This is a genomic window from Desmonostoc vinosum, from assembly GCF_059505385.1.
Genome location: NZ_JCACKM010000244.1, coordinates 57,672 through 102,471 on the forward strand (window position 1 = coordinate 57,672; position 44,800 = coordinate 102,471).

The window sequence follows — 44,800 nt, forward strand, 5'->3', positions numbered from 1 at the left end:
GAAGATTTTGTACTTGCAGACGATTTTCCATATTGTTCTCCTTGATGTTTATGAAAAGTGCGATCGCGGAAATATCTCAGCAATCATCACTCGTTCAACTTCATAACTATCTGAGGAAATTACGTAAATTATAGGTAACTTGATAAAATTTAATATTTAGAGATGCGTAAATGTTAAAGTCTTGTATTACAGGCATTTTACCCACTAATACATGCAAGTTAAATGCTCATTAGTTGAGTATAAATATATTGAGTTTTCTCAAGCTTGAGTTCAAACAATCACATTGCCGATTTTTCTACTAGCTTAGGAAAATCCCAACGAAACTACATCTAGCATCCACAGATTAGCGATCGCCACTATAGCAATCTCTTATGGATTAATAGCAATTTGATGATTCGCTAATTATTGTGATTGCAATGTCAACGTTTTCTTACATTAAGATTTATTCTCTTTAATTTATTTATTTGATTTACTAAATATAGCTATCATTGACAATGCATATATTTATAGAATAATATTTATTACAGACTCTATTTAGCATGTAGAGGTTAACAAATAATCTCTTGAGAGAATAAAAACAAGCAAAATAATAAAGAATTGGGGTAAAACTAATGAACGCTAAAATTATTGCTGTCTTGGCAATTATGACAGCTTTTGCAAGCTTAGGAAGCCCGGTTCAAGCCCAATCACCAGACATACCTAACCAAAGCTCAGATAACTTCAAATTGACTGGTGATTCTTTAGAGGGAATTGATACTAAAACAGTCCAAGATGCTGATGACTTTGCAGTGTTTTCTAACAATAATCAAAGAGTCAATCAGACTACGGGTAGATTTCCTTTAAACCAAACAATTTCATTGCCGGATACTCCGATTTTATTGCAACCCGCCCAATCTTCCGAAAGCAATGATGGAGTCAAAGTTCTTGTTGGTTCTGATGAATAGGGGATTGGGGATTGGGGACTGGGGACTGGGTAATAGATGTTTGTAATTTCTCCTCCTGCCTGCCCTGCCGCCTCATCTCCCTCATCTCCCTGCCCCCTGCCCCCTATCCTTTATCACTTCGTACACCTGCCAAAATCAATTTGATTGCTTCTTGAGTATACTGCTCTATTAGTTCTGGGCTAAGCAGCTGTAAGTCCGGTCTAATATGCTTGAGATTTTCGTGAGCATTGAAGTATAAAGTACAAACTCCTACTATTTGCAGGGTGACAAAAAACGGATCGAGTTGACGAAAACAACCTTCTGTCATTCCCCGTTCCAGAACTTTAATGATATAACTAAAATTTTCCTGCCAATTCCCCTGCTTGAAATACTTTCCCTGATTTTGGTTTGCTTCTTGAAACCAAAGCATTCCGCGCTGGGGGTGAGCTGCTTCGTAAGCGATCGCTCCTCTAACAACTACTTCCAAAGCTGCCTGTGGTGGTAAATCATCGAGATTTAGCTGCTTAAACCCTTCATACATCTCCACTACCGGGCGTTGTAGAACAGCTTGATAAAGCCCCTCTTTGCTCTGGTAGTAGTAATAAATCATCGCTGTAGTGACACCTGCACCTCTGGCGATCGCCTCTGTCCGCGCTCCATTCAGTCCATGTCTAGAAAACTCCGCTTCCGCCGCATCTAGAATTTGCTGTTTCGTCGCCTCTGCATCGCGCACCTGACGCGGTTTTTTAGATAAAATTTTTGGCTGCGTTGAACGACTCACGGTTCTCCATCATACTAACGAATCATATCTTAACTAAAAATTGTTTAGTAGTTGACAAATCCAGTCAGGTTAATTTAAATTAAATTTAACTAACTAAAAAATTAGTTAACTAATTATATTTAAGGTAGAGACGTAACATTTTTACCTCTCTACAAGGGTTTTGAAACTATGCAAAATTATTTTCTTCATACCTGACTAGACATAAAACTGATGTAGCGGTGTATTAGGCGAAGCCGTAACGCACATATACAAGTGTATGTTGAATTTAACTGACGAATTACGAATTACGAATTACGAATTATTTTGACTTATCTCTCGATAGACATAAATAATTATTGCAAAAATCGCTGAAATTAAAAAGAATTTAAATACTTTGGAGTGCAAAATGGAACCTATTTTACCTGGTGCGCCTTGGCTAATCGCTCACAAATCAATGCTCGGAGTTAATCAACCCAATAAAATTACTTTAAATGGACAAGATTATGTAGTTTGGCAAAATCGAAAAGGTGAAGTATTCGCCATCGATAATATTTGTCCGCATATGCAGGCTCCTTTATCAGACGGTTGGATATGTCAAGAAAGAGATACTATTACTTGTCCTTTTCATGCATTAGAATTTGATGGACAAGGCAGACTCTGCCGAGAAGAAAAAAAAGATACTCAGCCAATTACTCAACCATTAGACTTAATTGTTAGTAACGATTGTATTTGGACTTATGCAGGATTCGAGCCAAGATTACCCATTCCAGATTTACATCAAAGAATTGTAGATGAATATGAATTCGTGGGAGTAAGTGGAGAAAAAAGTATTCAGGGTGACTTCTTGAGTAACTTGATGGTTAACTATGACTATAACCATCAAAATGGCACTCATAAAGAAATGTTTAAAATTACATCATGTAGCGTCAGTTCTTTTGAAGAAAAAGGATATTATGCTCAAGTACAGCAAGAAATTACCAGAGCTGATAACACATTATGTGAAATTATCAAAAATCCACTTTTAGGAATCTTACCTAAAACCCTCAACAACGCACTTGAATATGCTTTTCCTTCAACTACAGTTCTTTTTGCTCAAACACCAATTGGTAAGGTTGCTCAAGTTCATATTCTCTATCCCCAAACAGAAAAAAGTACTAAAACATTTATTTTAATGTATGCCAGAGATGTCAATCCTTTGATGAAATCTCTGTTTAAAAACTCAGTTTTAAAAGCAGCAGCTACAGTTATTGAACAAGATACAACTGCCGTTGAAAGTTTATATCCCAGGCAAAAATCGAAAATTCGGTTGCCCAATGAAGAAATTATGTTTCATGCAGAAAAACTCTATCGAGATTGGTAATTAAGCTTATAGAACCTCTAAAAAGGGATGGAATTTTGCGTTAATTATTGATGGTTAATAGTCATCAGCCAAAGTTTTTTTATAGCGGACTGTTTTAGCTAAAATAATGCAAGAAATTTTGTAGGTTGGGTTTCACTTCGTTCAACCCAACATGGATATTGGTGTTGGGTTTCGTTCCTCAAACGCTACTTGCTACAACGGGGAGAACCCCCGCAACGCAGTGGTTACCCAACCTACGCCTATTCAATCTAATGCACTAAATTAGCTGAAATAGTCTACTACTAAAGATTGTTTATCTTCCATTTCCTTGATATTGACTATGAGTGAAATGAGTTGCAGATGTTTTGAGAATAAGATGATCAATTAAACCGTAGGCTTTTGCTTCTTCAGCACTCATAAAAAAATCACGTTCCGAGTCAAGTTCTATTTGTTCTGACGATTTGCCAGTATTCGCAGCCAATATCTTGTTAATTAATTGACGGAAATATAAAATTTCCTTAGCTGCAATCTCAATATCAGATGCTTTTCCTTGAACACCACCTGATGGTTGGTGAATCATAATCCGAGCATTTGGTAAAGCATATCTTTTACCTTTAGTTCCCGCAGATAGCAAAAATGATCCCATAGAGGCAGCAATGCCAATACATACAGTACATACTTCTGAACGAATTTGATTGATGGCATCATAAATAGCCATTCCTGCTGTTACTGAACCTCCAGGGCTGTTAATATACAATGTAATATCTCGCTCTGGATCTTCCGCATCGAGAAATAGCATTTGTGCAACAATGAGATTAGCTGTGTCGTCTGTGACTTCACTTCGGAGAAAAATAATTCGCTCTGCGAGCAAGCGGGAATAAATATCTAATGCTCGTTCTCCTTTTTCTGTTGATTGAATAATGAATGGAATGCTGTTTTGGGTAGGAAAATTCATATTTTTTGCTCCAAGGAATCAAAAATTTTATATCAATAGACCTCTTGCATAAATATTTTTTTGTTGGGCTACGCCCCGCTTCGCTAACGCGCATATACGCGTTAGCGTTAGCGCAGCGTTAGCGAGTCTTCGAGCGTCAGCGGTAGCGACGAAGGAGCGTCAGCAGCTTCCCGCTTTCTTAGGCACAAAGACGCAAAAAAAGGCGCAAAAATTAAGGCTTTCGCAAGAGGTCTAATATCTCGCGTCAATTCATCTCCAAATTTCGATAGCAATTTGGAGAGAAATGGCTACTGAATAACGTAGAGTTTTAGTGCAATATATGAACGCCTGAACTTGTAAAGTCCTGGATTAAAACTTGCGGTAGTTTTTCTTTGAGTTTATAATCCCAACCACCGTTGATAAAATAACTCAGAATAATGCTATCCAATGCCATGTAATTACCAACAGATATTGATGGAAATCGGATTGTGTAAGTATTCGGTGCTAATGTTGGCGTTACTGCTTTAGACTCATGAACCTGTCGAGGTTGATAAAGGCGTATTGGCTCATGTAATAACTTGTCGTGATGCGTCTCTACAGGTTTGTATCTCAACTGTTTATGCTCTAGTTGAAGTTGAGTACCGCCATCTACAGGTTTTAGTGTCCAAGTCACAATCGAAGGCAGGCTCATCATCTTGTCGTACCAAGTAAAAGCTAACTTTCTAGGTTCATCTAGTTCAATGACCTCACAGTCTATGTTTCCTTCTAACCCCGGTAGTGTTGAATGTTGGAATTGAAATTTATGCCCTAAACGCGGCTCAAAGTCGTTTTCCATTAACCATGCTGCTAATGCTTGACGGTTAGTGAGTACCTGCCAAACCTTCTGAGGAGAATAAGGATAGAACACTTCCATATTCAAGTTTCGGAGCATTAATTTTCCTCCAAATAATTACCAAGGGCATCTAGTTTCTCTTGCCAGAATTGCTCATAATGAGCAATCCAGTCAGATATCTGCTTCAGTGGTTCTGGGTTCAGCCGATACAGGCGCTGTCGCCCTGCTTTCCGCATTTGTACTAAACCTGTTTCACAAAGAATCTGTAGGTGCTGGGAAATAGCTGGTAAGCTCATGGCAAATGGCTCAGCCAGCTGTTTAACTGGCTGTTCTCCAGTTCTTAACAGATCCAATAGTGCCCTGCGTGTGGGATCTGCGATCGCCACAAACACATCCGCACTGGCAGCAGGTCTACTCATTCAGATTAACCATATATTTAAGCAAATGCTTAACTATTTAGATGATATATAAGTAATTGCTTAAATGTCAAGAAATAGGGGTGTGAGGGTATAAGGGTGTGAGGGTGTAGGGGAATCCCCATTATTGGGGTATGAGGGTATAAGGGTGTGGGGTGTAGGGGAATCCCCATTATTGGGGTATGAGGGATAAGGGTGTGGGGGTGTAGGGGAATCCCCATTATTGGGGTATGAGGGTATAAGGGTGTGAGGGTGTAGGGGAATCCCCATTATTAAAGATAAAAAAGGGGATAGATGACATTCGCTGATTGCGAAGCACCCATCCCCAAATAGCTGCCCAGATATCAACCTGGAACCCTATAGTCCGGTATCTAATCAACCTAGTATCAGCCGAGATCTGTTAATTGTCACCAGGATAGATACTGATTTATACCAATTCAAAATTCACGCATTAAGAAATCCAGCTTGATCATGGGTTTCAAAGTAGAAACGCTTCAAAAGCGCGTCTCTACGTGCATTGCCAAAAGCGCCGTCCCATAAGCAGCTTCTGTATATACCGATGCCAACACAGGCACTTTTAAATACCGCTGACGAATAGCAGTCCAAGTGGAATTTGCTGCACCACCCCCAGCAGTAAAAACACTACTCAATTTGTCCGCCCCTAATTGCTGTAATAATTCATATCCTTGGGCTTCTATACGGGCGATACTTTCTAACAAACCATGCAGAAATTCTCTGGGATTTTCCGGGCGTGGTTCTAGTCGCGGTGGTAAATTGGGATCATTAATTGGGAAGCGATCGCCTGCTTTCAACAATGGATAATAATCTAACTTGCTGGCTGTTGATGGATCAATTTCACGGCTGAGGTTTTCTAACTCAACGTCTGTAAAAAACTGCCGTAAAATTGCACCTCCAGTATTAGAAGCACCTCCAGTTAGCCACAAGTCACCGAAACGATGGCTATAAATTCCGAAGCGTGCATCTTCTATACGAGTCCGACTCAATAGTTTTAGCACCAGCGTTGAACCCAAAGAAGTCACCGCTTCACCAGGCAATTTTGCACCACTCGCAATAAAAGCAGCAATACTATCAGTTGTACCAGCACATACCAGACAATCTCGACGCCAGCCGAATTTAGCGGCAATTTCTGGACGTAATTCTGCAACTCGTGTTCCTGGCGGTAAAACTTTGGGTAATTGAATCGGTATTTGCAACGTATTGAGCCATTCTGGATATTTTAATTGCTCTACGTCATAACCCAGTTTTAAAGCATTGTGATAATCGCTAACACCTAAATCCCCGTGCAAAAGAAACGCTAGCCAATCAGCTTGATGCAGAAAATATTTAGCTTTGGTAAAAGATTGTTGTTGTGACATCCACAGCAGTTTTGCCAAACTAGATGTAGCACTTAGTACAGTATGATTAAGTGGCGCTACTGTTACTAAGTATTCTAGTACAACTGCTCCTCGCGCATCGTTATACAGTAGTGGTGCATCTACAGGTTTACCAGCCGCATCGCAGAGTAAGACAGTGGAAGAGGTACCATTGATAGCGATCGCTCTAATTTCTCGCCGTAATTCCTCAGATATTTGTTCTAAAAGCGCAAACAAAGCTTTTTCCCAAGAATAGGGCATTACAGAGGCAAGTGAATCCTCAAAAGCATATCGCACCTCAGCCTGAATACTAGCTTGATCATCAACTACCACGCCGCGTGCGCCAGAGGTACCAAAGTCAATACCCAGATACAAATCCATAATTTATAAATTTTTCTAATGAAAATTCACTAACGCTACTGACGAATCGCTGCTTTTGTTGCATCTTGTAACAAGATATTCCACAAACCAGGCAAAACAAGGAAAAGTAGTAAACGAAACTGTTGAACATTGATTTGAGGTTAGGAGGTTTCAAACCATGTCCATATCAGATACTCAAGTTTACATTGCTTTGGTTGTGGCAATACTTCCAGGATTTCTTGCTTGGCGGTTAGCTACTGAACTTTACAAATAACCTGCGATGTGACGAGGTTAGAAAGCTAACATCCTGGCTATACGGAGTACTATTTTCCAGGGCTTGCAGCTTAATGTTGTAGGTTCTTAGAAGATTTGTACGTAAGTATGCCAGGTTGTTTTTTATCAGTTATTCAAATTTTTACTTTTTTCGCTCAAATCCCCACAATAAGAGACTTTCAAGCCTATTCCCAGTCACCAGTCCCTCCGGGAGCGGGGGCCCCGAGTTCCCTGATCCCCAATTTCCAGCCATAACTGATGCAATTACGTGTAGCAATTTCCTAAAAATGAAGTAATATGTCAGCTAAATCAAGCAGTAATTAAGTGCCAGCGCACTTTTATAATGCTTCTCTTCAATCAGTGAGGCTCTTTTCATTATCATGAATGCGATTCAAAAGTCCAGCCCCCCGCTACAGCCCATACAAGAACGTCGAGTGGTTCCTCGTCCTAAGCGACATCTTCGTCAACGTTCTTATCAAGTGATGGCACTGGAAAGCACAGTCAAGATAGCAGTTAACCTGGTGATTACGACAGCAGCAGCATCTGCTTTAATGCAACTTCTGCCTTATCAGTGGTTACAGCAACAAAAATTGTTAGAAGCCCAGACAGAAGTCAAGCTGATGGAGGGACGCGTTAACAGTTTAAAGGCAGAATTTAGCCGCAACTTTGATCCTAGACAAGCTAAAACTATTATGCAGCAACAAGGATACCGAGTTGACCCTAACCAACGTCAGATCGTACTCATCAATCAAGATGGGGTAGAAGTTGATCAGATCAAGCTATCACCATAAGCTCAATATTAAATCTAGAATTTCGGCTTATTAAGTTACTCGTAATTCTCGTTAAGTATACATTGGGTGTTAATTTATATAATTGCTAACTATCAAATAGTTAATAACTATGCAATTATCATCTACTAGCTATTAGCAATACAGAGACGCTTCGATTCATTGCAAAATGATTTTTGGGAATTTTGAATTCCCTATAGGGTGTAATCTACCAACCAAATGAAAGGGAACGCTTCGACTAAGCTCAGCGCATCGCAGGGAACAGGGAATAGGGAAGACTAGGCTACCCTACGCCCTGTTTTGGTCACGACGCCATTACCAATCAAAATCTTGAGGGGATAGTAGTTCATCTAACCAGGTTTCGATTTGCAGACGCAAGTGACAGCCAGAAACGTCTGTTGTGCTGTCGAGGGATGGTAGTTGATTGAGGGCGCGATGATAATCTGCAATCGCACAGTTCCAGTCACCCCATAGATGATAAGTTCTGCCTCGTTCAGCCCAAATATGACCTGTTAGCTGTCCGAAAAGCAGCGCTACCTCAAAATTATCAATTGCCTCTTCATATCGCCCTAAATCGCGCCAAGTAATGCCTCTGTTAATCCAGGCTCGCACATGGCTAGGATGCAAATCAATCGCTTGATCGTAGTCGGCGATCGCTGCTGCTAATTCTCCACAAGCAGCGTAGTAATTTGCCCGATTGTTATATGCACTCGCTAACTTAGGATTGAGCTGTAAGGCTGTATTGTAGTCGCAAAAAGCTTTTTGGGTTTCACCACTTTGGAAATAAATTAGCCCTCGGTTGTTGTAATCAACAGCGTTCTCAGGATGGCGGTGAATCAATTGGTTTAATAAGGCGATCGCCTCAACATAATCTCCCTTTTGAGCCGATTTCAAAGCACAAGAGCGTAAATAGCTGTCTCCCAAAGCGGACTCACTACTTTTTGCTCTATGCTCTTGATTGATTTTGGTGCTATTTACCACAAGCTCACTATAAATGTTTTGTTGTTCACTGGAAGTTAAAAATGAGTAATTATTCATATTTTTTTGCTTGTTTTACCTACAAGTGCCTTACTACGTATTTGTATCTAAAAGGTCAATTGTAAAGTCTTTATAATTACTTAACCATCAAACTCAGCTAACTAGAAGTTTTTACCCTACACCAATAATTAATCCTCTAATTTAATAATGGATACTTCATCCCTAAGTTAAATTCCAGAAAAAAACAAAAATCAATCTTAGGTAGAAATACTAAATTGAGATAAGTGCTAGGATTTCAGATCCTGAGAAAAAGTGTTAAAGGGAATGGGGAATAGGGAAGAGGACGCGGGGACACGGGGACGCGGGGACGCAAAGAAAATTTCTCCCTCATCCCCCCTTTCAAGGGTAGGTTTTTCATATTCAGTCTGAAAAAGCCTATTTTTCCGTTCCGAAATCTTTCTCCGCGTCCCCGCGTCTCCCCGTCTCCGCGTCAACCAAAATGCGAAATCTAAAAAACCTATCCATAAGAGCCTCATCCCCCATGTTTCTCATCAGAGCGACAACTTGGTAGAATGCCAACAAGCCGTACCTGATATTTACAGAAGAATTCACAAACAAAACAGGCTTGGAGACCTAAGCTGTATACTTAGCCAACTAAAGACGTGCTGTAATTCTGAAATTTTGAGAAATTTTCTAATGACAACTGCAATTTCTTATCCCAATGCCCCAGACCTAGCAGCTGATGATTATGTTGTCATCGGTCTAGCAACCTGTTTCTTCAAAGAAGACGGAGAAGTTCATCAAATCGAAGTTATAGAACCTATCCCCTCTGCTGCTTTAGAAGCGCTATTAAAAGGTATTCCTACCTCCTATAAGCTGGCTTGTGCAACAAATTTAGGAACTTTGCTGGCAGACGATACACTGCTTTTACCAGATGGCTTTCCTACATCGGCTCAGTTTGGAGATGAATTTGTGCCAAGATTGTTTGCAGCAGCTCGCACTTACAAGCGTCGTGAATCTGCAAAGTCCTTAATTCCTTTGGGTACAACTTACACGGAACTGAAGTATTCTATTGAACGCAAACGGGTGTTAAATGCTGCTAGGGTTGTGACAAAAGAAGATAACATCAAACAGCACTCTCACACACACAAAGTTCTTTAATTACAAGCATTATGTTGAAACTTTATGGTGGCGCTTTTAGCCGAGCATCAATCGTTAAGTGGTATCTAGAGGAACTAGAAATTCCCTACGAGTTTGTCACCCTCGATATGCAAGCTGGTGAACATCGCCAGCCTGAGTACTTAGCAATTAACCCAATTGGTAAAGTTCCAGCAATTGTTGATGGAGATTTTCGGCTTTGGGAATCAGGGGCAATTTTGCTATATCTTTTTGATAAATATGGCAAAACCTCTGTTTCTGTGGAGGAACATGCTCTACTTTACCAATGGGTAGTATTTGCTAATGCCAGTCTGGGGCCAGGGATTTTTACAGAAGCCAGTCGAGAGCGGGAAATGCCCCGTTTGTTGACTCCTTTAAATGAAATTCTGGGGCGTCAACCATTTTTGCTGGGCAATGAATTTACCATTGCAGATGTAGCAGTGGGGTCTATTTTGAGTTACATTCCCGTAATGCTGAAGTTAGACTTAAGCGCTTATCCAGCTATTTTGAATTACATTCAGCAGATGTCTGAGCGTCCAGCTTTTCAAAAAAGCATTGGCAAATGAGGTTAGTTGCTAAGCCAATGTGGAGGTAGGGAACAGGGAACAAGCTTCGCTGGGTAAAGGGAAAGGGGAAAGGAACATAGTCCCCAATCCCTACCTCATCGGTAATTGGTAAATTGTAAAGCCACTGGGTAGTCTTCTTGCTTCAACCGTTGAATGATAACTTGTAAATCATCTTTAGATTTGGCAGAAACCCTGACAGCATCACCTTGAATTGCAGCTTGTACCTTTTTGAATTCATCGCGAATCAATTTGGAGATTTGCTTGGCAATCTCTTGACTAATACCTTTTTTGAGTTTGATTTCTTGACGCACACGATTACCGCTGGCTGATTCGATTTTGCCAAAATCGAAGATTTTTTGAGAAAGATTGCGCTTAGCAGCTTTTTCTCGCAGGATGTTGTGGACAGAATCTAAAGTAAATTCACTGTCGGTGCTGACATTAATTACTTGGTCGCCTAACTCGACAGTAGTTTTTGTATCTTTGAGGTCATAACGGCTTTTGATTTCTCGCACAACTTGATCGATAGCATTAACCAATTCTTGTTGGTCAAAGTCGCTCACAATGTCAAAAGAATAAGTAGAAGCCATAAAAAATGTCAAATGTGAGATGTTGGATTTTGAAATTGGGTGTTGGGTATTAGGGACTGGGAACTAGGAAATATCTTTCTTGATACTAATTTACCTAGTTAGTACCCAATACCCAATCCCCGATAGCCAGTCCCTAATCCTCAATTAACCCTTGGCTTGAATGATGCTCAGGATAATGAGAGTGGTAGAGCTAAGGGTGCCAATGGCAAACATGAGCGATCGCAAAAGGGGTATATTTAAGATATAAAAAATCGAGTATAACAAACGAGCCACAACAAAAGCGATCGCAGCCACCACCCCAACTGAAGAATTCACACCAGTGACGTATGCCATTAGTGCAGCTGCGGCAAAAATCATGAACACTTCAAAAGAGTTTTGATGTGCCCAAGTAGCTCTTTGAGCATATGGTGGTAGCTGATCAAAAATAGCTCTAGGGGCAGAAATATCATACCCAACAAGCAAGCGGGCGTAAGCTACCACCAAAAACGGTAGATAAATCAAAATAACACCAGCGGCGATAGAATACAAAAAAATAGTCATTATACTAATTCGTAGTTCGGAATGGACTTCGTCCCGCTTCAAAGCGCGTAATTCGTAGTTAATACACACCAAAAAAGGCTGACTCTAAGCTGTTCAAGGCTTTCCTCTGTTACTCAAAGAATACTTCCTTTTTCAATTTGCTATTACTAATAATTAGTCATTAGTCATTAGTCATTAGTCATTAGTTACTAGCAACTAACAAAGGACAAATGACAAAGGACAAATGACTAATCAAAGTAAAAGAGTGTCACTACTTTTCTTTGTTCTTCTGCGTCTCCACAAGTTTGTAGGAGAGTGCGACTGTCGTGAAATGCAAAGCAAATTAGCTGTTGACAACGGGAGACTATCTCCTTATTGCACAGGTAACTGGCTTCCGCCAATGATAAATTATCATTATTAGGATTTTCAACCAGATGCATTACCTGTTCTAGTTGCTGGCGTGATTCGTAGGGCTGGCGTTCTAGGCTTTGGGGTAAAATTACCGTCAGCAGATTCGGATCAGCCCGCGTTGCTCCCTTGATGGCGGCTGCATTTGTACCTATAGCACCAGAAGTGATGATCCGATTACCCGTTAAAACAAGGGCGTATGTCATCATTTCAATAAGATTTTGATGCGTGATTGGGACGTGACGCGAACCCAGCAAGGCAATTCGTTTGGAACCCGTTTGCTGGATAGTCGCCAGTTCTTGCGCTAATGTATCGAGGTTGATAAGGTCTATTGACTGGCTCAAAGATGAACATGATCAGATTAACGACCAAGTTATTTTACCAAACAGCGTGTAGGTACGAAGCCAACCTTAGTTAGACATTACTATATTTTTTCGATTGTTTTGCTTAGTAGCGCGATCGCTTGTTCGTACCAAGCTAGCCAAGATTGTTCATAGCTAATACCATTCATCAGAGTTAGGTATTGAAACTGTGCCGATTCTGAAAGGTTTTCGGGGTGCTGAAAGTATTGCTGCTCCAAATTCTTGTATGTGGACAATCTCTCTAAATGGGCTTTTTGGTGACGCTCTAGCTCTTGCAAAATCACATTTTTGGGAGCAACGTGGCCAGCAAAAATTTTTACTAGCAAATCTTCTTTCATCGGTGCCAGTTCACAAGGTTGAGCAATCCACTCCTTCAGTTCCTGCTCTCCTAAGTCTGTCACTTTGTAGAGCTTTTTATCTGGGCGTCCCGATTGCAGAATTGTTTCAGCACTAATCCAACCTTGATTTTCCAGCTTTGACAATTCCCGATAAATCTGTTGGTGACTTGCCGACCAAAAAAAGTCCACAGAACCATTAAACCGTTTTGCTAAATCATACCCACTACAAGGTGCTTCAACCAAAGCCGCCAAAATTGCGTGCGCTAAAGCCATAATTTTTAATTCACTACTTCACATATTCAACTAGTTGCATATAAGTTAGTTATGCAACTAATTGCACAATAACGCAGTTCGACAAGGAAGATAAGCTATGTCTCATATCATGTCCGGCTAATCACTTATCATAAAAATTTCTCCCTTGTCCCCGCGTCCCCGCGTCTCCTTGTCCCCGCGTCCCCGCGTCTCCCTATCTCCACGTCCCCTTGTCCCCGCGTCTCCCTTTGTCTTATTTCTGATTGGGATGCGAATTAATCCCAGAAAAGATTAAGCTATTTTTGAGGCAGTTAATACATATAACTGCAAATAATTTTTCAATTTTTAAAAAAGATTAATGAAACCTGAGCATGAGATTAACGAAGCATCGAGAATAGAAGCTTTGCGCCAATATCATATTCTTGATACTGAACCAGAAGAAGCATATGACAATCTTGCTCGCTTGGCAGCATTTATTTGTGGTGTTCCTATAGCTTTGGTAAATTTTATTGATGAAAATCGCCAGTGGTTTAAGGCAAAAGTAGGTATAGAAGTACCAGAAATGCCGCGCGATGTTGGGTTATCTTGGCTTTGTCAAGAAAGACGTGATGTTGTCGTCGTTGGGGATGTATTGGCTGATGAGAAGTTAGCGACAAATCCAGTGGTGACTTCTTATCCTTTTGTAAGGTTTTATGCAGGTGTACCCCTGATAACTTTGAAAGGCGATATAGTGGGAACTTTGTGTGTAATTGACCGGATTCCTCGACAACTCAGTCAACAACAAGTTGATGCATTGGTAGGTTTGAGTCGTTTGGTGATGAACCAATTAGAACTGAGACGTAGCGTAGCTGAAGTATCTCGAATTAGTGAGGAATTGGTAACTCATATTAGCGATCGCAAACAAGCAGAAGCAGAATTAAAACGGCAAAATCTGCGAATGCAACTATTTGCCGAAATCACTCTGAAAATTCGAGAAAGTTTACAGTTAGAAGAAGTTCTGCAAACTACAGTTATGGAGGTGCAAAAATTATTACAAGCTGACCGTGTGTTAATTTTTCGCCTTAGACCTGACGGTTCAGGTACAGTCATACAAGAAGCAGTATTACCTAGTTATTCTGTGGTTTTAGGGCAAACTATTGTTGACCCTTGTTTTAGCGAAAATTACTTAGAAAAATACCGTCAAGGAAGAGTAAATGCAATTACAGACGTTAACAAGTCTCATATTCGTCCTTGTCATCGAGAATTTCTACAGCAATTCGGTGTCAGAGCTAACCTTGTAGTGCCGATTCTCGTCAGAGACGGACTTTGGGGTTTGTTGATTGCTCACCAATGTGATGCTCCTCGAGAATGGAATCACTTTGAGTTGGAATTGTTACAGCAATTAGCAAATCAAATTGGTATTGCCTTATCCCAAGCACAACTTTTAGAACAGGAAACTCGCCAAACAGAGGAGCTTGCTCGTTCCAATAGTGAGTTAGAGCAGTTCGCCTATGTAGCTTCCCATGACTTGCAAGAGCCATTGCGGATGGTAATCAGTTACTTGCAGTTACTAGAGCGCAGATACAAAAACAAGCTGGATGCTAATGCAGATCAGTTTATCGCTTACGCTGTAGACGGGGCACACCGAATGCAGACTTTAATTAACGATTTATTAAACTACTCTCGCCTCAGCACTCGTGGACAGCCATTTGTAGAAGTTGACTGTAATCTGATTTTAGAACAAGCGATCGCTAATCTGCAATTTGCCATTGAAGAAAGTGGCGCAATCATTACTCACCATCCTTTACCCGTAGTCGTGGCTGATGCCACACAACTAACCCAAGTCTTTCAAAACCTCATCGGCAACGCCATCAAATTTCGCCAAGAAAAACTACCGCCACAAATCCATATTGGTACCGTGCGGGGAGATGAGGAAGAGGACACGGAGACGCGAGGACGCGGTGAGACAGCGCTGCAGGAGGGTTTCCCTCCGCAGGCGACTGCGAACCCGAAGGGAGACACGGAGACATCGTCTCTTTCTTTGTGTGCGTCCCCCCCTCCCCCCGTCCCCGCGTCTCTCGTTCCCAATTCCCCACTTTCCACAAAACAAAACGAATATGTGTTCTGGGTGAGCGATAATGGAATTGGTCTGGAACCCCAATATGCTGAACGCATCTTTGTGATTTTTCAGCGCCTGCACGGTAGAAAGAAATATCCAGGTACTGGCATTGGTTTGGCAATTTGTAAGAAGATTATAGAACGCCACAGTGGTCGTATCTGGCTGGAGTCGAAACTCGGACAAGGCTCAACCTTCTACTTTACAATTCCAGATCAAGCAGGTGAACAATCGTGAGTGTTACATCAACGATTATGCCTATTGAGGTTTTGTTAGTAGAAGATAATCCTGGCGATGCCCATCTGACGCGCATTGCGCTAGAAGATAGCAAAATCTCGATTCACTTAAGTCTTGTCGAGGATGGGGTAGAAGCAATGGCATTCTTGCGAAAACAAGAAAGATATACACAAGCACCTCATCCAGACCTTGTATTGCTCGATTTAAACCTCCCCAGAAAAGATGGTAGAGAAGTACTGGCAGAAATAAAAAGCGATGAAAGTCTCAAACGAATTCCTGTTGTGGTTCTCACGACTTCCCAAGCCGAAGAAGATATCCTCAAAGCTTATAATCTTGCTGCTAATTGTTACATTACCAAGCCAGTTGATTTCGATCAGTTCGTTAAAATTGTAAAGTCAATAGAAACTTTTTGGTTTGCGATTGTAAAACTGCCACCGGAGTAATAGCAATGGCAGGCGAATTGCTTAAAGTCTTATTAGTCGAAGATAATCCCGGTGATATCCTTTTATTACAGGAGTTATTGAAGGAAGTCACCACAGCCATAGTTGATTTGGTACCCGCTGAACAACTTGCTGAAGCGCTAGACTGTTTAGCAAACACAACTTTTGATCTCATCTTACTAGACCTCTCACTGCCAGATAGCCAGGGGCTACAAACTTTTGTCATCACTCATCATCAAGCAAAAGCGACTCCAATTATTGTCTTGACTGGTATAGATGATGAAACCTTAGCAATTAAGGCAATGCAAGAAGGAGCGCAAGATTATTTAGTTAAAGGACAAGTCTCTGGCGATTTGTTAGTACGTTCTATGCGCTATGCAATTGAGCGTCAACGAGCCGATGATGCACTGCGACACAGCGAAGAACGGTTTCGGGTTGCCTTAAAAAACTCTCCTATCTTTGTTTATAACCAAGATAGGGAATTATTTTATACCTGGGTTTATAATCCCTTTTTTGGGTTAACGGTTGAGGAAATGTTGGGTAAACGAGACTCGGATTTGCTAGCTGCTGAAGATGCCCAGCGTTTGACAACTATTAAACTTGGTGTGATTAATACGGAAATAGGAATTAGAAAAGAAGTATCTATCACTACTGCAAATGCAACTAAGTTTTATGACTTGACTGTAGAGCCATTGCGAAATGAATCGCAAGCTATTGTGGGTATAACTTGTGCTTGTATTGATATTAGCGATCGCAAGTTAGCTGAAGAAAAAATTCGCGAACAAGCTGCACTACTTGACGTTACCACCGATGCGATCTGTGTCCGAGATTTAAACAACCGCATTTTGCACTGGAACAAAGGCGCAGAAAAAGTTTTTGGTTGGAAAGCTCAAGAAGTTTTGGGTAAAGATGCCACTAAACTTTTATTTGCTGAACCTTCCGCAGATGTGGAAACGGCTTTGTTGCAAGTTATCAGCAAAGGTAAATGGCAAGGCGAATTAACCAAAATTACCAAAATCGGCACAGAAATTTTAGTTTCGAGTCGCTGGATTTTAATTAATGATGAACAAGGAAAACCTAAATCTATTCTCACCGTTGACACGGATATTACCGATAAAAAACATTTAGAAGCGCAATTATTTCGTGCCCAAAGGCTAGAAAGTATCGGCACTCTTGCCAGCGGTATCGCTCATGACCTGAATAATATCCTGACACCAATTTTAGCAGGAGCGCAACTCCTGCCACTTAAATTCCCCGATGCTGATGAGCGGACTCAGCATTTATTAGAAATTTTAGAAATCAATGCCAGACGCGGAGCTGATTTAGTCAAACAGGTTCTCTCATTTGCTAGAGGTGTAGAAGGCAAGCACATTACATTGCAACTCAAACATCTCATTGTGGAAATAGCCAAGGTTCTCAAAGAAACCTTTCCCAAATCTATAGAAATCAGCACAGATTTACCGCAAAATTTGTGGATGGTTTCTGGTGATAGTACCCAACTCCATCAAGTACTCATAAACCTCTGTGTCAACGCCCGCGACGCGATGCCCAACGGTGGTACTTTAAAAATCGTTGCCGAAAATTTGTATATTGATGAAAATTACGCCCGCATGAACCTAGAAGCCAAAATCGGGCCATATATAGTGATTACTATTTCTGATAATGGCGTTGGCATTCCCGGAGAAATTTTAGATCGAATTTTCGAGCCATTCTTCACCACCAAAGAAGTTGGACAAGGCACAGGCTTGGGACTTTCCACTGCACTTGGTATCCTCAAAAGCCATGGTGGTTTTATCAATGTGTATAGCGAGGTGGGACACGGCACAAACTTTAAGGTGTACTTACCAGCAGTTGAGGGTAGAGAAATATCTAGCCTGGAAGATTTGATCCCAACAGCAGGACATAGAGAACTAATTTTAATTGTGGATGACGAATCCGCAATTCAAGAGATTACCAAAACATCGCTAGAGAGCCATAATTATCAAACTCTGGTTGCTAGTGATGGTGTAGAAGCGATCGCACTCTACGCGAAAAACATAGATAAAATTAGTGCAGTACTTATGGACATCATGTTACCATCCCTCGATGGAATCACCGCCATCCGTACTTTACAAACCATCAACCCTCAAGTTAAGATCATCGCTACCAGCGGACTATTGTCCACTAACAAGCTTAACGCCATAGCTAGTATCGGCGTCACAGCATTTTTATCAAAACCTTATACTATTAATGAATTATTGCTAACTTTACAAAAAGTATTGTCTTAGGTGGGGAGTAGGGAGTAGGGAGTAGGGAGTAGGGGATGAGAAAATTGCTATATATACACATTACAAATTCTGGAAATTACCTGGAGACTCTGAATCTATAAAATATGTCCCAAAGGACAAATAGCCCATAGCCAGAATACAAAAATCTAATTCCCCACTCCCTACTCCCTACTCCCTACTCCCCAAATTATTCAGTCTTGCTGTTCGCGGGACTTTGGTACGACTTCCGTTCCAACCTGTTAAGTTGTTAAACCTAGTCGTGCCGCCCTTTCCCCGAACAGCGCCCAGAAGTGTAATTCGTAATTCGTAATTCGTAATTCGTAATTCGTAATTCGTAATTCGTAATTAAAATACATATTCCCCACTCCCCACTCCCCATTCCCCATTCCCCATTCCCCATTCCCCACTCCCCACTCCCCACTCCCCACTCCCCACTCCCCACTCCCTTCATGCTTACCAACCATCACAACCGCATAGAACAAGTGGCGCGTGAAGATTTGGTAATGTTCATTAATGCTTGTCTTGCTTGTACGGGACAGCGTGAATTTTATGATGATGCTTATGGACAACGAGTATCAATTGACTTTTTACATGATTATATTCTCGGTAATTACCGCTTGCTGTATGCCCGCACTTTAGCAGCTGGTGTTAATCACTTTAATCAAGCCCAAATTATTCTCAAGCTGCTGGCGACTGGCAAAGATACACTCCCAGAACATCGCCAAGAGGAAGGTGCATTAATTGCCCATGCCCTCAATGCTTTGCCGCCACAACGAGCGTGGGGTGTGTTGCAGCAGCTGCGTGAACGACGAATCAATAACCGTCGTAGTAGAGCGATCGCTCGTGATTATCTTAGTATGCGACGTGATGTGAGTTTTGATGCTGTTAAGTATCGTAGCAAAGTGCGAGCGATCGCTGTCCATGCACACCTCAAACTCCAAGGTGAATTGGGTACTTTTCTGTTCCGCAACTGGACGCAAAGTATTTACTCAATCGAGTTATTTGAAAATTTCCGTCAAGCACATTACAGCGCTGAAGCTATTTATCAGCTTCCTTTTACTATCGCTGAAGGATTTGCAGTTAAACACAAAGTACCGCGCGAGGTTTTTTTGTCGCGCATTCAACAGCAGATGACTTTGGGTGAAAAGTTGCGTTTGCAAGGTGCAGCAGAACGCACAAATAAAGTTGGAATTAATTTAGATTTGGCTAGCTTGCCCTTGACAAAATTAGCGTTATATACATTGTCTCTTCCTGGGGAAACTAGACAGCAACAGCGTGATATATTAAACCAAGCATTAGAGCGATCGGCAGGATTGGTATTAAAAAAAGCACCTCTACAATTAGGAAAAGTTGCCGCAGTTCTAGATTGTAGCTACTCCAGTTCTGGCTCTAGTGAAAAGCGCCGCCGTCCTTTGGGTGTAGCTTTAGCTACGCACTACTTACTGCAAGTTGCCTCACAAGAATACCGCGCTTTTTGGACAGCACCTGTAGAAGATGTACTGCAAGTACGTCCCCATGGACAGACTGATTTGGCAACACCATTGTTAGCGGCGTTGTCATGGGGTGCAGACTTGATTATCATCGTCTCCGATGGTTGCGAAAACTCTCCACCCAACGGTGCGGCGGAAGTATTGCGAGTATATCGCACTAAATTAGACCCCAAGTTACACACTTCAATTGTTCATTGCAACCCCGTGTTTAATTCTGAAGATTTCTCTTTGCGTAACCTCAACCCCACCACACCCACTGTAGGACTCAGAGACGCAGAAGACTTACCAACAATGCTAGGCTTTGCCCGATTTGCTGAAGGTTCTGCACCTTTATCGGAATTAGAAGCCTACTTAGCTGAACGAGTGCAGCAGATGTTACAGCAAAACTAGTGGACTGTTTCAACTAAAATGTTGCAATAAATTTTCCTGTGGTGTGGACATCTTGCCCTCACTGGACGCGCGAGACGCCCATCCCACAAGATAAAAGCTAATGCACTATTTTAGCCTTGACATGCTACTACTGGAACGACACAGCTAAAACAATGTAATAAGCATTATCGTGGGGTGGGACGAAAAGCCATTGGTGTCAACTTCAGCTAGAAATAGCTTCGGTGTTGACTTCCTCACCCGCCAAGAAATAAATTTCTTGGCTAATAGCTCAAGTCTACTTCAGTAGACTCAAAGTCTTGGGGGATATTCATACCAATTCAAAGAAAATTTGCAACATAATCCTCTTTTATTTAGACGCCAAAACTTGCCGTTTATCGTTTGAGTTTTCAGCAGATAAAATCTGACGAGTTGGAATTTTGATCGCAAACTTTGTTCCTTGTCCGGGTGTAGAATCACACCATATTTTACCGTTATGCCTATCTACTACAATTTGATAGCTGATAGATAAACCTAGTCCTGTTCCTTTCCCTACAGGTTTAGTTGTGAAAAAGGGATCAAAAATACGCGAACACACATCTTCATTCATTCCCACACCATTATCAATAATGTCAATTTCCACTAACTGATGATTAATTGTTTTTGTTTGAATGAGAATTTTACTGTTACTGTGATGCAAAACATCGATCGCATTGCTAATAATATTTAAAAATACCTGATTTAATTCCCCAGCATAACATTCTACTGTTGGCAAATTTTCGTCATATTCTTTAATCAAAGTAATCTCTGGACGTTCAGCAGTAGCCTTGAAGCGACTTTCCAAAATTAGTAATGTGCTATCAAGACCTTCATGTAAATTTACGGTTTTTAAATCTGATTCATCTAAACGAGAAAAGTTACGCAAAGATAGTACAATAGCACGAATTCGTTGTGTACCAGAACGCATAGAAGCTAAAATTCGCGGTAAATCTTCTTGGACAAACTCTAAATCCAAATCCTGCAAGTAATCTTGAAGTTGCTCTGAAGGTTGAGGCAGTTCAATTTGATAAAATTCTAACAAATCTAACATTCTCTGAGTGTATTCTTCGACATGGGGGAGATTGGCGTGAATAAAGTTATTTGGGTTGTTAATTTCATGGGCAATACCTGCCACCATTTGTCCCAAGCTCGACATTTTTTCTGATTGAATTAGTTGTGCTTGAGTACGATGAATAGTTTCAATACTATATTGGATTTTAGTTGCCATCTCATTAAAAGCATAAGCAACTTGAGCGAGTTCATCAGAACCTTGCAAATTTGCCCGTGCTTGTAATTTCCCCTGAGCAAACTCATCGCTCGCAACCACCAATTGAGTAACTCGTTGCGTGACAATGTGGTTAAAAAATAACCACAGCAATAAGCATAAAATTGCTAGCCCGATAATGTAAATTAGTGAGCGACTTTGAGCATCTTGAATACCTTCGGTTTTAGCGGCTGTCAAATCGTAGTCAATCAGCAAAACTGCAACTTGATTGGGAAGTGACTGTCCAGAAAGAAATTTCAATCCTACAGGGTAAATTGCGATAATATGGGTGCGATCGCTAGCAATTAAATTTCTTCCCTTCAAAGTTTTTTGTACATCTTTGATGGTCTGTTGATTTTCTGTGAATGGTGTTTGTGTGATAGTTTTGCCGAGTAGGCCAAACCTAGTAGCAGCAATTACTTGCCCTTTGTCATTGGCAACAACCACTAATTTGATGTTCGGTGCTGTGCCAATGTGATCGACGATTACATCAATACCATTACCAGCTTGTTCTCGATAAAGATATTCTATCAAGCCAGCCGTTTGACTACCTGAAAATGCTAACTCATTGATTGCATTTTTCTCAATACGTCGGTCAGATAAATAAATTTCTGTTTGAAATGAAATTAAACTTAGCACTCCACCAGCAGCTAGTAGAATTACTGGAATCGAAAATTTCAGCGGGAATGGGAAGTTTTTCATTTTTAACTACTTACATATTGATATCTTTGACAAGCTGATCAGTAAATAATGAGTCTAGATTAACTGTTTGTTTTAAAAGTTTATGAGTGAGTAAAAATTGCGATAAACGTTTAGCTCCTTTCTCTAAAGTAGGATCGGTTTTACTTAAAAATTTTTTATTTTCTTCTAAAGTAAAGAAGCGAATACCTTTGAGAGATTTAGCTAATTCTTCAGTGCTGATTCCTTGACGTTGGATCATGCGTTTGGCAGCATCATCAGGGTTTTTCTGTATATACTCAGTAGCTCGAAACCAGGCTTTTGCTAAAATTGCTAGCTGCTTTTTATGGGTTTCTAACAGTTTGGCATCACCAACAATTAAATCTACAATCTCCCCAGGAATTTGACTACTATCAAACATCAGTTTAGCTCCAGTTGATAGCAGTTTAGAACGAGTGGGTTCGTAGGTGACTAAAGCATCTATTTTCTTTTGTTGGAATGCCTTTTCCTGCTGTTTAAATTCTGTATTCACCAGTTCTATATCTTTTTGAGATAAACCAGCTTTTTCTAAGGCATGGGTTAGTACTAACAAGCCAAAGGTGGAGGTTTCCATGCCAATTTTGCGTCCTTTGAGTTCTGAGAGAGTTTTGATTTCTGGTTGAGCAAGCATGACATCACCACCGTTAGACATATCAAGTGCCATGATTGCTCGTAAATTAGAATTAGATTCTGCAAAAGTTAGAGTTGTATCAATGGTCGTGGTGATTAGGTTAACTGAACCATTACGAAAAGCCCGATCCGCTTCCGCAGCAGCAGAATACTCCACCAGTTGCACTGGTTGTTGCTCGAAGTAACCCAAATCTCGCGCGAGATATAAAGGCTCAAAGCCTAGCCAAACATCTGTGCCAATGCGTAAAGTCGCTAATGGTGCGTTGGTACAAGCAGCGAAAATAAAACAGCCAAGGGTGGTTGCGATCGCTAATGCCCAAAATCTCAGTATTGTACTCAATTTTTTCATCGAATCCAAAAAAAAGCTTGATTTAGTCTTCCCAAATTGGATCAGAATAATCGCAAACACACAGTTGACCAGATAGGATAGATGTGTGCGATCGCTCCTACTGAAAAATAAATTTATTTTGGCGTTGCATAATTGCGGGATGATTTATCGGGCTACGCCCCGCTACGCTAACACGCAGAGGCGCAGAGGCGCAGAGAGAATAAAGAGTTTGAGATTTCCATCCATCAGATTTCATCCTATGATTCAGCAACGCCTTTATTTTCGGTTGATTTTATGAAGACGCCTCAAGATTTTTCGTTCTTAGGGGAAAGAGAGGATCTAGGGTAAAAACTCAAAAAGTATTGGATCAGAGCTAATGCTGAAACAATAAAAGTAGACGCTAGAGCTACATATAATTTATGACTGAACTTCCTAATACTCTTGAAGACGCAATAGTCCAATCTCGCACAGCTTGTCAAGCAGCCTTGGCAGATGGTTGTACTCGCTTACAGGTTGAGTTCCTGTTTCCAGAACTTAAACCTCTGCCTGTGGCGGAACAATTTCTGCCGCTATTTGCTGAATATGATTCCCGCTTGAAGGTATTCTTCGCTGATGCTGGTGCTGCTGCCCTTGCCCGTCGTGATTGGGTGGATGCACCGTTTAAAATTTTGGATATTGGTACTGCAAGAGCTGCCTCTCTACAGTCAAAAATCCAACCAGAGGATGAAATTTTCTTGTTTGTAGCCCCGACTTCCGTAGAATTACCACAACTAGAAAAGCTATGTCAAGAAATAGGCGATCGCCCTGTGATCATTTTAAATCCTCGTCTGGAAGATTCCGGGATTGTGGGCATTGGTTATGCAGCCAGACAAACCCGCCAACGTTTCCTCAATATCATTGAATCCTGTTATTATTTGCGTCCTGTAGATGATGAGACTGCTGTATTTCGCTGCTACCCAGGACAATGGGAAGTTTGGGTAGAAACCAATGGTGAATATCAAAAAATTGCTGAATTACCCAAAAAACCATCAGGTGATGACTTAGATTTGATTTTGATGCAAGGACAGCCGCAAGCAACAAATGCTGTACCCGCGAAAAAACCCAATGTATTTAAGAGCTTACAACGATTTTTAAAGGCGTTGAGTAGTTAGAAAAAACAGAGGTAGTGGGGTATTTTATGATCTGCTACCTCGTTTGAGCATCTGAGATTACTGGGTGTAGAAAAAGAGCAATCTCTATACCTATCTATGCATATCCGAGAAAAGACTTATTAATAAAACGTTACGAAGTTTAGTAGAATGACATCATTCCACAAATAAGTATTTTTTCCTAAGAGCATGATAGCGGATCAATTTCCTTGGTTAACCGCGATCGTTCTGCTCCCATTAGTTGCATCTTTCCTCATTCCCGTGCTGCCTGATAAGGAAGGCAAGCTCGTGCGTTGGTATGCTTTGGGTGTAGGTATCGCAGACTTTGCATTAATGTGCTACGTTTTTTGGCAGCATTACGATGCCAGCAATGCAACTTTTCAACTAGTAGAGAATTATGCTTGGATACCTCAATTGGGTTTCAGCTGGGCAGTTTCAGTAGATGGAATCTCAGTTCCTTTGGTACTTCTGGCAGGATTAGTAACAACTCTTTCCATGTTTTCGGCGTGGCAAGTTGATCGTAGACCCCGCTTATTCTATTTTCTGATGTTAGTGCTGTATTCAGCGCAGATTGGAGTCTTCGTTGCCCAAGACTTGCTGTTATTCTTCATCATGTGGGAAGTCGAACTGATTCCCGTATATTTATTAGTTTGCATTTGGGGCGGACAAAAGCGGCGTTACGCAGCTACCAAATTCATCCTATATACAGCGGCAGCTTCCATCTTCATATTGATAGCAGCACTGGCGATGGGATTATACGGTGGTGGCGCTGTTACTTTTGATATAGCTGCGTTAGGGATGAAAGATTACCCAATAGGGCTAGAACTACTGCTATATGCAGGATTATTGATAGCCTTTGGTGTCAAGCTTGCTGTTTTTCCCTTGCATACTTGGCTACCTGATGCTCATGGCGAGGCTTCTTCTCCCGTATCAATGGTACTGGCGGGTGTGCTACTCAAGATGGGTGGATACGGACTAATTCGCCTCAATCTAGAGTTACTCTCCGATGCACACGTTTACTTTGCACCAGTGATAGCTGTTTTGGGGGTTGTCAACATTATTTATGGTGCATTAAATTCCTTTGCTCAGACCAACATGAAGCGTCGTCTAGCATATTCTTCAATTTCCCATATGGGATTTGTGCTGCTAGGTATTGCGTCCTTCACAGATTTGGGAATCAACGGTGCAATGTTGCAGATGATTTCCCACGGTTTGATTGCCTCAGTGCTATTCTTCTTAGCAGGTGTGACTTACGATCGCACTCATACAATGGTGATGGCAGATATGGGAGGTATTGGTCAGGCAATGCCGAGAGTATTTACTTTGTTTACCATTAGTGCAATGGCATCCTTAGCCCTGCCTGGGATGAGCGGTTTTGTGGGTGAACTCTCGGTTTTCTTGGGAATCACAACCAGCGACATTTATAGTTCCACATTTTGTACAGTTACCGTTTTCCTCGCCGCAGTGGGAGTCATTCTCACACCAATTTATTTGCTTTCGATGTTGAGACAAGTATTTTACGGTTCTGGTAAAGTACTCACCTGCAACATCAACAATGCAGGCTCAGAAAATCAAGAAGACGAAGGCACAGTTTGTTTTGGCACAGATTGCCTCCTACCCTCTCAATCAGTTTATGACGATGCCAGACCGCGTGAGGTGTTCATAGCTGCCTGTTTTCTCATCTTGATTATTGGCATTGGATTCTACCCCAGAATGGCTATGCAGATATACGATGTCAAAACTGTGGCGGTGAATACTCAAGTTCGTAACTCATATCTTGTGATTTCACAAACCAACCCCCGCATCTATGCTGGTGGCTTCTCGACTCCCAAAGTAGCGGCTGATATAGCTACCATACAATCAAGGACTTTCAAATCAATAAATATCCCATCGATTTGAAGGCAGGATGCAGGTGTAGGTTTTTAATATAAAGTTGAGGCAGTTGTTCATGGGGGAAACCCTCATGAACAACTTCCGTCAGCTCGCAGGTTTCCCCCTGGTGACTTTGCGCTCAATCCCCATTACAAAACTTAATTACGAATTATTTAAAAACTTATCCTTAGCAGAAAACCAGGCAAAAGAATGATAGAACTCAGCACTCAGCACTGTGATTCTGTAATTTGTATTGATAGCAAGATTTTTGTACTCAGTGCGATCGCATGATCGTCATAAATCTGAGCTTTTTGGACAGTCCCGAAAAAATTGAACAAAAACTGAGCAACAACTGGATAGTCTTTGGCGTGGAAAATGAGCAAATATGCAGTGCAAACTACAAACAGTTGAAGGTGATGAGCCAAGACACATTTACAAAAACAGTAATGTGTTTTCATTATACAACAACTAGCAACAATTACACGCACAAGCAATCAAAAATGTCACACTTAACTATGCAATCTGAATTGTTCATCGACTTATCTAACGAGCAAGAAGAAATCGTTTCTGGCGGTATCGACTTTAAAGATTTAATTGCGACTTCTTTCTCCCAAGAATCACTAGGTTTTGCCACCACAACCAGGTCTGGTAAGGGCGGTAGCGAAGTTATGCAACTCGTGACTGCTGAGAAGTCATATACCGATGCTTTAAAAGATTTCATGCTCAAAATCTAACTCAAGTAGGGATCAATAGACTTCTTGCAAAAGTCGTTCTTTTTGCGTTCTTCAATTCACCAAATCACACCATACACATATCAAAGAGGTTCAAAATGTCACACTTAACTATGCAATCTGAATTGTTCATCGATTTATCTAACGAGCAAGAAGAAATCGTTTCTGGCGGTATCGACTTTAAAGATTTAATTGCGACTTCTTTCTCCCAAGAATCACTAGGTTTTGCCACCACAACCAGGTCTGGTAAGGGCGGTAGCGAAGTTATGCAACTCGTGACTGCTGAGAAGTCATATACCGATGCTTTAAAAGATTTCATGCTCAAAATCTAACTCAAGTAGGGATCAATAGACTTCTTGCAAAAGTCGTTCTTTTTGCGTTCTTCAATTCACCAAATCACACCATACACATATCAAAGAGGTTCAAAATGTCACACTTAACTATGCAATCTGAATTGTTCATCGATTTATCTAACGAGCAAGAAGAAATCGTTTCTGGCGGTATCGACTTTAAAGATTTAATTGCGACTTCTTTCTCCCAAGAATCACTAGGTTTTGCCACCACAACCAGGTCTGGTAAGGGCGGTAGCGAAGTTATACAACTCGTGACTGCTGAGAAAACATTTACCGACGCTTTAAAAGACTTCAAGCTCAAAATCTAACTCAAGCAGGGATGAGGGGGATGAGGGAGACGCGGAGACGCGGGGAATAACCAATAACAAATGACAATTCCCCATTCTCCTAATCCCCACTTTGTGGGGCCCATTCCCCATTCCCCATTCCCCATTCCCCATTCCCCATTCCCAATTACGAATTACGAATTATGGATACTCCTCAACCAGATCAATTAAGGGTACTTAATAGTAATGAGTTTCTCCCTCGAATTAGTCCTTGGGCAATTATTGGCGGGGTGTTTATTGTTAGCGTTTTCGGAATAGGGGTGGCACTGACAACAGTTTTGAAGTACAACGTCACTATTAAAGTGCCTGCAACTATCCGTCCGGCGGGAGAACTGCGTTTAGTACAAGCTGCTATTGAAGGAACTGTTAAACAGATTCAAGCTGAAGAGAATCAGGTAGTTAAAGAAGGTGATGCGATCGCTCGCATTGATGATTCTCGCCTCCAGACTCAAAAGAGTCAACTACAAAGCACTATTCAACAAAATCAATTACAACTACAGCAAATTGATGCTCAAATCAAAAATCTCGAAACCCAAATAGCAGCTGAAACAAGCTTAATTAACCGCACTATAGTGGCTGCACAAGCAGAACTCGGCGGTACTCAACGCAACTATACAGATCAGCAAGTTCTAGTGCAAGCTGACATCACCCAAGCTCAAACAGCCTTAAACGTAGCAATAGCACAACGAGACCGATTAAAGCAAGAAAAACTAATCACTGCAACTGTGCAAGAAGCGGAAGCAGCCTTAAAGCTAGCCAAGACCCAAAAAGAACGTTTGCAGCCAATTATACAATCAGGGGCTATTCCTCGTACTCTACTCGAAGAAAAAGAACAAGCAGTTACAGCAGCCGAGGCAAGGCTAGAACAAGCCAAAGCTGGGGCGAAAAATTTACTGGAGGAAAAAGAGCAAGCGGTTCAAGTTGCCCAAGTTAATTTAGACAAAGCTAGAGCAGCGATAAATCCTAGTGACGCGGCTGTCACAGTGGCATCTGAACGAATTAAACAAGAGAAAGCCAAGGGTGAGGCTAGCTTAGCCGCTTTAAACAAAGAACTCCAGACATTACTACAACAACGTTTAGAATTGCAAAAACAAAGCGATCGCAATCGTCAAGAACTACAACAAGTAATCACCGACCTCAGTCAAAGTATAATTCGTGCCCCCATTTCTGGTACAGTACTGCAATTAAATCTTCGTAACCAAAATCAGGTAGTGCGAGTTGGCGAGTCAATAGCTTCTATCACACCCATGAATGGGCCTTTACTAATCAAAGCACAAGTGGCGGCGGTTGACATTGATAAAGTCAAACCAGAGCAAAAAGTCCAGATGCAAGTTTCAGCTTGTCCTTATCCAGACTTTGGCACACTCAAAGGCACAGTCAAAACCGTAGCTGCAGATGCCTTACCCACAGTCAACAATGGCACCACCGCACCCGCGACAGCCGCCTACGAAGTCACCATCCAACCCCAGAGTTTATTTGTCGGTGACAGCAAACGCCAGTGTCCATTAAAACCAGGAATGGAAGGCAAAGCAGACATTATTTCCCGCGAAGAAACAGTACTAAAATTCATCCTTCGGAAAACGAGATTAGTGGCGAATTTGTAGTTAGTCATTAGTTATTTGTAAATTCCCAATTCCCCGTGGGCTGAGCGAAGTCGTACCCTACGGGAAGCAAGCTACGCGAAGCGTCTCCGACAGGAGAAGCCCATTCCCTACTCCCTACTCCCCACTCCCCACTCCCATGATTCCACTGCTCAAACACCAAAACAAATACCAGTGTGTTTTACAGTCAAGTGAAGAAGACTGTGGAGCTGCTTGTTTAGCTGCGATTTGCAAATACTATGGACGCTTTTTAAGTATTACTCGTAGTCGAGAAGTTGTCGGAACTGGACAGTTAGGAACTACTCTACTAGGTTTAAGACGGGGGTTTGAAAGTTTGGGCTTTAATACCCGTTCTGTGAAAGCTTCTGGAGAAATTTTAGACCGGATTCAAGAAGTTCCTCTACCAGGGGTAATTCATTGGAAGGGCTATCACTGGGTTGTTTTATACGGTAAGCGTGGGGGAAAGTACGTAATTGCCGACCCGGCTGTAGGTATTCGTTATCTCAAACGCCAAGAGTTACTTACAGATTGGAATGGTATCATGCTCTTGCTGGAACCAGATCCAGAGTATTCATTGCAAGAGCAAGGTGTTAAATCAACGGATGGCTTCGGACGCTTTTTACAACGCGTTTGGCCTTACCGTTCCTTACTTTTTGGGGTTTTGGTCATCAATATTGTCTTGGGCTTACTTTCTCTGTCTAGCCCTTTTTTGCTACAACTCCTCACTGATGATGTACTAGTGCGTCAAGATACGCAACTACTAGCTGTTTTGGTGGTTGCTGTTGTGGTGATGAGTATATTTAGCGGTAGCTTGCAACTTTTGCAATCCACGATGATTTCTCACTTTAGCCAACGGTTACAGTTGGGGTTAATCCTCGAATTTGGGCGTAAACTTTTACACTTACCTCTGACTTATTACGAAACCCGTCGCAGTGGTGAAATTGTTAGTCGATTGCGAGATATCAATGAAATTAACCAGCTAGTCTCGCAAATTGTAGCGCTCCTACCCAGCCAGTTTTTTGTAGCTGTAGTTTCCTTTAGCTTCATGGTGTTCTATAGCTGGAAGTTGACTTTAGCATCAATGTTGGTAGGTGGGTTGATGACCGTATCAGCAGTGCCGATGTTACCAATTTTGCGGCAAAAAACCCGCAATCTTTTGGTGTTATCGTCAGAAAATCAAGGGGTTTTGGTGGAAACCTTCAAAGGCGCATTAGTAATTAAAGCTACTAATGCCGCGTCGCAATTTTGGGAAGAATTTCAACTCCGTTTTAGTCGCGTTGCTAATCTGACCTTTAGTACCGTGCAAATTGGCATTTTGAATAATATTTTCTCACAACTTGTAAGTAGTATTGGTGCGATCGCCTTACTAGGAATGGGCAGCCTCCTAGTAATTGACAAAGAATTGAGCATTGGTCAATTGCTAGCTTTTAATGGAATGCAGGGTAATGTTCTGGCCTTAGTTAGTTCCTTAGTTAGCTTAGTAGATGAATATTTTCGCACTCAAATCGCCATCACGCGCCTAGTAGAAGTCATCGACGCCACACCAGAAGTCACCACCAATACTCAAAAACCCTTTGCCCAAATTCCCGCTGACGCAGACATCATTTGCACCCGACTCAACTTTTATCATGCTGGCAGAGTCGAGTTAATGCAAAACCTTTCCTTAACTCTACCTGGTGGGAATGCGATCGCTTTAATTGGTAAATCAGGCTGTGGTAAAAGTACCCTAGCCAAACTCCTAGCTGGATTTTATCAGCTCCACTCCGGCAACATCCGCATCGGCTACTTTAACTTAGAAGACCTTTCTCTCGATTGCCTACGACAACAAGTAGTCTACGTCCCGCAAGAACCGCACTTTTGGAGTCGTTCAATCATCGAAAACTTCCGCTTGGGTACACCTTACATCTCCTTCGAGCAAATCGTCAAAGCCTGCCAGATTGCAGATGCAGACGACTTCATCAGTCAACTGCCATCCAAATACCAAACAGTCTTAGGAGAATTCGGTGCCAACATTTCCGGTGGACAACGCCAAAGACTGGCAATAGCTAGAGGAATCATCACCGATCCCCCCATCCTCATCTTAGACGAATCCACCGCCGGACTCGACCCAGTTAGCGAAGCCCAAGTTTTAGATCGACTCCTAGCATCCCGCAAAGGCAAAACCACCATCATGATCACCCACCGTACCAGCGTCATCAACCGTTCAGATTGGGTAGTACTGCTAGATAGAGGCCAAGTCATCACCCAAGGAACTCTCAAAGATTTACGTTCCACCCCAGGAGAACACCTCAAATTCATCTAACTAATTCGTAATTCGTAATTACAAATCTCTAATGAATATATGTCTGAACCACTCAAACCATCCGAATTACTAACAGATTTATCCGAAAAAGAACAAGAAAACCTCACAGGTGGGCTGGGCTTTTTCATATTTCAACAAACAGCGATCGATACTTTTGCCGAAAATCAATCTCAAATTTCTGGACAAGGTGGAAGTTTAAATGCTTCTTTTTTAGCGAGAACCGGATATAGTTTTCGGCAAACTACTCTAGCATTTGCTTCGTTTAGTTTTGGTAGAGGTAAGCGGCGAAATCGCAATCCATTTTCGATGATTTTGAATTTGTTTCAAGGTATGTTTTGAATAAACTAACCGCCAAAATGCAGAGAGCGCCAAGGGAGTTTTATGAGTTTATTATCTAGTCATCAGAAAATATTTAGTTTGTTGAGTATTGGTCAACGCGGTGTGGGTAAGACGGTTTTTTTGGCTGGTAGTTATGCTGAATTGCATCCTGATAGCCAAGCCCAAAATCCACAAAATTTATGGTTTGATTGTCAAGATAGTGAGGTACAAGCAAATATTGAAAAGATTAAAAATCATGTTGCTCGTACTGGTTTATATCCACCTGCAACAATTAAAATTACCAGTTTTGATTTTAGTTTGAAACGTCAAAGTTTGTGGGGAGTGAAAACTGTATGTCGTTTCCGTTGGTGGGATATTCCTGGTGAGTCGTGTAATATTCGTAATCCTGATTTTCAAGAAATGGTACTTGCTTCTAATGGTTGCTGTGTATTTCTCAATGCTAATGCTTTTGTACAAGACAAAGATTATTCGCTCTTTGTTGAGGATATTTACAATCAGGTAGTGGCGATCGCATCTCTAGTTTCCCAGCATGATCTAAAATATGCTTTTGCATTAATTTTAACCAAGTGCGACCTACTCGAACTCAGTCCTATCACACTGTTGCAAATTGAAGAGAAACTGCAACCATTGCTTACCCGCCTGGATGCAGTCAAAGCCCAGCATCAAAAGTTTTATTCTGCTATCCCAATTGTTTCTCTAGAAGGTGTCGCTAGCTTCAACGCCAGAGGTGCAGCAGCACCCCTCCTTTGGCTATTAGCACAGTTAAATCACTCCCGCCATTTTCCCTCACGACAAGATTTGGCCAGCGGATTCAGCCAAAATTTATTTATTGGTCAAATGTTACCACCAACAGTTCGCAGATATATTTTAATTCTTTCCTTAACAAGTATAGGCATGTTAGGAGCGATCGCCTCTCTATTCTTTGCCTTTGGTGCATCTACCCTTATCCCCGAACAACCCCAAAACCCCACCCAACAAAGCAATGTTGATCGTCCTTAGTACTTTTTTGCGTCTTTGCGTGAGATAAAACCATGATCAATGTCTCAACTTTTAGGTCAACTTATACACACCAGCTTTACCACCATCGGATTTACAACCCTTGCCAGTAAAGAAGTTCCCCCAGAAATTCAACAAGCCTTTTTGCAACAAATAGTCTATCAGTACTGGGATGCCTACAATCCACCAAGTTCTACATACCATGCTGCCTACTTATATCAAATCACCCCAGAACATAATCTATTTGGCTGGTTGTATAACGATGGACTAGATGATTTTGGTCGCAGCGATGTACCATACTTTATCAGTTACTATCTAGCAGGTTCACTACAGCCTACCCAACTGGAAAATATTTGGATTTGGCTACACAAAGGCCCAATAGCATTAATCAATAGGCAAAATCTGCCAACTTCTCTAGAAAGCTTAGCCACCTCAGAGTTGTGGAATTATCAACCCACCCGTACCGGAGTTGAAATTCCGATAAATTTGCGTGAGCAAAGCCAAATTACTCTTCAGCAAGGGAAGTTACTTGATTTATTTGTTGCTGCTGACGAGGAAATAATTCCAAATTATACCTTCGACCACAAGCAAAAATTGCGATCGCCTACACAAACATTACCTCTGACTCAGATGATTTTAGATCATGTTGAAGGCAGGGGTAGCCAAGAGGCTGTGTTGACTGATTCTGGACGCTTAACTTGGATGGTAGGGATAGTTGCAAGCGGAATTCTGCTACTATGCTTGATATTTAGCGGCTACTATTTTTTACGAGTCACACCTTTTGCTGATATTGTTCAACAAGCTCCAGATTCTATCTCAACTAAAAATCCTACCTTAGCTCTACAAAAAACTTTAGTAGGACATGCAGATGCAGTCTGGTGTGTGGTTCCAGCTAACGACGGTAAGACTTTGATTAGTGGTAGTGCAGATCAAACAATCAAGGTTTGGAATACCGATACTGGAAAGATTATATCCACATTGGCAGGACATACCGATACTGTACGAGCGATCGCTCTCAGTTCAGATGGTCAAACTCTTGTCAGTGGCGGTGGAGATAAAACTATTAAAATTTGGAATTTCCAAACCTTCGAGTTGATTAGGACACTCACCGATACTTCTAGTTCTGTTTGGTCAGTTGCCATCAGCCCTGATGGACAGATGCTAATCACTGGTGGTGAAGATGGTAGCATCAAAATGTGGAACTTACCTACAGGCGAACTTCTCCGCACAATTGCAGGACATAAACGTCGGGTGTTCTCTGTCGCTATCAGCCCAGATGGAGAAACTTTTGCCACTGGAGGTATTGACAAAACTATCAAAATATGGAGTTTGCAGACAGGTAAACTTCTCCGCACAATCGCCCAACATGATGATGCCGTTAGAACTGTAGTATTTAGTCACGATGGCAAAATACTTGCTAGTGGAAGTTGGGATCAAACCATAAAGATATGGGATTTATCAACAGGCAAACTTTTGCACACACTAATTGGACATACCTCACGAGTTATCGCCGTCACTTTCAGCCCTGATGATCAAACCATTGCCAGCGGCAGCACTGACAATAGTATTAAGATATGGAGTTTACAGACAGGTAAATTGCTTCGTAATCTTACTAATCATAGCGATTGGGTGTTGGCGATCGCTACCAGCCCTGGCAAACAAATTCTCGCCAGTGGTAGTAAAGACAAGACAGTCCGAATTTGGTCATATTTCGATAAAACTTTGCAACCATAAAGAATCCGACAGAGAATTTGGTTCACAAGGGAATTGCAAATCGCGAATAGTAATGCTGGAATCTTTTTTCTCAGTTGTTTATTAGACCTCTTGCAAAAGTCGGATACTCGCCAGAAAATAAATTTTCTGGCTGATAACTCAAGTCGGTTGAAACCGACTAATAACAGTATTTTTAGTCCGTTTCAACGGACTTTTGCTATTAGGCAGAGACTTGAGTCTCTGACGGTTCAAGTATTTTTGCAAGAAGTCTATTGATGTTTCTTGCGAGTTGAAAGCCCCATCTCCTTGAGCAAACGGTTAAGCTATAGGTTAATGGCTACTTAGAGAGTAACTGTGCATTTAATGCTTTGGTAATGCGATCGCTAGACACTTCTAAATGGGCTAGTGTATAAACATCAAGGTTTTCACCAAGTTGTTTGAGCTTGAGGTCAATAGCTTTTTGCAGTTGGCGTAATTCATACCAAGCTAGTGTGCGTCCATCTTCAGGTACATCAGTATGACCCAAAACCATTTCTAGCAGAATATTCAAATATTCCCGTTGTAATGCACGGCGAATGCTAGAAAGTGACTTAGCTGATTCTGGAGCTAAAACTTCTGTCCAAATGCCCCCTTGGAGGGTATCAAACAGTTCTGGTAGAGAAAGCGCTTGTCCAGGTGGGGTTTTAAATTCGATATCGCGTAATCGATTGAGGCGATCGCTATCCAAGAGCGATCGTAGTACTGTACTCTGGAAATACAGAATACTCTCATGAATGGGATAATCAAGGCGGCTATTGAGTACATCACTTCCCCAATGTTGCCAACGTGACGGTGCCAATTGATTGAGTAACTGTGGTGAAAAACTAAAAGCCTCATCAGCAAATACATATTCTTGCAGCTTTGTCAATGCCTGACGTTGTTCTCCCAGTGAAACTGGTACAAACGTCCAGGAAGTGTCGTTAGGGACTGGGGAACTCGGGGCCCCCAAGTTAGCGAAGCGGGGCGAAGCCCAGTGGGGATTAGGGGCATGGGGACTGGGTACTGGGAAAGAATCATTGAGTGAATTTTGTACCTTACTTAATTCTTGCCAGTTTCCAGTCTGTGCTTGGCTAACATGGAGACGGCGAAACGATTGTCCACCGATATACTTAGCAAGTAAGGCGGCATTCCGAAAATAGTATTTGAGTACTTTATTAAATAAGACACGTAGATGGCTGTAACTTTCTCCTTGTGAAAGATAACGCTGATCGAGGCGTTGCCACATCATCCGGGCATTATCCATTTGCCACTGCGAATAAAGTAACACATCACTACTCATGTCCCAGACATTGGCCAGAGGATTGATGTCCCAGATATCTTCATCGGTGGCGTAAGATAATTCTGGTTGGGGTGATGCCAAAGCTATCTGCTCTAAAAAACCCCTTTCTGCTTCTGGGATAATTGCCGCAAGTGTTGTATTGGGATTTCTTCTATAACCATACTCAATTGCCCATTCATCGTATGGCCCAACAACACTTGGAAAGTATTCACCTTGCTGCACTCCTTGTGGCGCTATGTTCACGGGTAAATAGTCCATCACCGAACCCGTTAAACCTTTAGTGCGAGTAATTTCAGTATTATTTAATTCTTGAGGCGCTAACATAGTACTGCCATGAAAGTTGTGGCGTAAACCAAGCGTATGTCCAACTTCATGAGCAATCAAAGAACGCAAATATTGATGTACATATTCTCTCATCGTTGTACTATTTGGTGTCACGTTTTGCAAAAGTGATAACGCCAACGTCCCCATAGCTGCTTGTTCTGACAAATCTGCATCTTGCCAAGGATACGGTGAACCCCACCTCTTTCCATCCCCGCGTCCCCGCGTCTCCCCATCCCCCCATCCCCGCGTTTTTACATAAGTGCGATATCCCTGTTGAATTGAACGCACCATATTGGCATCCACGATAATATCTGCATCCAATATTTCCCCGGTGAACGGGTTGACGCGCATCGGCCCTCTGGCAAAACCAGCATCTAGAGAATTGAACCAGCGGATGGTATTGTAGCGCACATCCGCCGGTTGCCAATCAGCATCATCTGGCATTTGCCGCACCTCAATGGCATTTTGAAATCCAGCTTTAGCAAACGCTTGATTCCACATCAAAACACCTTCTCGAATTGCGTCCCGATACTCGAAGGGTACAGCGTTTTCAATCCAATAGACAATTGGCTTTTTGGGTGGCGATAAAGGTGCGTGAGGATTGGATGGTTCCAGATGCCAACGATTGATGTAACGCACAAATGGTTCTGAAGCGTTATGAGCAGATAAATCTTGGAAAGCAGTAATAAAATATCCTACTCTGTCATCAGCAAGTCTGGGAATATAACCGTTGTTTTCTCTCAGTTGAGAAAAACTATAGTGTACTTTTAAGGAGAGTGCCCTACTATCAGGCAGGGTGATTAAATCTGCTCCTTCTGTTGATGAAAAACCGTAAATTGCATCAATTTCTAAGTTTTCTGGGAGACTAGTAACATCACCAAAATATGACTTACTGATTTCCAGACGATAATCAGCTTGTAAATAATATTTTAATAGAGGAGTTAAGCCCGGAAGGTCTTGCATTAGCAACTCATCCAGGTTAAGCAAAATATTTTTACTACGCGGATCAATACTATCTATTGCCAGTGAATAAAGGACTGAATCGCTAAACGAACGAGCAAGCGATCGCTGTTCTGGTTTACTGATTTCTGTACGAAATTTAACATTCCGAATCACAAAATGCAAATTATTATTTACTCGCTGGAAGTAAAATAAAAAATCAGCAAGAGGTAATCCGCTATAAATCCCACTTTCCCCAATACCCGATTCTAATGTCACCGTCGCCAGATAATTTTTATTTAGTTGTTCTGGCTCTAGTTCCAAATAAATTTGACCAGAATCATGATTGTGATGCAGCGTGAACAACCCCGCTAGCTCATCCGTCCGGTTGAGTATGTAACGAAATCGCCGCCAATCTTCTCTTTTATTGTCTGCGAAACTATCGTCGGCGATCGCTAAATTTTCAACTACAGGCAGTGTATTTAATTGCTGCTGATAAATATCTGTAAGCTGGTCAGCAGCTAAGCAACTATTTACTGATAATAAAATATACAAAAATACTATACAAATTATTAACTTCGTGATCCAGTTTTTCATCGTGGTGTCGAGAAAAAATATGGCTGAATGCTTGTCTGCAATGTTTGTACAGGCGTTTCAAAAGCACTAATCAGGCAATTTCTTGTTTCTGACTAGGGAAAACAGCGCCAATAGCCTATTAAAAGTGTATTTTTCGATGGATTTAGGAAATTTTTCTGTCTTCAGATAGATATTTTTTTTAACCAAAGGTACATGTTTTTGTTAACGATATCTTATAGTAAAAATCAAAAAATGTGCGAAAAATGTATTTTGTATTACATTTTGTGTCAGTTATTAGCTAGCAGTTTCTCGTTTGTCACTCTCAGCTAGATAATTTCAGCGCTATCAACAAGGCCGAATGGCACTAAGAAAAGCGGCTTATCAATTAAACAGTTTGCAATTGCTCTCGTATACTTCGATAGTGCCCGTCTTTTTCTCTAAATTCCAGTCACCACCAAAGTCTGCATCACCAGTCAAGCGGCTCAGTTAGATATTCATGAATAAATTGCAAAAACCAAGCTGTTGTAGATTCACCTACGCCGATAGGTGCATACTTACGGCTATGTAGAAGTAAAACTTGGAGTTGAGGGAAAAAGTAAAGCTCTCTCCCCTTTTCGAGCTTGCTTGAGCCAATAACTTTTACAAGCTTGCTATTATGAAAACTGCACACTCTTGAATGAAATTTGAGGCTAAAACATGGGGAAGGTAATACTTAATCGAGGTATCCTTGCGGCCGGGCAGCCCGTGGGGTCTCAAATTGCTTCTAGAGAAGTTCTGTCGGGGGCTGGAAACAGTCTAGACATGATTCTGTGAGAGAAGAACCCTCGCTCTTGCAGGGCAGGGAGTGTCAAATAATTATATCCTTAAACTTTGTAGGCAACCTCATTCCCTTCGCAGCTTTCGATATACTACTGATGTCATATTTCCATAAATTTAGTTTAAGGTTCTCAAAGCATCTTGCAAAAAGCGACTTTGTTAAGTAAAAGGCAAAATGACACACCTTTTTGAAACCGAACGCTTAATTATTCGCAATTGGATTCCCGAACACGATGCTGAGCAAACGTTTGAAATTTATAGTGACCCCAAAGTTACATACTTTTTGGGTAATGGTTCTCCCGTAGCTACTATTGAGTCACAACGCCAACGTTTGATTGATAATCTTGAGCGATCGCGCCGACGCAATAACGGTACTGGATCTTGGGCAATGGTGGAAAAAGCCACTAACACAATTGTGGGAACTATTCTTCTCAAACAATTGCCCGACAAAGATGGCCTCCCAACTCAAGATTATGAAGTCGGCTGGCACTTGCGACATGCTTCTTGGGGTCAAGGGTATGCCACAGAGGCCGGAGTGGGAATGCTCAACTACGGCTTTAATGTCCTCAAATTGCCTATAATTTACGCTGTTGTCAGGCCAGAAAATCATGCCTCAATCCGCGTCACTCAAAGATTAGGTATGAAACTTATCGGACACACAAAACAGTATTACGGTATTGACCTGCTACTGTTTGAATCTGTAGGGAATGGAGAATGGAAAGACGTGGAGACACGAGGACACAAAGACACGGGGACGCAAAGAAATGACCAATGACAAAAACTAAAAAACAAATTTTAATTTGTACCTTTTCAGCACTCTCATCAGGATTTTTTGGTGCTTATATTAGTAGCCAAATTACTCTCATGCTGCATAGTCAAAGGTGTCAAAATCAGCCTTGGGGTTTAAAACAGATGTGCAATGCCTGGGTAACACCAGGGGCGATGTGGCAAGGTAGCACAACAGGTTTGTGGACAGGTACCATTTTGGGGGCGTTTGTTGGTGGTTTGGTCATACGTCAAGATAGATATTAGTCAAAAGTCAACAAAATCTTGACTTTTGACTCTGGGATAGTTAGGTTAACCATCCGTTGATGCTGTGCGCGATCGCAAATTACTGAGTTTTTTCCAAGATCTAGTATTGGTATCAAAACAGCACCAAGTTCCATCTTTGGTTTCTTGGTAGCATAACAAAGTGCGATCGCTACTATCAAAATTATCAGTTAAAAAGTATACTATTCCTCGGAAGGTGTTGGTTTTGCGACTCAGCCGCTTGGCCACTGCTTGATTTGGACACTCAATGACGAAAACTGGTTGTCCATCTAGGTGAGCCAACGAGAAGATACACATCCGCAAAATGGCTCTAAGCCAACCTTCTGTGTTTTCTAGATAATCATCTATAATTTTGTCGGTCAGAGATTTTTCGAGCTTCCGGTCTTTGTTTTGAGGAGTTTGGGCACCAGACATACTATCACCTATTGCTCACCTTTGGTTTGAAATGCAATCAAATCTCGAAAATTGACAAGTGGATATGCACACCCAGTTTAGCAATATTATAATTAATGCTCTGGCAACAAAAAATACCAGTGAACCAAAAAACAAAACTGTGATTTAGTTGAGCTAGGTACTAATGTGCTGTAGACAAGACGAGGATTGGACATACTCTTGTTTAAACCCTAATATCTAGTCCTTTTTTGAGCAGCAAGGCTGGTAAAATCTACCTGTAGCCTTGAGAAAATCGCCATGCCCACTGAAACTAACCCAGGGAATCCAACGACTACAGGTGCTGATGCTATTGATGCAGCGATTGCACACGGAATAGATTTTGATGGTACTCCAATTCCGCCTGCAAAGCTAGAATTATATCACAAAGTCATGGCATTGGAAGCAAATAGACAGCGCAGCGGTGTGTCGAATACCATGCGATCGCGCATTGTCCGCATTGGTGCAAAACACATTCCCCAAGCAAAACTCGATCAATTACTAGCCGACGCGGACTTCGCACCCCTCAAAGAAAAAGAAATCGCCTTTTTCTACGGCGGTAAATAATGTTGTGCGTAGGCTACGCCTAGCCTACGCATCGTTTTTTGAATTTACAAAGCTCTCACAGTCAAAATCTGCGGTGCTGCGTTCAAATACTGACAGTGAACTACCCAACACCCATCTGAGTACAGATAGGGTCAAAATTTGACCTAAAAATTGACCTTATAAAGGTTATGGAATAAAGGTTATAGCGTTCCAAAAATTCAGGTAAAAAGTGGACAGATTTTTGGAGAGATAAGATATAAGTTTATTTTATAAATATGCACTTAAACCATCACTTCAACCAATTCAACCAATAGCATTATGACCACAGTTGTTAGAATGCTTATAAATCAAGGATAAACGGAGAGGGAGGGATTCGAACCCTCGTTGAAGTTGCCCCCAAACAGCATTTCCAGTGCTGCGCCTTCAACCACTCGGCCACCTCTCCAGGTGTCACGATTTACGATTGTAATATGAAAACCCAAAAAATGCAAAGATAAAAGCAGACATTTTAGATTAAATCTCAAAAACAAAATCTCGGATCAAGATGCCCCGTACACATACAATTAGAGTTCGCGATCGCGTCACTGGTAAAATACACACACTGCAAGTGCCAGAAGACCGTTACATCCTGCACACTGCCGAAAAACAAGGGACGGAATTGCCATTTTCTTGCCGTAATGGGGCTTGTACCACTTGTGCTGTGAGGGTGTTGTCGGGAGAAATTTACCAGCCAGAAGCTATCGGACTGTCGCCGGAGTTGCGGCGGCAAGGTTATGCTTTGCTGTGCGTGAGTTACCCCCGTTCTGACTTGGAAGTAGAAACACAAGACGAAGATGAAGTTTACGAACTTCAATTTGGGCGTTACTTTGCTAGGGGGAGAGTTAGGGCGGGTTTACCGTTAGATGAGGATTAGGGATTGGGGACTGGGGACTGGGGACTGGGGACTGGGGACTGGGGGCTAGGGAATGGGGACTGGGGACTGGGGATTGGGGACTGGGGAATGGGGACTGGGGAATGGGGAATGGGGACTGGGGAATCGGGACTGGGGATTGGGGACTGGGGAATGGGGACTGGGTAATCATTACTTTTCATTAGCTATTCTCAATTACATGAGATAAATCTAGCCCCTAATCTCAATTACATGACCTCACTAGAATGAGAAACTCTAAAATATGGCGACTAAAAATCCAAAAAAGCCTCTCTTCATCTTCTTGATCTGCCTCATGTCTGTTTTGCTACTAATGAGTTGTCAAAGCAAAAATCAACTGGCTATCAATCAAGCCCAAGTAAAAGTGGCACGGGTGGTGAGTGGGCAAAGCTTGGAAGTTTTAGGTATGGCTGAACAACCGACTTTAATCTCTCAAGTGCGATTGGTGGGGGTTGATGCACCAGATTTACGACAGCGCCCTTGGGGAGAAGCAGCAAAAAAACAGTTAGAAGATTTGATTGGCGGTCTTGAAAAACCTGTAACGCTAGAGTTTGATGTGGAGGCAAAAGATAAAATCGGGCGAACTCTAGCTTATGTGTGGAAGGATCAAGTTTTACTGAACGAAGAGTTAGTGAAACAGGGTAACGTATTGTTTATGGGGCGATCGCCAAACCATAAATACGACGAACGCTTAGAACGCGCTCAACAATGGGCTAGACTCATGGGGCAAGGAATTTGGAACCGAGACAAACCAATGCGCCAAACTCCTGCTGAGTTTCGCCGCATGAATCGATGAATTATCGGATCACAATTGCTTGGGCGATCGCCAACGACGATTAAACAAGCAAAGCCCTAACAGAGATAAACCTACTACAGTTGCTGGTTCCGGGATAGTTCTGACAGCAGTGATGCGACCAACCAAGAAGGCGCTAGAAGCTTTTCTCTCTTCAGTAATAAAATCAGAAACTGGATTAGAACCATCAGCAGTACTGCTAAACCCAAGTAACTGCAAAGTATACTCTTGACCTTCAACAGAGAAGGTATTGGAGTTTAAAGCAGAAGTAAAGTTAATCTGGTCATCACAAGGAGTCCGGCTTTTCTGAAAGCTAGGACAAGTAGGGCGATTTCTAGTTTCGTTAACGTTAAACGCGTATTTAAAAGTTTGTGTCTCTCCCACATCGAGAGCGATATTTAAGTCTGCACCAGTGAGAATTGGTGGAATGATCGGAAAGTTGAGATGAGTTAGCCTACCTAATACAAAATTGGTTTCTGTGGTGATTGGAATTGCTGGTGGTGCAGTACCATTAAATCTCAGTCCACTTTTGAGATTGTTGCTAAAAGGCTCACCCCAGCGAATTTCATTAGTGTTCAGACCACTGACAGTAGAACCACCGCCTACAGGGTTTGTCCAACTGCCGGTCACTGAACTCAAAGTTAGATCTAAGGCAACAGCAGGCGTTGCGTTACCCACAACAACCGAACAAGTCGCAATAGATACTGTTGCTGTAGCCAAACATAACGTTTTCTTTAAAATCTTCATCTCAGCCTAAAGAAAGCTTTTAGATAATTTTACTGGTAATTATACTATTCCACATCTCAACTTTATTAATTCTTTTTACCTGTAATTTCACAGGTAATTTAGGGAATCTTCATGAAGAAAGTAAAAATACTTTGTAAAAGAGTATGTCTGTTAATCGCTGACAGAGGTAGTTTTAAGGTTTCGTGATCTTGCCGTTTTCTGTGCTGTTGTGCAACTTTGCTAGACTTTAAATTGCTCATCGACTGGAATTTGATAGCCATTTGCTAAGCGGTTGGTCATATTGGCAGTAGCAGCGATCGCCAGTAGTTCCCCAAACATGGTATCATCCATTCCCTTAGCACGCGCTGCTGCTGTGTGCGAAGCAATACAATAATTGCATCCATTGGTTGCACTCACAGCAATGTAAATCAGTTCGCGCATCAATGGATCAATTTCACCAGGGCTTGTCATTACTTCTTTAACTGCTTGCCAAGTCCGCTTGAGCGTAGGGGGATGGCTAGCTATGGCTTTCCAAAAATTATTAATATAATCGGTCTGGCGAGTAGCGCGGATATCATCATACACTGCACGTACTTCCTCACAGGCTTCTGCATATTCGATAAGCTTAGTCAAGTCTCTTTACCCAAACTCAACATGGAATCTTTAGATTTTAAACTCTAATTTGTACCCAGTAAGCTGTTCCACATATAACTTGCATAATTAGGGCGGGCAAGATGCCCACCCCACAAGAGTTTTATTTAATTTGATTATGTAATTTAGATGTTTTTTAGCTTACAGAGGCGACTAAGATTCCGGCTTTCTCTAAAAATCAGGGAAATTGCTGTTTACACCTAATTTAGGATTGCATAAATTCTGAATGTAATTACGATAATTCTACATAAGTAGAAGGACAAATCTATGAAACTAACTAATTGGGAAGAAAAAGATAGCTTTATTTATCCTCGTAGTCGCTATCACGGTAAATTCAGACCAGAGAATTTAATGTTTAATGCTAATCTCCAAGAATTTGCTCAAAAAGTTAGTTACGTAGCTAATTTAGAAACTGGTGGTAAACTCTCTCCTGAAGAAGCTTATAACCGTATACAGTTACTCTGGAAACAGTTAAAACAAAGCAAACAGGAACTAGGAATAGGTTTCACTGAAGATAACTAAATTTACCCAGTGTTTGGGCAGGGAACAGAGGAAAAAGGCAATATGAAGAAATTAGTATCAAAAAATCGGCCCAGCTTCCCACACATAGCAAGCTTTTTAGGATTTTTTATAGCGGACTTAGCATAATATGTACTGAATAGCCTAATTTAATGCCTTAAAAATGGTAATTACGAATTACGCGAAGCGATGTGATCATGTTACAAAATCCTGCAATTCGTACTCCTATTGGTATTAGTCTTGGCGCAATTTCTGGGGCACTCTCACGTTATTATTTTGGTTTGTGGTTTGCTGGGCTTTTTGACACAGGGTTCCCCTACAGCACACTCATTATTAATGTCAGTGGATGTTTTGTTATGGGATTTTTTACAACGCTGGCACTGAGACGATTCATCACAATTCATCCTGATATTCGGCTGCTAGTCACTACAGGTTTTTTAGGGTCTTATACTACTTTTTCCACTTATGAGTTAGATGCTGCTAAATTATTCCGACAACATAGTTTAGAAATTGGTTTGGTTTACTGGTTTAGTAGTTATGTTCTAGGACTGCTCAGCCTTCTATTAGGAAATGCTATAGCTGGATTTGTTTGGATCAAAGAGAAATTATGATTAATCAAACCAGGAAATTCATATCTAAATTGTATAATTACTTTATCTAGTTGTCCGTTGTCATTTGTCCTTTTCCTTTGTGAATACAAATAACCAATGATTAATAGACCTCTTGCAAAAGTCCTTCTTTGCGTTCTCTTCTCTGCGTCTCTGT

General features: G+C 41.5%; 46 protein-coding genes and 1 tRNA gene (1 of these 47 running past the window's edge). 28 read left to right on the forward strand and 19 right to left on the reverse strand.

Annotation, left to right across the window (positions count from 1 at the left end; genetic code table 11):
• Positions 1-31: the start of a hypothetical protein gene (locus AC5JMF_RS27765; RefSeq protein WP_495798933.1), read on the reverse strand. It extends 179 nt beyond the left edge of the window; the window shows 31 of its 210 coding nt (coding positions 1-31); its start codon is at positions 29-31; the stop codon falls past the left edge of the window.
• Positions 32-611: 580 nt separating this feature from the next.
• Between AC5JMF_RS27765 and AC5JMF_RS27770 the strand changes: the two genes are divergently transcribed.
• The gene (locus AC5JMF_RS27770) at positions 612-944 is read left to right on the forward strand and encodes a hypothetical protein (protein WP_495798934.1); all 333 of its coding nucleotides are present in this window, start codon (positions 612-614) and stop codon (positions 942-944) included.
• Between the two features lie 103 nt (positions 945-1,047).
• Here AC5JMF_RS27770 and AC5JMF_RS27775 read toward each other — a convergent pair whose 3' ends face one another.
• Positions 1,048-1,704, reverse strand: a complete 657-nt coding sequence (locus AC5JMF_RS27775; protein WP_495798935.1) for a TetR/AcrR family transcriptional regulator — start codon at positions 1,702-1,704, stop codon at positions 1,048-1,050.
• A 385-nt stretch (positions 1,705-2,089) separates the two neighbouring features.
• On the opposite strand from AC5JMF_RS27775, the gene AC5JMF_RS27780 reads away from it, so the two are divergent.
• Positions 2,090-3,043: a Rieske 2Fe-2S domain-containing protein gene (locus tag AC5JMF_RS27780; RefSeq protein ID WP_495798936.1), complete on the forward strand. Its 954-nt coding sequence runs from the start codon at positions 2,090-2,092 to the stop codon at positions 3,041-3,043.
• 292 nt (positions 3,044-3,335) lie between these two features.
• Here AC5JMF_RS27780 and clpP read toward each other — a convergent pair whose 3' ends face one another.
• From clpP to AC5JMF_RS27800, 4 genes are all read right to left on the reverse strand, one after another.
• Positions 3,336-3,977, reverse strand: coding sequence for an ATP-dependent Clp endopeptidase proteolytic subunit ClpP (gene clpP / locus AC5JMF_RS27785; protein WP_495798937.1), 642 nt, complete (start codon positions 3,975-3,977; stop codon positions 3,336-3,338).
• A gap of 307 nt (positions 3,978-4,284) precedes the next feature.
• A complete protein-coding gene (locus AC5JMF_RS27790; protein ID WP_495798938.1) occupies positions 4,285-4,887 on the reverse strand; it encodes an SRPBCC family protein in 603 nt (200 codons plus the stop codon).
• Complete coding sequence (locus AC5JMF_RS27795; protein ID WP_495798939.1) at positions 4,887-5,207, reverse strand: ArsR/SmtB family transcription factor; 321 nt, start codon at positions 5,205-5,207, stop codon at positions 4,887-4,889. Before AC5JMF_RS27795 ends, AC5JMF_RS27790 begins: the two co-directional genes overlap by 1 nt.
• Before the next feature lie 491 nt (positions 5,208-5,698).
• Entirely contained in the window at positions 5,699-6,958 is a 1,260-nt protein-coding gene (locus AC5JMF_RS27800) for an FGGY-family carbohydrate kinase (RefSeq protein ID WP_495798940.1), read from the reverse strand.
• 157 nt (positions 6,959-7,115) lie between these two features.
• Between AC5JMF_RS27800 and psaM the strand changes: the two genes are divergently transcribed.
• Complete coding sequence (gene psaM, locus AC5JMF_RS27805) at positions 7,116-7,211, forward strand: photosystem I reaction center subunit XII (protein WP_495798941.1); 96 nt, start codon at positions 7,116-7,118, stop codon at positions 7,209-7,211.
• 379 nt (positions 7,212-7,590) lie between these two features.
• A complete protein-coding gene (locus AC5JMF_RS27810) occupies positions 7,591-8,001 on the forward strand; it encodes a slr1601 family putative cell division protein (protein ID WP_495798942.1) in 411 nt (136 codons plus the stop codon).
• 312 nt (positions 8,002-8,313) lie between these two features.
• Here AC5JMF_RS27810 and AC5JMF_RS27815 read toward each other — a convergent pair whose 3' ends face one another.
• Positions 8,314-9,036 carry a tetratricopeptide repeat protein gene (locus AC5JMF_RS27815; protein ID WP_495798943.1) on the reverse strand — a complete coding sequence of 241 codons (723 nt, stop codon included), beginning with the start codon at positions 9,034-9,036 and terminating at the stop codon, positions 8,314-8,316.
• A gap of 636 nt (positions 9,037-9,672) precedes the next feature.
• Between AC5JMF_RS27815 and AC5JMF_RS27820 the strand changes: the two genes are divergently transcribed.
• Positions 9,673-10,137, forward strand: coding sequence for a hypothetical protein (locus AC5JMF_RS27820; RefSeq protein WP_495798944.1), 465 nt, complete (start codon positions 9,673-9,675; stop codon positions 10,135-10,137).
• An 11-nt stretch (positions 10,138-10,148) separates the two neighbouring features.
• Complete coding sequence (locus AC5JMF_RS27825; RefSeq protein ID WP_495798945.1) at positions 10,149-10,700, forward strand: glutathione S-transferase family protein; 552 nt, start codon at positions 10,149-10,151, stop codon at positions 10,698-10,700.
• A 95-nt stretch (positions 10,701-10,795) separates the two neighbouring features.
• On the opposite strand, the gene AC5JMF_RS27830 is transcribed toward AC5JMF_RS27825, so the two are convergent.
• From AC5JMF_RS27830 to AC5JMF_RS27845, 4 genes are all read right to left on the reverse strand, one after another.
• Entirely contained in the window at positions 10,796-11,287 is a 492-nt protein-coding gene (locus AC5JMF_RS27830) for a YajQ family cyclic di-GMP-binding protein (protein WP_495798946.1), read from the reverse strand.
• A 144-nt stretch (positions 11,288-11,431) separates the two neighbouring features.
• Entirely contained in the window at positions 11,432-11,827 is a 396-nt protein-coding gene (locus AC5JMF_RS27835; protein WP_495798947.1) for an MAPEG family protein, read from the reverse strand.
• 227 nt (positions 11,828-12,054) lie between these two features.
• A complete protein-coding gene (locus tag AC5JMF_RS27840) occupies positions 12,055-12,558 on the reverse strand; it encodes a DNA recombination-mediator protein A (protein ID WP_495798948.1) in 504 nt (167 codons plus the stop codon).
• A gap of 80 nt (positions 12,559-12,638) precedes the next feature.
• Entirely contained in the window at positions 12,639-13,187 is a 549-nt protein-coding gene (locus AC5JMF_RS27845; RefSeq protein ID WP_495798949.1) for a PadR family transcriptional regulator, read from the reverse strand.
• A 337-nt stretch (positions 13,188-13,524) separates the two neighbouring features.
• Here AC5JMF_RS27845 and AC5JMF_RS27850 point away from each other — a divergent pair, with 337 nt between their 5' ends.
• From AC5JMF_RS27850 to AC5JMF_RS27865, 4 genes are all read left to right on the forward strand, one after another.
• Positions 13,525-15,498 (forward strand): GAF domain-containing sensor histidine kinase, encoded by a 1,974-nt coding sequence (locus AC5JMF_RS27850; protein ID WP_495798950.1) that lies wholly within the window; start codon positions 13,525-13,527, stop codon positions 15,496-15,498.
• A gap of 17 nt (positions 15,499-15,515) precedes the next feature.
• Positions 15,516-15,941 carry a response regulator gene (locus AC5JMF_RS27855; RefSeq protein WP_495798979.1) on the forward strand — a complete coding sequence of 142 codons (426 nt, stop codon included), beginning with the start codon at positions 15,516-15,518 and terminating at the stop codon, positions 15,939-15,941.
• Positions 15,942-15,946: 5 nt separating this feature from the next.
• Complete coding sequence (locus AC5JMF_RS27860) at positions 15,947-18,205, forward strand: PAS domain-containing hybrid sensor histidine kinase/response regulator (protein ID WP_495798951.1); 2,259 nt, start codon at positions 15,947-15,949, stop codon at positions 18,203-18,205.
• Between the two features lie 449 nt (positions 18,206-18,654).
• Complete coding sequence (locus tag AC5JMF_RS27865) at positions 18,655-20,085, forward strand: hypothetical protein (protein WP_495798952.1); 1,431 nt, start codon at positions 18,655-18,657, stop codon at positions 20,083-20,085.
• A gap of 346 nt (positions 20,086-20,431) precedes the next feature.
• On the opposite strand, the gene AC5JMF_RS27870 is transcribed toward AC5JMF_RS27865, so the two are convergent.
• The gene (locus tag AC5JMF_RS27870; RefSeq protein WP_495798953.1) at positions 20,432-22,066 is read right to left on the reverse strand and encodes a sensor histidine kinase; all 1,635 of its coding nucleotides are present in this window, start codon (positions 22,064-22,066) and stop codon (positions 20,432-20,434) included.
• Positions 22,067-22,076: 10 nt separating this feature from the next.
• Positions 22,077-23,060, reverse strand: coding sequence for an ABC transporter substrate-binding protein (locus tag AC5JMF_RS27875; protein ID WP_495798954.1), 984 nt, complete (start codon positions 23,058-23,060; stop codon positions 22,077-22,079).
• Between the two features lie 398 nt (positions 23,061-23,458).
• Between AC5JMF_RS27875 and AC5JMF_RS27880 the strand changes: the two genes are divergently transcribed.
• Entirely contained in the window at positions 23,459-24,190 is a 732-nt protein-coding gene (locus tag AC5JMF_RS27880; RefSeq protein ID WP_495798955.1) for a DUF1995 family protein, read from the forward strand.
• Between the two features lie 186 nt (positions 24,191-24,376).
• Entirely contained in the window at positions 24,377-26,086 is a 1,710-nt protein-coding gene (locus AC5JMF_RS27885; protein WP_495798956.1) for an NAD(P)H-quinone oxidoreductase subunit 4, read from the forward strand.
• A gap of 200 nt (positions 26,087-26,286) precedes the next feature.
• Here AC5JMF_RS27885 and AC5JMF_RS27890 read toward each other — a convergent pair whose 3' ends face one another.
• On the reverse strand, positions 26,287-26,484 hold the full coding sequence (locus tag AC5JMF_RS27890; RefSeq protein ID WP_495798957.1) for a hypothetical protein: 198 nt from the start codon (positions 26,482-26,484) through the stop codon (positions 26,287-26,289).
• A 75-nt stretch (positions 26,485-26,559) separates the two neighbouring features.
• Here AC5JMF_RS27890 and AC5JMF_RS27895 point away from each other — a divergent pair, with 75 nt between their 5' ends.
• The 9 genes from AC5JMF_RS27895 to AC5JMF_RS27935 all read left to right on the forward strand — a co-directional run bounded on the left by AC5JMF_RS27895 (position 26,560) and on the right by AC5JMF_RS27935 (position 34,696).
• Positions 26,560-26,793, forward strand: a complete 234-nt coding sequence (locus AC5JMF_RS27895) for a CTB family bacteriocin (RefSeq protein WP_495798958.1) — start codon at positions 26,560-26,562, stop codon at positions 26,791-26,793.
• 95 nt (positions 26,794-26,888) lie between these two features.
• A complete protein-coding gene (locus AC5JMF_RS27900; protein WP_495798958.1) occupies positions 26,889-27,122 on the forward strand; it encodes a CTB family bacteriocin in 234 nt (77 codons plus the stop codon).
• 95 nt (positions 27,123-27,217) lie between these two features.
• A complete protein-coding gene (locus tag AC5JMF_RS27905) occupies positions 27,218-27,451 on the forward strand; it encodes a CTB family bacteriocin (RefSeq protein WP_495798959.1) in 234 nt (77 codons plus the stop codon).
• Between the two features lie 161 nt (positions 27,452-27,612).
• On the forward strand, positions 27,613-29,073 hold the full coding sequence (locus AC5JMF_RS27910) for a beta-barrel domain-containing protein (protein ID WP_495798960.1): 1,461 nt from the start codon (positions 27,613-27,615) through the stop codon (positions 29,071-29,073).
• A gap of 136 nt (positions 29,074-29,209) precedes the next feature.
• Positions 29,210-31,372, forward strand: coding sequence for a peptidase domain-containing ABC transporter (locus AC5JMF_RS27915; RefSeq protein ID WP_495798961.1), 2,163 nt, complete (start codon positions 29,210-29,212; stop codon positions 31,370-31,372).
• Positions 31,373-31,411: 39 nt separating this feature from the next.
• Positions 31,412-31,711: a hypothetical protein gene (locus AC5JMF_RS27920; protein ID WP_495798962.1), complete on the forward strand. Its 300-nt coding sequence runs from the start codon at positions 31,412-31,414 to the stop codon at positions 31,709-31,711.
• A gap of 42 nt (positions 31,712-31,753) precedes the next feature.
• Positions 31,754-32,710, forward strand: coding sequence for a hypothetical protein (locus AC5JMF_RS27925; protein WP_495798963.1), 957 nt, complete (start codon positions 31,754-31,756; stop codon positions 32,708-32,710).
• A 39-nt stretch (positions 32,711-32,749) separates the two neighbouring features.
• Positions 32,750-34,441: a WD40 repeat domain-containing protein gene (locus AC5JMF_RS27930; RefSeq protein ID WP_495798964.1), complete on the forward strand. Its 1,692-nt coding sequence runs from the start codon at positions 32,750-32,752 to the stop codon at positions 34,439-34,441.
• A 90-nt stretch (positions 34,442-34,531) separates the two neighbouring features.
• A complete protein-coding gene (locus AC5JMF_RS27935) occupies positions 34,532-34,696 on the forward strand; it encodes a hypothetical protein (RefSeq protein WP_495798965.1) in 165 nt (54 codons plus the stop codon).
• A gap of 61 nt (positions 34,697-34,757) precedes the next feature.
• Here AC5JMF_RS27935 and AC5JMF_RS27940 read toward each other — a convergent pair whose 3' ends face one another.
• Positions 34,758-37,598, reverse strand: a complete 2,841-nt coding sequence (locus AC5JMF_RS27940; RefSeq protein ID WP_495798966.1) for a zinc-dependent metalloprotease — start codon at positions 37,596-37,598, stop codon at positions 34,758-34,760.
• 970 nt (positions 37,599-38,568) lie between these two features.
• Between AC5JMF_RS27940 and AC5JMF_RS27945 the strand changes: the two genes are divergently transcribed.
• Both AC5JMF_RS27945 and AC5JMF_RS27950 read left to right on the forward strand, forming a co-directional pair.
• Entirely contained in the window at positions 38,569-39,168 is a 600-nt protein-coding gene (locus AC5JMF_RS27945; protein ID WP_495798967.1) for a GNAT family N-acetyltransferase, read from the forward strand.
• Positions 39,165-39,425 (forward strand): hypothetical protein, encoded by a 261-nt coding sequence (locus AC5JMF_RS27950; protein WP_495798968.1) that lies wholly within the window; start codon positions 39,165-39,167, stop codon positions 39,423-39,425. The genes AC5JMF_RS27945 and AC5JMF_RS27950 overlap by 4 nt, the downstream gene beginning before the upstream one ends.
• 45 nt (positions 39,426-39,470) lie before the next feature.
• On the opposite strand, the gene AC5JMF_RS27955 is transcribed toward AC5JMF_RS27950, so the two are convergent.
• On the reverse strand, positions 39,471-39,857 hold the full coding sequence (locus AC5JMF_RS27955) for a hypothetical protein (protein WP_495798969.1): 387 nt from the start codon (positions 39,855-39,857) through the stop codon (positions 39,471-39,473).
• Positions 39,858-40,133: 276 nt separating this feature from the next.
• Here AC5JMF_RS27955 and AC5JMF_RS27960 point away from each other — a divergent pair, with 276 nt between their 5' ends.
• Complete coding sequence (locus AC5JMF_RS27960) at positions 40,134-40,439, forward strand: small RNA NsiR4-regulated ssr1528 family protein (protein WP_495798970.1); 306 nt, start codon at positions 40,134-40,136, stop codon at positions 40,437-40,439.
• A gap of 337 nt (positions 40,440-40,776) precedes the next feature.
• Here AC5JMF_RS27960 and AC5JMF_RS27965 read toward each other — a convergent pair.
• Positions 40,777-40,863, reverse strand: a tRNA-Ser gene (locus AC5JMF_RS27965).
• Between the two features lie 99 nt (positions 40,864-40,962).
• Between AC5JMF_RS27965 and AC5JMF_RS27970 the strand changes: the two genes are divergently transcribed.
• Both AC5JMF_RS27970 and AC5JMF_RS27975 read left to right on the forward strand, forming a co-directional pair.
• On the forward strand, positions 40,963-41,331 hold the full coding sequence (locus AC5JMF_RS27970) for a 2Fe-2S iron-sulfur cluster-binding protein (RefSeq protein ID WP_495798971.1): 369 nt from the start codon (positions 40,963-40,965) through the stop codon (positions 41,329-41,331).
• Between the two features lie 259 nt (positions 41,332-41,590).
• The gene (locus tag AC5JMF_RS27975; protein ID WP_495798972.1) at positions 41,591-42,142 is read left to right on the forward strand and encodes a thermonuclease family protein; all 552 of its coding nucleotides are present in this window, start codon (positions 41,591-41,593) and stop codon (positions 42,140-42,142) included.
• A 9-nt stretch (positions 42,143-42,151) separates the two neighbouring features.
• On the opposite strand, the gene AC5JMF_RS27980 is transcribed toward AC5JMF_RS27975, so the two are convergent.
• Both AC5JMF_RS27980 and AC5JMF_RS27985 read right to left on the reverse strand, forming a co-directional pair.
• The gene (locus AC5JMF_RS27980) at positions 42,152-42,886 is read right to left on the reverse strand and encodes a THxN family PEP-CTERM protein (protein WP_495798973.1); all 735 of its coding nucleotides are present in this window, start codon (positions 42,884-42,886) and stop codon (positions 42,152-42,154) included.
• 219 nt (positions 42,887-43,105) lie between these two features.
• Positions 43,106-43,498 (reverse strand): carboxymuconolactone decarboxylase family protein, encoded by a 393-nt coding sequence (locus tag AC5JMF_RS27985; RefSeq protein ID WP_495798974.1) that lies wholly within the window; start codon positions 43,496-43,498, stop codon positions 43,106-43,108.
• A gap of 285 nt (positions 43,499-43,783) precedes the next feature.
• Between AC5JMF_RS27985 and AC5JMF_RS27990 the strand changes: the two genes are divergently transcribed.
• Positions 43,784-44,038 carry a DUF7219 family protein gene (locus tag AC5JMF_RS27990; protein ID WP_495798975.1) on the forward strand — a complete coding sequence of 85 codons (255 nt, stop codon included), beginning with the start codon at positions 43,784-43,786 and terminating at the stop codon, positions 44,036-44,038.
• Positions 44,039-44,232: 194 nt separating this feature from the next.
• Positions 44,233-44,646 (forward strand): fluoride efflux transporter CrcB, encoded by a 414-nt coding sequence (gene crcB / locus AC5JMF_RS27995; RefSeq protein WP_495798976.1) that lies wholly within the window; start codon positions 44,233-44,235, stop codon positions 44,644-44,646.
• Positions 44,647-44,800: the final 154 nt, after the last annotated feature.

Excerpts from the sequence above, each read along its gene's own strand:
- AC5JMF_RS27865 (WP_495798952.1), top strand. The coding sequence starts at position 18,655 with ATGCTTACCAACCATCACAACCGCATAGAACAAGTGGCGCGTGAAGAT.
- AC5JMF_RS27850 (WP_495798950.1), top strand. The coding sequence starts at position 13,525 with ATGAAACCTGAGCATGAGATTAACGAAGCATCGAGAATAGAAGCTTTG.
- AC5JMF_RS27895 (WP_495798958.1), top strand. The coding sequence starts at position 26,560 with ATGTCACACTTAACTATGCAATCTGAATTGTTCATCGACTTATCTAAC.
- AC5JMF_RS27950 (WP_495798968.1), top strand. The coding sequence starts at position 39,165 with ATGACAAAAACTAAAAAACAAATTTTAATTTGTACCTTTTCAGCACTC.
- AC5JMF_RS27920 (WP_495798962.1), top strand. The coding sequence starts at position 31,412 with ATGTCTGAACCACTCAAACCATCCGAATTACTAACAGATTTATCCGAA.
- AC5JMF_RS27915 (WP_495798961.1), top strand. The coding sequence starts at position 29,210 with ATGATTCCACTGCTCAAACACCAAAACAAATACCAGTGTGTTTTACAG.
- AC5JMF_RS27925 (WP_495798963.1), top strand. The coding sequence starts at position 31,754 with ATGAGTTTATTATCTAGTCATCAGAAAATATTTAGTTTGTTGAGTATT.
- AC5JMF_RS27845 (WP_495798949.1), bottom strand. The coding sequence starts at position 13,187 with ATGGCTTTAGCGCACGCAATTTTGGCGGCTTTGGTTGAAGCACCTTGT.
- AC5JMF_RS27955 (WP_495798969.1), bottom strand. The coding sequence starts at position 39,857 with ATGTCTGGTGCCCAAACTCCTCAAAACAAAGACCGGAAGCTCGAAAAA.
- AC5JMF_RS27905 (WP_495798959.1), top strand. The coding sequence starts at position 27,218 with ATGTCACACTTAACTATGCAATCTGAATTGTTCATCGATTTATCTAAC.
- clpP (WP_495798937.1), bottom strand. The coding sequence starts at position 3,977 with ATGAATTTTCCTACCCAAAACAGCATTCCATTCATTATTCAATCAACA.
- AC5JMF_RS27975 (WP_495798972.1), top strand. The coding sequence starts at position 41,591 with ATGGCGACTAAAAATCCAAAAAAGCCTCTCTTCATCTTCTTGATCTGC.
- AC5JMF_RS27880 (WP_495798955.1), top strand. The coding sequence starts at position 23,459 with ATGACTGAACTTCCTAATACTCTTGAAGACGCAATAGTCCAATCTCGC.
- crcB (WP_495798976.1), top strand. The coding sequence starts at position 44,233 with ATGTTACAAAATCCTGCAATTCGTACTCCTATTGGTATTAGTCTTGGC.
- AC5JMF_RS27770 (WP_495798934.1), top strand. The coding sequence starts at position 612 with ATGAACGCTAAAATTATTGCTGTCTTGGCAATTATGACAGCTTTTGCA.
- AC5JMF_RS27970 (WP_495798971.1), top strand. The coding sequence starts at position 40,963 with ATGCCCCGTACACATACAATTAGAGTTCGCGATCGCGTCACTGGTAAA.
- AC5JMF_RS27980 (WP_495798973.1), bottom strand. The coding sequence starts at position 42,886 with ATGAAGATTTTAAAGAAAACGTTATGTTTGGCTACAGCAACAGTATCT.
- AC5JMF_RS27900 (WP_495798958.1), top strand. The coding sequence starts at position 26,889 with ATGTCACACTTAACTATGCAATCTGAATTGTTCATCGATTTATCTAAC.
- AC5JMF_RS27855 (WP_495798979.1), top strand. The coding sequence starts at position 15,516 with ATGCCTATTGAGGTTTTGTTAGTAGAAGATAATCCTGGCGATGCCCAT.
- AC5JMF_RS27910 (WP_495798960.1), top strand. The coding sequence starts at position 27,613 with ATGGATACTCCTCAACCAGATCAATTAAGGGTACTTAATAGTAATGAG.
- AC5JMF_RS27885 (WP_495798956.1), top strand. The coding sequence starts at position 24,377 with ATGATAGCGGATCAATTTCCTTGGTTAACCGCGATCGTTCTGCTCCCA.
- AC5JMF_RS27790 (WP_495798938.1), bottom strand. The coding sequence starts at position 4,887 with ATGCTCCGAAACTTGAATATGGAAGTGTTCTATCCTTATTCTCCTCAG.
- AC5JMF_RS27815 (WP_495798943.1), bottom strand. The coding sequence starts at position 9,036 with ATGAATAATTACTCATTTTTAACTTCCAGTGAACAACAAAACATTTAT.
- AC5JMF_RS27870 (WP_495798953.1), bottom strand. The coding sequence starts at position 22,066 with ATGAAAAACTTCCCATTCCCGCTGAAATTTTCGATTCCAGTAATTCTA.
- AC5JMF_RS27940 (WP_495798966.1), bottom strand. The coding sequence starts at position 37,598 with ATGAAAAACTGGATCACGAAGTTAATAATTTGTATAGTATTTTTGTAT.
- AC5JMF_RS27945 (WP_495798967.1), top strand. The coding sequence starts at position 38,569 with ATGACACACCTTTTTGAAACCGAACGCTTAATTATTCGCAATTGGATT.
- AC5JMF_RS27825 (WP_495798945.1), top strand. The coding sequence starts at position 10,149 with ATGTTGAAACTTTATGGTGGCGCTTTTAGCCGAGCATCAATCGTTAAG.
- AC5JMF_RS27835 (WP_495798947.1), bottom strand. The coding sequence starts at position 11,827 with ATGACTATTTTTTTGTATTCTATCGCCGCTGGTGTTATTTTGATTTAT.
- AC5JMF_RS27780 (WP_495798936.1), top strand. The coding sequence starts at position 2,090 with ATGGAACCTATTTTACCTGGTGCGCCTTGGCTAATCGCTCACAAATCA.
- AC5JMF_RS27800 (WP_495798940.1), bottom strand. The coding sequence starts at position 6,958 with ATGGATTTGTATCTGGGTATTGACTTTGGTACCTCTGGCGCACGCGGC.
- AC5JMF_RS27930 (WP_495798964.1), top strand. The coding sequence starts at position 32,750 with ATGTCTCAACTTTTAGGTCAACTTATACACACCAGCTTTACCACCATC.
- AC5JMF_RS27810 (WP_495798942.1), top strand. The coding sequence starts at position 7,591 with ATGAATGCGATTCAAAAGTCCAGCCCCCCGCTACAGCCCATACAAGAA.
- AC5JMF_RS27960 (WP_495798970.1), top strand. The coding sequence starts at position 40,134 with ATGCCCACTGAAACTAACCCAGGGAATCCAACGACTACAGGTGCTGAT.
- psaM (WP_495798941.1), top strand. The coding sequence starts at position 7,116 with ATGTCCATATCAGATACTCAAGTTTACATTGCTTTGGTTGTGGCAATA.
- AC5JMF_RS27990 (WP_495798975.1), top strand. The coding sequence starts at position 43,784 with ATGAAACTAACTAATTGGGAAGAAAAAGATAGCTTTATTTATCCTCGT.
- AC5JMF_RS27820 (WP_495798944.1), top strand. The coding sequence starts at position 9,673 with ATGACAACTGCAATTTCTTATCCCAATGCCCCAGACCTAGCAGCTGAT.
- AC5JMF_RS27860 (WP_495798951.1), top strand. The coding sequence starts at position 15,947 with ATGGCAGGCGAATTGCTTAAAGTCTTATTAGTCGAAGATAATCCCGGT.
- AC5JMF_RS27875 (WP_495798954.1), bottom strand. The coding sequence starts at position 23,060 with ATGAAAAAATTGAGTACAATACTGAGATTTTGGGCATTAGCGATCGCA.
- AC5JMF_RS27795 (WP_495798939.1), bottom strand. The coding sequence starts at position 5,207 with ATGAGTAGACCTGCTGCCAGTGCGGATGTGTTTGTGGCGATCGCAGAT.
- AC5JMF_RS27830 (WP_495798946.1), bottom strand. The coding sequence starts at position 11,287 with ATGGCTTCTACTTATTCTTTTGACATTGTGAGCGACTTTGACCAACAA.